Annotated in this window: 48 protein-coding genes (2 of these 48 cut by a window edge); 28 read left to right on the top strand and 20 right to left on the bottom strand. The window is 68.7% G+C overall.

Annotated features, from left to right (window positions below; translation table 11 throughout):
• The 9 genes from YWY_RS21065 to YWY_RS0109055 all read left to right on the top strand — a co-directional run.
• Positions 1-394 carry the 3' end of an MCE family protein gene (locus tag YWY_RS21065; RefSeq protein WP_051310088.1) on the top strand. The gene continues 806 nt to the left of window position 1, outside the view, so the window shows 394 of its 1200 coding nt (coding positions 807-1200); its start codon lies off the left edge, out of view; the stop codon is at positions 392-394.
• Positions 394-1659 carry an MCE family protein gene (locus tag YWY_RS0109090; protein ID WP_028847367.1) on the top strand — a complete coding sequence of 422 codons (1266 nt, stop codon included), beginning with the start codon at positions 394-396 and terminating at the stop codon, positions 1657-1659. Before YWY_RS21065 ends, YWY_RS0109090 begins: the two co-directional genes overlap by 1 nt.
• A 114-nt stretch (positions 1660-1773) precedes the next feature.
• Positions 1774-2430 (top strand): hypothetical protein, encoded by a 657-nt coding sequence (locus tag YWY_RS23210; RefSeq protein ID WP_028847366.1) that lies wholly within the window; start codon positions 1774-1776, stop codon positions 2428-2430.
• Between the two features lie 6 nt (positions 2431-2436).
• A complete protein-coding gene (locus tag YWY_RS0109080; RefSeq protein ID WP_028847365.1) occupies positions 2437-3444 on the top strand; it encodes a hypothetical protein in 1008 nt (335 codons plus the stop codon).
• A 698-nt stretch (positions 3445-4142) separates the two neighbouring features.
• A complete protein-coding gene (gene rpoB / locus YWY_RS0109075; RefSeq protein WP_028847364.1) occupies positions 4143-7622 on the top strand; it encodes a DNA-directed RNA polymerase subunit beta in 3480 nt (1159 codons plus the stop codon).
• A 45-nt stretch (positions 7623-7667) separates the two neighbouring features.
• Positions 7668-11582 (top strand): DNA-directed RNA polymerase subunit beta', encoded by a 3915-nt coding sequence (locus YWY_RS0109070; protein ID WP_028847363.1) that lies wholly within the window; start codon positions 7668-7670, stop codon positions 11580-11582.
• Positions 11583-11876: 294 nt separating this feature from the next.
• Positions 11877-13700, top strand: coding sequence for a helix-turn-helix domain-containing protein (locus YWY_RS0109065; protein ID WP_028847362.1), 1824 nt, complete (start codon positions 11877-11879; stop codon positions 13698-13700).
• 65 nt (positions 13701-13765) lie between these two features.
• A complete protein-coding gene (locus YWY_RS0109060) occupies positions 13766-14554 on the top strand; it encodes a 3-hydroxybutyrate dehydrogenase (RefSeq protein ID WP_028847361.1) in 789 nt (262 codons plus the stop codon).
• 28 nt (positions 14555-14582) lie between these two features.
• Positions 14583-15944 carry an MFS transporter gene (locus tag YWY_RS0109055; RefSeq protein ID WP_028847360.1) on the top strand — a complete coding sequence of 454 codons (1362 nt, stop codon included), beginning with the start codon at positions 14583-14585 and terminating at the stop codon, positions 15942-15944.
• Between the two features lie 174 nt (positions 15945-16118).
• Here the strand turns inward: YWY_RS0109055 and YWY_RS0109050 are convergent, their stop codons facing one another.
• Both YWY_RS0109050 and YWY_RS0109045 read right to left on the bottom strand, forming a co-directional pair.
• Complete coding sequence (locus YWY_RS0109050) at positions 16119-16523, bottom strand: SsgA family sporulation/cell division regulator (RefSeq protein WP_028847359.1); 405 nt, start codon at positions 16521-16523, stop codon at positions 16119-16121.
• A 42-nt stretch (positions 16524-16565) separates the two neighbouring features.
• A complete protein-coding gene (locus YWY_RS0109045; protein ID WP_211227511.1) occupies positions 16566-17120 on the bottom strand; it encodes a hypothetical protein in 555 nt (184 codons plus the stop codon).
• Between the two features lie 844 nt (positions 17121-17964).
• On the opposite strand from YWY_RS0109045, the gene YWY_RS21055 reads away from it, so the two are divergent.
• Positions 17965-19296, top strand: coding sequence for an MFS transporter (locus tag YWY_RS21055; RefSeq protein WP_051310087.1), 1332 nt, complete (start codon positions 17965-17967; stop codon positions 19294-19296).
• 253 nt (positions 19297-19549) lie between these two features.
• Here YWY_RS21055 and YWY_RS0109030 read toward each other — a convergent pair whose 3' ends face one another.
• From YWY_RS0109030 to YWY_RS23200, 5 genes are all read right to left on the bottom strand, one after another.
• Positions 19550-19795 carry a hypothetical protein gene (locus tag YWY_RS0109030; protein ID WP_028847356.1) on the bottom strand — a complete coding sequence of 82 codons (246 nt, stop codon included), beginning with the start codon at positions 19793-19795 and terminating at the stop codon, positions 19550-19552.
• Between the two features lie 245 nt (positions 19796-20040).
• Positions 20041-20832 (bottom strand): hypothetical protein, encoded by a 792-nt coding sequence (locus YWY_RS0109025; RefSeq protein WP_156899162.1) that lies wholly within the window; start codon positions 20830-20832, stop codon positions 20041-20043.
• 129 nt (positions 20833-20961) lie between these two features.
• A complete protein-coding gene (locus YWY_RS0109020) occupies positions 20962-21567 on the bottom strand; it encodes a hypothetical protein (protein ID WP_028847354.1) in 606 nt (201 codons plus the stop codon).
• A gap of 27 nt (positions 21568-21594) precedes the next feature.
• Complete coding sequence (locus YWY_RS23205) at positions 21595-23139, bottom strand: putative T7SS-secreted protein (protein ID WP_051310086.1); 1545 nt, start codon at positions 23137-23139, stop codon at positions 21595-21597.
• The gene (locus YWY_RS23200; RefSeq protein WP_051310085.1) at positions 23139-23501 is read right to left on the bottom strand and encodes a WXG100 family type VII secretion target; all 363 of its coding nucleotides are present in this window, start codon (positions 23499-23501) and stop codon (positions 23139-23141) included. The genes YWY_RS23205 and YWY_RS23200 overlap by 1 nt, the downstream gene beginning before the upstream one ends.
• Before the next feature lie 187 nt (positions 23502-23688).
• Between YWY_RS23200 and YWY_RS0109005 the strand changes: the two genes are divergently transcribed.
• Both YWY_RS0109005 and YWY_RS0109000 read left to right on the top strand, forming a co-directional pair.
• Complete coding sequence (locus YWY_RS0109005) at positions 23689-24537, top strand: hypothetical protein (protein ID WP_028847353.1); 849 nt, start codon at positions 23689-23691, stop codon at positions 24535-24537.
• 206 nt (positions 24538-24743) lie between these two features.
• Complete coding sequence (locus YWY_RS0109000; RefSeq protein ID WP_028847352.1) at positions 24744-25331, top strand: DUF3558 domain-containing protein; 588 nt, start codon at positions 24744-24746, stop codon at positions 25329-25331.
• 200 nt (positions 25332-25531) lie between these two features.
• Here YWY_RS0109000 and YWY_RS0108995 read toward each other — a convergent pair whose 3' ends face one another.
• Positions 25532-26680: an acyl-CoA dehydrogenase family protein gene (locus YWY_RS0108995; protein ID WP_028847351.1), complete on the bottom strand. Its 1149-nt coding sequence runs from the start codon at positions 26678-26680 to the stop codon at positions 25532-25534.
• Between the two features lie 205 nt (positions 26681-26885).
• Here YWY_RS0108995 and YWY_RS0108990 point away from each other — a divergent pair, with 205 nt between their 5' ends.
• The gene (locus YWY_RS0108990) at positions 26886-28196 is read left to right on the top strand and encodes a citrate synthase (protein ID WP_038044875.1); all 1311 of its coding nucleotides are present in this window, start codon (positions 26886-26888) and stop codon (positions 28194-28196) included.
• An 89-nt stretch (positions 28197-28285) separates the two neighbouring features.
• Here YWY_RS0108990 and YWY_RS0108985 read toward each other — a convergent pair whose 3' ends face one another.
• From YWY_RS0108985 to YWY_RS0108975, 3 genes are all read right to left on the bottom strand, one after another.
• Positions 28286-29506 carry an ABC transporter permease gene (locus YWY_RS0108985; protein WP_028847349.1) on the bottom strand — a complete coding sequence of 407 codons (1221 nt, stop codon included), beginning with the start codon at positions 29504-29506 and terminating at the stop codon, positions 28286-28288.
• Complete coding sequence (locus tag YWY_RS0108980) at positions 29499-30422, bottom strand: ABC transporter ATP-binding protein (protein ID WP_028847348.1); 924 nt, start codon at positions 30420-30422, stop codon at positions 29499-29501. The genes YWY_RS0108985 and YWY_RS0108980 overlap by 8 nt, the downstream gene beginning before the upstream one ends.
• A gap of 332 nt (positions 30423-30754) precedes the next feature.
• Complete coding sequence (locus tag YWY_RS0108975; protein WP_028847347.1) at positions 30755-32380, bottom strand: long-chain fatty acid--CoA ligase; 1626 nt, start codon at positions 32378-32380, stop codon at positions 30755-30757.
• 248 nt (positions 32381-32628) lie between these two features.
• Here YWY_RS0108975 and mihF point away from each other — a divergent pair, with 248 nt between their 5' ends.
• Positions 32629-32925: an integration host factor, actinobacterial type gene (gene mihF, locus YWY_RS0108970; RefSeq protein ID WP_028847346.1), complete on the top strand. Its 297-nt coding sequence runs from the start codon at positions 32629-32631 to the stop codon at positions 32923-32925.
• Between the two features lie 122 nt (positions 32926-33047).
• Positions 33048-34217 (top strand): isochorismate synthase, encoded by a 1170-nt coding sequence (locus YWY_RS0108965; RefSeq protein ID WP_245566610.1) that lies wholly within the window; start codon positions 33048-33050, stop codon positions 34215-34217.
• On the opposite strand, the gene YWY_RS21040 is transcribed toward YWY_RS0108965, so the two are convergent.
• Positions 34201-34860 (bottom strand): 4'-phosphopantetheinyl transferase family protein, encoded by a 660-nt coding sequence (locus YWY_RS21040; RefSeq protein ID WP_084609133.1) that lies wholly within the window; start codon positions 34858-34860, stop codon positions 34201-34203. The genes YWY_RS0108965 and YWY_RS21040 overlap by 17 nt on opposite strands.
• Before the next feature lie 120 nt (positions 34861-34980).
• Between YWY_RS21040 and YWY_RS0108955 the strand changes: the two genes are divergently transcribed.
• Positions 34981-35742, top strand: a complete 762-nt coding sequence (locus YWY_RS0108955; protein ID WP_028847344.1) for a beta-ketoacyl-ACP reductase — start codon at positions 34981-34983, stop codon at positions 35740-35742.
• Positions 35743-35746: 4 nt separating this feature from the next.
• Here YWY_RS0108955 and YWY_RS0108950 read toward each other — a convergent pair whose 3' ends face one another.
• The 3 genes from YWY_RS0108950 to YWY_RS0108940 are packed head-to-tail and all read right to left on the bottom strand — an operon-like array spanning position 35747 to position 38681.
• Positions 35747-36391 carry a TetR/AcrR family transcriptional regulator gene (locus YWY_RS0108950; protein ID WP_028847343.1) on the bottom strand — a complete coding sequence of 215 codons (645 nt, stop codon included), beginning with the start codon at positions 36389-36391 and terminating at the stop codon, positions 35747-35749.
• Complete coding sequence (locus YWY_RS0108945; RefSeq protein ID WP_028847342.1) at positions 36382-37926, bottom strand: ATP-dependent acyl-CoA ligase; 1545 nt, start codon at positions 37924-37926, stop codon at positions 36382-36384. The genes YWY_RS0108950 and YWY_RS0108945 overlap by 10 nt, the downstream gene beginning before the upstream one ends.
• Positions 37923-38681 (bottom strand): enoyl-CoA hydratase/isomerase family protein, encoded by a 759-nt coding sequence (locus YWY_RS0108940; protein WP_038044873.1) that lies wholly within the window; start codon positions 38679-38681, stop codon positions 37923-37925. Before YWY_RS0108940 ends, YWY_RS0108945 begins: the two co-directional genes overlap by 4 nt.
• A gap of 47 nt (positions 38682-38728) precedes the next feature.
• Here YWY_RS0108940 and YWY_RS0108935 point away from each other — a divergent pair, with 47 nt between their 5' ends.
• The 3 genes from YWY_RS0108935 (at position 38729) to YWY_RS0108925 (ending at position 41582) form a co-directional block, all read left to right on the top strand.
• Positions 38729-40357: an amidohydrolase gene (locus YWY_RS0108935; RefSeq protein ID WP_028847340.1), complete on the top strand. Its 1629-nt coding sequence runs from the start codon at positions 38729-38731 to the stop codon at positions 40355-40357.
• Positions 40344-40781, top strand: a complete 438-nt coding sequence (locus YWY_RS0108930; protein WP_028847339.1) for a GNAT family N-acetyltransferase — start codon at positions 40344-40346, stop codon at positions 40779-40781. The genes YWY_RS0108935 and YWY_RS0108930 overlap by 14 nt, the downstream gene beginning before the upstream one ends.
• Positions 40782-40895: 114 nt before the next feature.
• The gene (locus YWY_RS0108925; protein ID WP_028847338.1) at positions 40896-41582 is read left to right on the top strand and encodes a metal-dependent transcriptional regulator; all 687 of its coding nucleotides are present in this window, start codon (positions 40896-40898) and stop codon (positions 41580-41582) included.
• Between the two features lie 3 nt (positions 41583-41585).
• Here YWY_RS0108925 and YWY_RS0108920 read toward each other — a convergent pair whose 3' ends face one another.
• A complete protein-coding gene (locus YWY_RS0108920) occupies positions 41586-41918 on the bottom strand; it encodes a YnfA family protein (RefSeq protein WP_028847337.1) in 333 nt (110 codons plus the stop codon).
• Positions 41919-42509: 591 nt separating this feature from the next.
• Between YWY_RS0108920 and YWY_RS21035 the strand changes: the two genes are divergently transcribed.
• From YWY_RS21035 to lysS, 7 genes are all read left to right on the top strand, one after another.
• On the top strand, positions 42510-42917 hold the full coding sequence (locus YWY_RS21035; protein WP_038044872.1) for a hypothetical protein: 408 nt from the start codon (positions 42510-42512) through the stop codon (positions 42915-42917).
• Positions 42918-43131: 214 nt separating this feature from the next.
• Positions 43132-45636 carry a bifunctional FO biosynthesis protein CofGH gene (locus YWY_RS0108910; RefSeq protein WP_038044871.1) on the top strand — a complete coding sequence of 835 codons (2505 nt, stop codon included), beginning with the start codon at positions 43132-43134 and terminating at the stop codon, positions 45634-45636.
• A gap of 224 nt (positions 45637-45860) precedes the next feature.
• Positions 45861-46922 (top strand): helix-turn-helix transcriptional regulator, encoded by a 1062-nt coding sequence (locus YWY_RS0108905; protein ID WP_156899161.1) that lies wholly within the window; start codon positions 45861-45863, stop codon positions 46920-46922.
• Complete coding sequence (locus tag YWY_RS0108900) at positions 46891-47313, top strand: hypothetical protein (protein WP_156899160.1); 423 nt, start codon at positions 46891-46893, stop codon at positions 47311-47313. The genes YWY_RS0108905 and YWY_RS0108900 overlap by 32 nt, the downstream gene beginning before the upstream one ends.
• Before the next feature lie 342 nt (positions 47314-47655).
• Positions 47656-48675 (top strand): tryptophan--tRNA ligase, encoded by a 1020-nt coding sequence (locus tag YWY_RS0108895; protein WP_028847333.1) that lies wholly within the window; start codon positions 47656-47658, stop codon positions 48673-48675.
• Positions 48676-48788: 113 nt separating this feature from the next.
• Positions 48789-49757, top strand: coding sequence for an inner membrane protein YhjD (yhjD, locus tag YWY_RS0108890; protein WP_211227513.1), 969 nt, complete (start codon positions 48789-48791; stop codon positions 49755-49757).
• A gap of 130 nt (positions 49758-49887) precedes the next feature.
• On the top strand, positions 49888-51549 hold the full coding sequence (gene lysS / locus YWY_RS0108885) for a lysine--tRNA ligase (protein ID WP_028847331.1): 1662 nt from the start codon (positions 49888-49890) through the stop codon (positions 51547-51549).
• Between the two features lie 33 nt (positions 51550-51582).
• Here lysS and fxlM read toward each other — a convergent pair whose 3' ends face one another.
• The 4 genes from fxlM to YWY_RS0108860 all read right to left on the bottom strand — a co-directional run bounded on the left by fxlM (position 51583) and on the right by YWY_RS0108860 (position 56445).
• A complete protein-coding gene (gene fxlM / locus YWY_RS0108880) occupies positions 51583-53004 on the bottom strand; it encodes a methyltransferase, FxLD system (protein WP_156899159.1) in 1422 nt (473 codons plus the stop codon).
• Between the two features lie 292 nt (positions 53005-53296).
• Positions 53297-53860: a DUF6461 domain-containing protein gene (locus YWY_RS0108870; RefSeq protein WP_028847329.1), complete on the bottom strand. Its 564-nt coding sequence runs from the start codon at positions 53858-53860 to the stop codon at positions 53297-53299.
• A 136-nt stretch (positions 53861-53996) separates the two neighbouring features.
• Complete coding sequence (locus YWY_RS0108865; protein ID WP_028847328.1) at positions 53997-54929, bottom strand: esterase/lipase family protein; 933 nt, start codon at positions 54927-54929, stop codon at positions 53997-53999.
• 271 nt (positions 54930-55200) lie between these two features.
• Entirely contained in the window at positions 55201-56445 is a 1245-nt protein-coding gene (locus tag YWY_RS0108860) for a D-alanyl-D-alanine carboxypeptidase family protein (protein ID WP_028847327.1), read from the bottom strand.
• A gap of 83 nt (positions 56446-56528) precedes the next feature.
• On the opposite strand from YWY_RS0108860, the gene YWY_RS0108855 reads away from it, so the two are divergent.
• A complete protein-coding gene (locus YWY_RS0108855) occupies positions 56529-56879 on the top strand; it encodes a hypothetical protein (protein WP_028847326.1) in 351 nt (116 codons plus the stop codon).
• A gap of 209 nt (positions 56880-57088) precedes the next feature.
• A protein-coding gene (locus YWY_RS21030) for a glycoside hydrolase family 16 protein (protein ID WP_051310083.1) crosses the window boundary here: on the top strand, positions 57089-57671 show its 5' portion. The gene runs 428 nt beyond the window's last position; only the first 583 of its 1011 coding nucleotides appear in the window; its start codon is at positions 57089-57091; its stop codon lies off the right edge, out of view.

The raw sequence follows: 57671 nt of genomic DNA, 5'->3' as shown, positions 1-57671 counted from the left end.
CTTGATCGACAACCTCGAGTCGCTGCGGCCGATCCTGCAGAACCTGGCCGACGCGGAGGACCTGCCGCAGTCGCTGGAGCTGCTGGTGTCGTTCCCGTTCTCCGACGGCGCGGTGGAAGGCGCCAAGGGTGACTACTTCAACCTGTTCGCCCGGGTCAGCCTGGATCTGGAGGAGATCGTCAAGAACTTCCGGCGCAACCGCGGCCACCCGATGCCTGGGTTGCCGATCGTCAAGGACCTGCCCATGGCCGAAGGCGAGCTGCTGGATCCGAACCAGCTGCCGTTGCCGGACCTGGAAGTGCCGCAGATTCTGCCGGAGATCCCGATGGACGGGTCGGGTCCGCGCAGGCTGATCGAGTCGCTGACCGGCGCGCTGCCGATGGGGGGTCACTGATGCTCACCCGCAAGACCAAGCTGCAGCTGGTGGCGTTCGTGCTGATCAGCTGCACGGCGCTGGTGTACGCGCTGATCCGGTTCACCGACGTGGGCAAGGCGTTCGGCGATGCCGGCTACACGGTGGCGGTGCGCATGCCGGACACCGGTGGGGTGTTCCCCAACGGCGAGGTCACCTATCGCGGCGTCAAGGTCGGCCGGATCGGTGACATGCGGCTGACCGACACCGGGGTGGAGATCGACCTGAACATCGAACCGGACGCCCCGCCGATTCCCGCGGACGTGCAGGCGGTAGCGATGAACCGGTCCGCGGTCGGTGAGCAGCTGATCGACCTGCGGCCGCGCAAGGCAGGCGGGCCGTACCTGAAGAACGGGTCGGTCATCACCGACACCAAGCGGCCGCCGGGCACCGACGACGTGATCGAGGAGCTGACCGACCTCGCCGACTCGGTGCCGACGGACGCGCTGCGCACCGTGGTGAACGAGTCGTACGACGCGTTCGCCGGTGACTACGGCAAGGACCTGCAGGTGCTCATGGACACCTCCAGCGAGTTCGTCCGCGGTGCCCGGAAGAACCTGCCGGATCTGCGGCAGTTGCTGGAGTCCGGCAATCAGGTGCTCAGCACGCAGAACGAGGAGTTCGACCACGTGCGGTCGTTCGCCACCGACCTGCAGAAGGTGTCCGAGGCGCTGAAGGGATCCGACGAGGACCTGCGCAAGCTGATCGACCAGGTGCCGTCGTCGGCCACCCAGGTCAGCGAAGTGGTGGACGAGATCGGTCCTGGCCTCAGCCATGTGATCGCCAACCTGATCACCGTCGGGCGGATCGCCGGCACCCGGCTGGAGGGCCTGGAGCAGGCGTTCCTCACCTACCCGGCGCTGTCCGCGGGTGCGGTGACCATGCTGCGCGACAACAAGGGCGAGGCGCCGTTGGGGTTGACGCTGAACTTGTTCGACCCGCCCCCGTGCGTGAAGGGCTACGAGGGCACGGTCCGGCGCAAGGGCAGCGACATCACCAACGACCCGCCGTACAACAAGGACGCGTACTGTGCCGAGCCGAAGGGCAGCCCGATCAACGTGCGCGGTTCGCTGAACGCGCCGTACAACGGCATACCCGTGGGCGAGGCCACAGACGAGGAAGTCGCCGCCAACGCCAACCGCGACCAGGAATCGCTGGACTACCAGCGCCGTATGGACGGCCGCCCGGACCACCTCACCGTCAGCAAGACGGTGACGTCGTTCGGCGGCATGCTCGGGCTGGGGTGACCTCCCCCGAACGGGCGGAACGGTCGGCCGGGCAGGCGCACGGTGACCGCCATTGACGTCGAGAAAACAGGCACGGCCGTACCCTGATGCGGCAGCCGGAGCAGGGATTGAGGAATGACACACGACAGGACCGACGCCGACGGCGGGCGGCACGAGCCCGCCGGCGAGCCCGTCGACCCGGTCGCTGCGGACGGCGAGCGGACCGACCGGAAAGCCGGCCGGCGGATCCTGGTGGACAAGGCCGAGCGGCGGCCGGAGCCGTCCAGGACCGCGGTGTTCGTTGCGGGCGGGGTGGCGGTGGTCGCGCTGATCGCCGCCGTGGTCTTCGGAATCCTGTGGTGGACCACGATGTCGTCGACCGAGTACGAGGCGGCGCAGACCAGGCAGGCGGTGCTGGACACCGCACGCCGGGCGGTCGTGGCCTATTCCGCGTTCGACCACGCCAACCCGGACAAGGCCCGCCAAGCGCAGCGGGCGATGTCGACCGACGAGTTCAACGCGGCGACCGAGGCGGGGTGGCCGAACGCGCGCAAACTGATCGTCAAGGAGAAGCTCGACACCAGCGTCCAGATTCTCGACATCGGCATCGCCCGGCTCGAGCCGTCCACGGCCGAGGTCGTCGCCGCCGTGCACGCCAGCAAGATCAAGGACGGCAAGACGCTGGGGACGATCCCGCTTCGACTGGTCACCCAGCTTCGGCTGGTCGGTGACGAGTGGAAGGTGGACAACTTCGCCCCCGCCCCCAGCATCGCCAGCAGCGGATCGGAGTGACGACTCGTGCCCACACCACGTCGCCGTCCCAGCCCTTACCCGACGCGTCGCCCGCACGTCGCCGGGCGCCGCAAGCCCGGCGGGGGCAAGCCGAGCCCGCGGCCGCGGCCCGCGCCGTACTCGGCGCAGCTGGAGGACCTCACCGGCACCGAGGAGACCGCTGCGCGCACCACCGAGGCGGTGGGCGCGGAGGAAACGCCCACCGCTGACGCCAAGGCCGCCGGGGCGAGCGCGGAGCCCGTCGAGGAGCAGGCGGCAGCCGAGGGAGCCGAACCGGAAGCCCGAGCCGCCGAGGTGGACGACCGAGCCGCCGAGCTGGCGGAACCGGAGCCACGCCGGGTGCCCCGGTCCAAGTCCAGGGACACCGGGAGGTTGCGGCCCACCAAGGAAGAGGACGTCGACACCACCGCTGAGCCTGCGAGCGTGCGGCGGGTCACTGCCCGCAAACAGCGGGAGTCCGGCAGCTCGCGGCGCGTGCCGTTCTGGACGGCCGTGGTGGCCGCGGTGGTGTTCGCCGCGTTCGCCGGCATCGCGGCGTGGCAGTACTACTCCGCGGCGGACCTGATCGGGAACAAAGCGCAGATCGATCCGATCACCACCAGCCAGGCCAAGAAGGAGATCGACGCGGCGGTCGAGACGCTGTTCACCTACGACTACCGCGACCTGGACGGCCGCGACGACGAGGTGAACGAGCTGCTGGCGTCGGACAAGCTGCGCAAGCAGTTCGCCACGCTCAACTGCGCGATCCAGAAGCAGGCGCCGAAGCAGAAGACGGTGTCGGCGACCAAGGTGTCCTACAGCGCGGTCACCGCGCTGACCGACGACACCGCGCGCGCCATCGTGTTCGTGGAGAACATGTGGGAGCGCAAGTCCGCGGGGCAGACCGAGAAGAGCTCCGGCTCGCTCGCCGTGACGGCCCGGCTGGTGGACGACCAGTGGAAGATCGCCGACCTGGAGATCCACGGCGGTGACACCGGCGAGGATCCGGAAGTTCCGCAGGGGTGCCGCGAGTAGGTCGGTGGCTGCTTGTGGGGTGGCGGCCGGTGGTGGTTGCCCTGGCGGGGGTCCGGAGGTTCTGTAGGGGTGCCGCGAGTGGGTCGGTGGCTGCTTGTGGGGTGGCGGCCCGTGGCGTTTGCTCCGGCGGGCAGGCCGGAGGCGGCCCGCGCAGGGCGGCTGGCAGCTACTGACATCCGCAGGGAATTGGTGCGGGGAGAGGCGGCCCGCGCAGGGCGGCTGGCAGAAGCCCCGGCCACGCGGTCGGTGGAGTCCGTCGCGGCTGCCGGGAGCCGCACCAGGCGGCCGCCCCAGGCCGGCTGAGGCGGCCACACGTTGCGACAATCGCAGGCGGCCGGACGGGTGGCCGGTGGGGACGCGTGTCGTCACTGTGTGTGATCAACACCAAACCGAGCTCGACTGATGAGACGTACGGCGTCCCCGGCCTGACGTGCTACGCTTTGGGCACGGAAGCGGTTACGGCAGGCCGTGCGGACGGGCCGTCGAGTTTCGAAGCCACGCGGGTGTGGAGCTTCCTCGACAGAGCCGCTGTGACCAGCTAGACTGAGTTGTTGCGCTGCCCGCTGTCATGCTGCCTCAAGCAGGGCGTTAAGATAGTTGGTACACCCGCACCGTGACCAGTTGCGTTCCTCTTCGGCTTGCTCCTGTAGAGGTCAACGCTGCTGCTCAACCGCTTTCTGTCCCCGGAAGGACGCATCTTGGCAGTCTCTCCCGCGAATCAGGCCACTGCTGCGACCACATCGGAGATTCCTGGAGCCCCGCGACGAGTTTCGTTCGCCAAAATCCACGAGCCACTCACCCTGCCCGACCTGCTTGACGTCCAAAAGCGGTCGTTCGAGTGGTTCGTCGGCAGCGACGAGTGGTACCAGCGTCGCGTCGAGGAAGGCGAGGAGAACCCCGTCGGCGGCCTCGAGGAGGTCCTCAACGAGATCTCGCCGATCGAGGACTTCTCCGGCTCGATGTCGCTGTCCTTTTCCGACCCGCGCTTCGACGAGGTGAAGGCCTCCGTCGAGGAGTGCAAGGACAAGGACATGACGTACGCGGCTCCGCTGTTCGTCACCGCGGAGTTCGTCAACAACAACACCGGTGAGATCAAGTCGCAGACGGTCTTCATGGGCGACTTCCCGGTGATGACCGAGCGCGGCACCTTCATCATCAACGGCACCGAGCGTGTCGTGGTGTCGCAGCTGGTCCGGTCCCCCGGCGTCTACTTCGATCAGGCGATCGACAAGACGACGGACAAGGATGTCTTCAGCGTCAAGATCATCCCGAGCCGCGGCGCGTGGCTGGAGTTCGACGTCGACAAGCGCGACACCGTCGGCGTCCGCATCGACCGCAAGCGCCGCCAGCCGGTGACCGTGCTGCTGAAGGCGCTCGGCTGGACCAACGAGCAGATCCGGGAGCGCTTCGGCTTCTCCGAGACGCTCATGGCGACCCTGGAGAAGGACCACACCACCACGCAGGACGAGGCGCTGCTGGACATCTACCGCAAGCTGCGTCCGGGTGAGCCGCCCACCAAGGAGTCGGCGCAGACGCTGCTGGAGAACCTGTTCTTCAAGACCAAGCGGTACGACCTCGCCCGGGTGGGCCGGTACAAGATCAACAAGAAGCTCGGCCTCGAGCTGCCGTACGGCGACGGCACGCTGACCGAGGACGACATCGTCACCACGATCGAGTACCTGGTGCGGCTGCACGCCGGCGAGCAGAAGTTCACCGCGCCCAACGGGCAGGAGCTGCCGGTCGAGACCGACGACATCGACCACTTCGGCAACCGCCGGGTGCGCACGGTCGGCGAGCTGATCCAGAACCAGGTCCGGGTCGGCCTGTCCCGCATGGAGCGGGTCGTGCGCGAGCGGATGACCACGCAGGACGTCGAGGCCATCACGCCGCAGACGCTGATCAACATCCGCCCGGTGGTGGCGGCGATCCGCGAGTTCTTCGGCACCTCGCAGCTGTCCCAGTTCATGGACCAGAACAACCCGCTGGCCGGCCTGACCCACAAGCGCAGGCTGAACTCGCTCGGCCCGGGTGGTCTGTCCCGTGAGCGGGCGGGCATGGAGGTCCGCGACGTGCACCCGAGCCACTACGGCCGGATGTGCCCGATCGAGACCCCGGAAGGCCCGAACATCGGCCTGATCGGCTCGCTGTGCTCGTACGCGCGGGTCAACCCGTTCGGCTTCATCGAGACCCCGTACCGCAAGGTGGTCAACGGCCGGGTCACCGACCAGGTCGACTACCTGACCGCGGACGAGGAGGACCGTTACGTCAAGGCCCAGGCGAACGCCAAGGTCGACGAGAACGGCTACTTCGTCGAGGAGAAGGTGCTGGGCCGCCGCAAGGGCGGTGAGGTCGAGCTGATCGACCCGATGGAGATCGACTACATAGACGTCTCGCCGCGCCAGATGGTGTCGGTGGCGACGGCCATGATCCCGTTCCTGGAGCACGACGACGCCAACCGCGCGCTGATGGGCGCCAACATGCAGCGGCAGGCCGTGCCGCTGCTGCGCAGCGAGGCGCCGCTGGTCGGCACCGGCATGGAGCTGCGTGCCGCGGTGGACGCCGGTGACGTCATCCAGGCCGAGCAGGCGGGTGTGGTCGAGGAGGTCTCCGCGGACCTGATCACGATCATGCACGACGACGGCTCGCGGAAGAGCTACGGACTGTACAAGTTCCGGCGCTCCAACCAGGGCACCTGCATCAACCACAAGCCGATCGTCAGCGAAGGCCAGCGGGTGGAGAAGGGCCAGGTCATCGCGGACGGGCCGTCGACGCAGAACGGCGAGATGGCGCTCGGCAAGAACCTGCTCGTGGCGATCATGCCGTGGGAGGGCCACAACTACGAGGACGCCATCGTCATCTCCGAGCGGCTGGTGCGCGACGACATCCTGACCTCGATCCACATCGAGGAGCACGAGATCGACGCGCGCGACACCAAGCTGGGCGCCGAGGAGATCACCAGGGACATCCCGAACGTCTCCGAGGACGTTCTCGCCGACCTGGACGAGCGCGGCATCGTGCGCATCGGTGCGGAGGTCACGGCGGGCGACATCCTGGTCGGTAAGGTCACGCCGAAGGGTGAGACCGAGCTGACCCCGGAGGAGCGCCTGCTGCGCGCGATCTTCGGCGAGAAGGCCCGCGAGGTTCGGGACACCTCGCTGAAGGTGCCGCACGGCGAGACCGGCAAGGTGATCGGCGTCCGGGTGTTCTCCCGCGAGGAGGACGACGAGCTGCCGCCGGGCGTCAACCAGCTGGTCCGCGTCTACGTGGCGAAGAAGTCGAAGATTCAGCCGGGTGACAAGCTGGCGGGCCGGCACGGCAACAAGGGCGTCATCGGCAAGATCCTGCCGGTCGAGGACATGCCGTTCATGGAGGACGGCACCCCGGTCGACGTGGTGCTGAACACCCACGGTGTGCCGCGCCGGATGAACATCGGCCAGATCATGGAGCTGCACCTCGGGTGGCTGGCTTCGCAGGGCTGGAAGGTCGAGGGCAACCCGGAGTGGGCCAAGGACCTCAAGCCCGAGCTGCGCGAGGTCGAGCCGGGCACCAACACCGCGACCCCGGTGTTCGACGGTGCCAGCGAGGAAGTCATCACCGGGCTGCTGGGATGCACCAAGCCCAACCGCGACGGCGAGCGCCTGGTCGGCACCGACGGCAAGGCGCGGCTGTTCGACGGGCGCTCCGGCGAGCCGTTCCCGGAGCCGGTCGCGGTCGGCTACATGTACATCCTGAAGCTGCACCACATGATCGACGACAAGATCCACGCTCGGTCGACCGGGCCGTACTCGATGATCACCCAGCAGCCGCTGGGTGGTAAGGCCCAGTTCGGCGGTCAGCGGTTCGGCGAGATGGAGTGCTGGGCCATGCAGGCCTACGGCGCCGCCTACTCGCTGCAGGAACTGCTGACGATCAAGTCGGACGACGTGGTAGGCCGCGTCAAGGTGTACGAGGCGATCGTCAAGGGGGAGAACATCCCCGAGCCAGGCATCCCGGAGTCGTTCAAGGTGCTGCTCAAGGAGCTGCAATCGCTGTGCCTCAACGTCGAGGTGCTGTCTTCGGACGGGGCCGCCATCGAGATGCGCGACTCCGAGGACGAGGACCTGGAGCGGGCCGCGGCGAACCTGGGCATCAACCTCAACCGCCCGGAATCGCCGTCGGTCGACGACGTCATGCACTGACAAGCCCCTAGCCGCTACAACCCACCAGGGAAGAAGGAACGACGCGTGCTGGACGTCAACTACTTCGATGAGCTCCGCATCCGCCTGGCCACCGCCGACGACATCCGCCAGTGGTCCTACGGCGAGGTGAAGAAGCCGGAGACGATCAACTACCGCACCCTCAAGCCGGAGAAGGACGGGCTGTTCTGCGAGAAGATCTTCGGCCCGACCCGGGACTGGGAGTGCTACTGCGGTAAGTACAAGCGGGTCCGGTTCAAGGGCATCATCTGCGAGCGGTGCGGCGTCGAGGTGACTCGCGCCAAGGTGCGCCGCGAGCGGATGGGCCACATCGAGCTGGCCGCACCGGTCACGCACATCTGGTACTTCAAGGGTGTGCCGAGCCGCCTCGGCTACCTGCTGGATCTGGCGCCGAAGGATCTGGAGAAGATCATCTACTTCGCCGCCTACGTGATCACCAGCGTGAACACCGAGCTGCGGCACAACGACCTGCCCACGCTGGAGAACGAGATCAACGCCGAGCGCAAGGCGATCGAGCAGAAGCGCGACGCGGAGATCGAGGAGCGGGCGCAGAAGCTGGAGGCCGACCTCAAGCAGCTGGAGGAAGAGGGCGCCAAGGCCGACGTCCGGCGCAAGGTGAAGGAGGCCGGCGAGCGCGAGATGCGGCAGATCCGCGACCGCGCCAACCGGGAGCTGGACCGCCTCGAGGAGGTCTGGAACACCTTCACCAAGCTGGAGGTCCGGCAGCTCATCGTGGACGAGAACCTCTACCGTGAGCTGCACGAGCGGTACGGCGAGTACTTCACCGGCGGCATGGGCGCCGAGGCGATCCAGAAGCTGTGCGAGGACTTCGACGTCGACGCCGAGGCGGAGAAGCTGCGGGAGATCATCCGCACCGGCAAGGGACAGAAGAAGCTGCGCGCGCTCAAGCGGCTGAAGGTGGTCAACGCCTTCCAGCAGACCGGCAACGACCCGCGCGGCATGGTGCTGGACGCCATCCCGGTCATCCCGCCGGACCTGCGCCCGATGGTGCAGCTGGACGGTGGCCGGTTCGCCACCAGCGACCTGAACGACCTGTACCGCCGGGTGATCAACCGGAACAACCGGCTCAAGCGGCTGATCGATCTCGGCGCGCCCGAGATCATCGTGAACAACGAGAAGCGGATGCTGCAGGAGGCGGTCGACGCGTTGTTCGACAACGGCCGCCGCGGCCGTCCGGTCACCGGGCCGGGCAACCGTCCGCTGAAGTCGCTGTCCGACCTGCTCAAGGGCAAGCAGGGCCGGTTCCGTCAGAACCTGCTCGGCAAGCGGGTCGACTACTCCGGCCGTTCGGTCATCATCGTCGGTCCGCAGCTAAAGCTGCACCAGTGCGGTATCCCGAAGGGGATGGCGCTGGAGCTGTTCAAGCCATTCGTGATGAAGCGGCTGGTGGACCTCAACCACGCGCAGAACATCAAGTCCGCCAAGCGGATGGTGGAGCGGCAGCGTCCGCAGGTGTGGGACGTGCTGGAAGAGGTCATCGCCGAGCATCCGGTGCTGCTGAACCGTGCGCCGACGCTGCACCGGCTGGGTATTCAGGCGTTCGAGCCGCAGCTGGTGGAGGGCAAGGCCATCCAGCTGCACCCGCTGGTGTGCGAGGCGTTCAACGCCGACTTCGACGGTGACCAGATGGCGGTGCACCTGCCGCTGTCCGCCGAGGCGCAGGCCGAGGCGCGCATCCTGATGCTGTCGGCGAACAACATCCTGTCGCCGGCGTCGGGTCGCCCGCTGGCCATGCCGCGGCTGGACATGGTGACCGGCCTGTTCTTCCTGACCAAGATGGTCGAGGACGAGCCGGGCGCGGGCAAGGCGTTCTCCTCTCCTGCCGAGGCCATCATGGCCTACGACCTGAAGGAGATCGGCCTGCACGCCCCGGTGAAGATCCGCATCTCCGACCGGCAGCCGCCGAAGGAGCTGGAGGCCAAGCTGGCCGAGGAGGGCTGGGAGCCGGGCAAGCCGTGGCTGGCCGAGACCACGCTGGGCCGGGTGCTGTTCAACGACCTGCTGCCGCCGGACTACCCGTTCGTCAACGAGGTGCTGCCGAAGAAGGCCCAGGCCAAGATCGTCAACGACCTGGCCGAGCGGTACTCGATGACGCAGGTGGCGCAGACGCTGGACAAGATCAAGGACGCCGGCTTCTACTGGGCCACCCGCTCCGGGGTCACGCTGTCCATCTCGGACGTGCCGGTGCCGGACGAGAAGCAGCAGATCCTGGAGACCTACGAGGCCAAGGCCGCCCAGGTGGAGCGGCGGTACCAGCGCGGTCAGCTGTCCCACGCGGAGCGGAACAACGAGCTGGTCAAGGTGTGGACCCAGGCCACCGACGAGGTCGCCCAGGTCATGGAGGACAACCTGCCGGAGGACAACCCGATCGCGGTGATCGTGAAGTCGGGTGCGGCGGGCAACATGACCCAGGTGCGGTCGCTGGCCGGTATGCGTGGTCTGGTGTCCAACCCGAAGGGTGAGTACATCCCGCGCCCGATCAAGTCGAACTTCCGTGAGGGCTTGTCGGTGGCGGAGTACTTCATCGCCACCCACGGTGCTCGGAAGGGTCTGGCCGACACGGCGCTGCGTACCGCCGACTCGGGTTACCTGACCAGGCGTCTGGTGGACGTCTCGCAGGACGTCATCGTGCGCGAGGCGGACTGTGGCACCAACCGCGGCATCGAGATGGCCATCGGGCACAAGACCCCCGACGGCCAGATCGTCCCGGCCGAGCACGTGGCCACGTCGGTGTACGCCCGCAACCTGGCCGAGGACGCCACGGACGCGGACGGCAACGTGGTGGTCAACCGCGGTGACGACCTGGGTGACCCGGAGATCGAGAAGCTGCTCAGCCTGGGCATCACCAAGGTCAAGGTGCGCAGCGTGCTGACCTGCGAGTCGGCCATGGGCGTGTGCGCGATGTGCTACGGCCGCTCGATGGCCACCGGCAAGCTGGTGGACGTCGGCGAGGCCGTCGGTATCGTCGCCGCCCAGTCGATCGGTGAGCCGGGTACGCAGCTGACCATGCGTACGTTCCACCAGGGTGGCATCGCCGGTGACGACATCACCACCGGTCTGCCGCGTGTCCAGGAGCTGTTCGAGGCGCGGACCCCGAAGGGCAAGGCGCCGATCGCCGAGTGCGACGGCCGGATCCGCATCGAGGAGTCCGACCGGTACTGGAAGATCACCATCATTCCGGACGACGGCTCCGAGGAAGTGGTGCTGGACAAGCTGTCCAAGCGGCAGCGCCTGGCCATGGGCCCGAACGGTCCGCTGCAGGACGGCGACCACGTCACGGTGGGTCAGCTGCTGCTCGAGGGCACGCCGGACCCGCACGAGGTGCTGCGCGTGATGGGCCCGCGCCAGGCCCAGATGCACCTGGTGGAAGAGGTGCAGAAGGTGTACCGGGCGCAGGGTGTGTCCATCCACGACAAGCACATCGAGATCATCGTGCGGCAGATGCTGCGCCGCGTGACGGTCATCGACTCCGGCGACACCGACTTCCTGCCCGGCGAGCTGCCGGAGCGGACGAAGTTCGAGGCGGTCAACCGGCAGACGGTGGCCGAGGGCGGCCAGCCGGCCTCGGGTCGTCCGGTGCTGATGGGTATCACGAAGGCGTCGCTGACCACGGACTCGTGGCTGTCGGCCGCCTCGTTCCAGGAGACCACCAGGGTGCTGACCGACGCCGCGATCAACGGCAAGTCGGACAAGCTGGTCGGTCTGAAGGAGAACGTGATCATCGGCAAGCTGATCCCGGCCGGTACGGGCATCAACCGGTACCGCAACATCGAGGTGCAGCCGACGGAGGAGGCGCGGGTCGCGGCGTACTCGATCCCGTCCTACGACGACGGCTACTACGGCACCGACATGTTCGGTTCCACCGGCAGTGGTGTCGCGGTGCCGCTGGACGACTACGACTTCGGTCGCGACTTCCGCTGACCGAGCGTCACGTCACGAAGGGCCCGGGGCGAACCCGGGCCCTTCGTCGTGTTGGGGGCCGTTGTCGTCTCGGGTTCTGTGTCGTGTTGGGGGCCGTTGTCGTCTCGGGCCCTGCGTTGTGTTCGGGCCGCTTTCGCCGCCTGTTTCCGTGCGGCCGGCCCAGACCCGTCCGATCCGGGAACGGATGGCTGGGGGTGAGCACGCGCGTTGCGGCAGACGCCCGCGCTAGGCCGGAGCGGTGGCCTTTTTTCCGAACCCTCGCTCGATCGGGGGATCTCGCCCTAGCCTGCTCGGATGACCGCACGGACGTTTCTCGACTTGCTGTACGAGCAGGCTCCCCGGGAGGAGTTCGAGCGGCTGGTCGTCGACGCCGAGCAGCGTGGTGACCCGGCGGCGGCGCGGCTGCGGGAAATGCTGCCGCGTGCCCTGCACGTCCGCGACACCCTGGAGCGGCAGCGCAAACGGGAGGCCCAGCTGTCCGCGTTGTACGAGACGGCCAACGACCTCACGGCCATCCGCGACCTGAACCAGATCCTGCGGGCAATCGTGCGCCGGGCACGGCAGCTGCTCGGTACCGACATCGCCTACCTGGGCCTCAACGTGGAGTCGGAGGGTGCGGCCTACATCCGCGTCACCGAGGGGTCGGTCTCCGACGCGTTCGCCAACCTGCGGCTGCCGCTGGGCACCGGGCTGCTCGGCCTTGTCGCCCAGACCGGCCAGCCGTACGCCACACCGGACTACCACGCCGACGATCGCTTCGAGCACCGCCCGTACATCGACGAAGCCGTCGCTGACGAGAGCATCCGCGCGATCCTCGGCGTGCCCATGACGGTCAGCGGGCGCGTCATCGGCGCCCTGCTGGCGGCGAACCGCACCCCTCGGCCGTTTCCGGCGGAGGAGGTGCAGCTGCTGTCGTCGTTCGCCGCGCATGCCGCGATCGCGCTGGAGAACGCCCGGCTGTTCGAGCAGGTCATGCAGACCAACAAGCGGCTTCGCGAGCATTCGGCGGCAGTGGAGATGGCCGCCGATGTGCACGACAAGCTCACCGGGGTGCTGCTGCGCGGCGGCGACTCCAACGACGTGGCAGGCGTGCTGAGCGAAGCGCTGGACGCGAAGGTCGAGGTGTGCGAGCCCGACGACCCGCAGATTCCTGCCGAGTCGGTGCACGAGGCACAGGCCACCGGTCATGCGGTGCAGCTGACCGGCGGGCAGTGGATCGCCGCGGCCACCGCGGGCGGTGACCACCTCGCCACCTTGCTGGTCAACGGCCGGCCCGGCCTCGATCTGGCCGAACAGCGAACGCTCGAGCGCGGTGCCATGGTGACCGCGCTGCTGCGCATGGTGTTGCGGGCGGTGGCCGAGGCCGAGGACCGAGTGCGCGCCGACCTGCTCGACGACCTTCTGGCCGAGCCTCCCGCCGATCCGGCGCTGCTCCGCGTCCGGGCGCGCAGGCACGGTGTCCGGGTCGACGAGCCGATGGTGCTGGCGGTGGTGGACGTCGGCGACGCCGACCGTACCCGCGCGCAGCGGGAGGCCGCCCGGCTCGCCGCCCAGTCCGGCGGTTTGTCCGGCACCCGTCAGGGAAGCATGGTCCTTGCCCTGCCCGGTGACGACGCCTTGCGCGTGGGCGGCACGATTCAGCAGCGGCTGGGTCCGGTCACGGTGGGGGTGGCAGGTCCGGTCACCACGGTGACGGCGTGGACAGGTGCCTATCGCGAAGCCCGGCAGTGCGAGCGTGCCCTGCTCGCCCTCGGCCGCGCGGGGCAGGTCGCCGACCAGGCGCATCTGGGGTTCGCCAGGCTGCTGCTCGGCCATTCCGGCCCCGCGGAGCTGGACGACTTCATGCGCCAGACGATCGGTCCGCTGCTGGACTACGACCAGGCGCGCGGCACCGAGCTGGCCGCCACCCTGGACTGCTGGTTCGAGGAGTCCGGCAGCGCGACCGCGGTGAGCAGGAGGCTGCACATCCACCCGAACACGGTGGCGCAACGCCTGGACCGGATCACCACGTTGCTCGGCCACGGGTGGCGGGAACCGGCGCGCGTGCTGGATCTTCGGCTGGCGCTACGGCTGTGGCGGCTGCGGGAATCGTTCGACGATGGGGTCGGACCCCACTGATCAGCGAATTCTGTGTGTCGGCGGCACATGGCCGCCGTTGGGTGATCTCCGTAGCCTTCCCAGCCATGACGGCCGAGGTACCCGCCAACGATGTCGAAGCCCCCGTAGCCGACCTGTCCGGTCACCGTGCCCTGGTGACCGGCGCCGCCAGCGGTATCGGCCGCGCGTGCGCGGAAGCCTTCGCCGCAGCCGGTGCCGAGGTGGTCGTGGTCGATCGCGACGCGGACGGTGCCCGCGCGGTCGCCGACGCCGTCGGCGGCGAACCGGTCGTGGCCGACCTGGCCGAGAGGGACGTGGTGGCGGAGCTCCCGCTGGACGGTGTCGACGTGGTGATCAACAACGCCGGATTCCAGCACGTCGCCCCGGTGCCGGAGTTCGAGCCCGCGGTGTTCGGCTCGATGTTGCGGGTGATGGTGGAGACCCCGTTCGCGCTGGCCCGGGCGGTGCTGCCGGTCATGCAACGGCGCCGCTGGGGCAGGTTCGTGCACATCTCCAGCGTGCACGGGCTGCGGGCCTCCGCCTTCAAGGCCGGCTACGTCACCGCCAAGCACGCGCTGGAAGGGCTGTCCAAGGTGCTGGCCGTGGAGGGTGCCCCGCGCGGCATCACCTCCAACACGATCTGCCCCGGGTATGTGCGGACCCCGCTGGTGCAGCGGCAGCTGGCGGACCAGGCCCGCACCCACGGGATCCCGGAAGAACAGGTGCTGGACGACGTGCTGCTGGCCCGCACGCCGGTGAAGCGGCTGGTCGAACCCGCCGAGGTGGCCAGGCTGGCGGTGTTCCTGTGCGGGCCCGGCAGCGCGTCGATGAGCGGTTCCTCCTACGAGATTTCCGGCGGCTGGACCGCCACCTGACACCACGGCAGACGAGAAGGGATCGGCTATGAGTACGGCGAGTACGTCCAGGCCCGGCCAGCCCGACCGCACCGGAATCGGCAAAGTCGTCGGCGCCAGCATGATCGGCACCACCATCGAGTGGTACGACTTCTTCCTGTTCGGGTCGGCGGCCGCGCTGGTCTTCGGTGACGTGTTCTTCGCCGAGGAGATCGGCGGTACCCAGGGCACGCTGTACGCGTTCATGGTCTACGCCCTCGGCTTCATCGCCCGGCCGCTGGGCGGCATCGTGTTCGGGCACTTCGGCGACCGCCTCGGCCGCAAGAAGATGCTGGTGCTCAGCCTGCTGCTGATGGGCGGCGCGACGTTCGCCATCGGCGTGCTGCCCACCTACGCCCAGGTCGGTGTCCTCGCGCCGGTGCTGCTGGTGGCCTGCCGGCTGATCCAGGGCTTCGCGGTCGGTGGCGAGTGGGGCGGCGCGGTGCTGATGGCCGCCGAGCACGGGCACAACCAGCGCCGGGGTTTCTGGACCTCGTTCGTGCAAGGCGGGGTGCCCGCGGGCAACCTGCTCGCCGCGGGCGTGCTGTGGATTCTGCAGGGCACGCTCAGCGAAGACCAGTTCCAGTCATGGGGATGGCGGGTGTCGTTCCTGCTCAGCGCCGTGCTGGTGGTCGTCGGCCTGTGGGTGCGGCTGACCATCGAGGAGTCGCCGGTCTTCGCCGCCACCCAGGCCAAGCTGGCCGAAGGCGCCGAGCGCAGCCACCAGCCGCTGCTGGAGGTCGTCAAGCACTACCCGAAGGAGATCCTGCTGGCCATGGGCATGCGGCTGGCGGAGAACATCTCGTACTACATCTTCACCGTCATCTCGATCAGCTACCTGAAGGACTACCTGGACACCGACGGCAGCATCGGCACCCAGGCGGTGCTGATCGGGTCCGCGGTGCAGGTGGTGCTGATCCCGCTCATCGGGCTGGCCTCCGACCGGTTCGGCCGCAAGCCGTTCTACCTGGCCGGGGCGGCAGGTGTGGGCGTGTGGACGTTCGTGTTCTTCGGCATGTTGGACACGCTGTCCGGGGGCACGGTGGCGCTGGCGGTGACCATCGGCCTGCTGTTCCACGGGCTGATGTACTCGCCGCAGGCGGCGTTCTTCTCCGAGCTGTTCGGCACCAGTGTGCGCTACTCCGGCGCCTCCATCGGCTACCAGCTGGCTTCGGTGCTCGCGGGCGCGCTCGCCCCGATCATCGCCATTGCGCTGCTGGGTGACGTGAACGACCCGAACCAGGCCGCGGTGGGCATCTACGTGGCGATCGCTTCGGCGCTGACGATCATCGCGGTGCTGCTGTCCCGGGAGACCCGCGGCCAGTCGCTGGAGCACGAGCGTGCCCTGCAGGCCGCCACTGTGTCGAGCTGAGCGCAGTGTCCTGTCACCGGACCCCGGGAGTCGGGAGGTGTCCCGGGGTCGTGGTGTGCCGGGTGGTCGTCACCGGACGGTGTAGCGGAGCCGTGCAGGCCCGGTCGGTTCGGATGACGGGTCGTCGGCTGCCCGGACCGAGGTCCGGCCGTCACGAGTGCGGCTCGCCCGGTGTCAGACGTCGGTGATCTGGGCCAGCAGCGCGTCGATGTCGAAGAACTCTTCCTCGCGGCCTTCCGGCACCAGCTGCAGCGTCATCTCGACGAACTCCTCGGCCTCGGTGCGGTCGAGGAACCACGAGGCGCGGCCCTGGTCGGACTCGACCTGCATCAGCAGCAGCTTGTCCCCTTCGTCCTCGAACGGAACGAACCGCACGTCGCCGATGCCCGCGGGGCCGTGCAGCCCCGCGATGAGCAGGTCGCGGGCGAAGACCCATTCGACCCAGCGGTCCTGGCCCGCTTGGAAGGCGACGGTGACCGAATACGGCTCGTCGGCACGGTAGGACCACCGGGAGAGCACCGGGGTGTGCTCGCTGAGCAGGTTGATGTACCGGTCCTGTCGCACGGAGTTGGCGGGCATCGTCGCGCCTCCTGTTTCTTCTTCGTGCAGGCTTCTTGCTGGCTACACGGATGAGACGCGCGACCATGACGCTTCGGTGGCAAACATCAGCCGATTCGGTGTTTCCCGTCGCACAGGTGTAACGGCGCAGGTCAGCGCGACGATGGCGGCTCCGGGCGGCCGTCGGGGCCGACCCCGTGGAGCGGGACCCCGTGGTGCGGGAGGGGAGCGCACCCGCGCCAGGAAGCGTTCCGCCTCCAGCGGTGGCGTGAACGTCCGCCACGCTTCGGCCGGGATGGTCGCGGCCAAGCGGATCGGGCTCCCGATGCTCATCCGCATGTCGGCCACGGTCAGCCTCGCCGCTCGCCTGACCCACAGCACCCCTCGGTAGATGAGGAAGTGCCGGACGCGCAGCCACGGGTCGGTCATGAACACTCGGTGGACCTCCGGAGTGATGGCGGCGCGGGTGAATTCGGGGTCTTCCGCGGCGACCAGGTGCCGGAATCCGGGAACCCGCTCCAGCTCGTCGGGGTCGAGCGCGGATACCTCGCGTGGCTTCATGTACGCCATGTGGCGGCGGCTCGCGGCGAGCGAGCTGAAGTCCGGTCGGATCATCACCGCGGACACGGCATTTGGATCCAATGCCGGACCTGTTCCCAATACCGAAACCGGGACAACCGGTAGGTCGGCGTGGTCTTGGTCATACCGTCCACGAACTGAATCCCGGGGACGGGGTGGCCGAAACGCTCGGTTTCGACCGCGAGTTCGAAGGCGGCCCGGGGATCGTCATGACGGACGATCCCTGCGGGGATGGCAGCAGGCCGAAGCTCGAGGCTGTCCTTCGCCGTTCTGCGCCACGACACCGGTCTTGCCTGCCCAGCGGCTCATCTAGAGCTTCTGCTGCTGGTGCCGGACGAACCAACCACGATGCCGGCCGTCGGGATGGGGAGTGAGCCACGCCCACGGTCCGCGAACGTTCCGTAGGTGAGCATGTACACGGTGGCCGTCGTCGCGGCGAACCCGCTGATGCTGAGGAAGATCTCTTGCGTCGACGGGGCCGGATCCGGGACGCCAGCAGCAACCCGAGCGCAAGCGCGTAGCCGCCCCAGATGATGACGGCGTCGATGGGCGAGAACTTCACAGTTGCAGGATTACCCGGCTGCTTCCTGTGTACGTCGACTTCGGCGAGAAGCCCGAACTGACGTGACCCGCGTGCAGCTGCTGATGGTGTCGTGGGAAGGCAGCGTCACCTCGGTGACGTCACCGGTTCGGTGCAAGGACACCGTCCGTGGGATCAGCCGGTCCTGCCCGGGTGGCTGGAGCAAGGAGGAGCGCAGTGCTGACGATCGACCGCTGAAGTCTCGGACTTGGTGCAGAAGGCCAACCAGGCAACCGCGGATGTGGTGCAGGCCTCGGTCACGTGAGTGGGGCATCGAGCAGACCGTGAGCTAGCCTAACGATTATGGCGACGGGCACCCGGCGTGTGTCCCGGGTGCGCTCTGCGCTGGCCCGGGCGGTGATCGACACCCGGCCGCTGCGCGTACCGCAGTTTCGCTGGCTGTGGTTCTCCACCGTGGCGACCGCCGTCGGCAGCCAGCTGACCGCGGTCGCGGTGCCGAAGCAGATCTACGACATCACCCAGTCGTCCGGCTGGGTCGGGGTCGCGGGCGGCGTCGGGCTGGTTCCGCTCCTGGTGTTCGGGTTGTGGGGCGGGGCGATCGCCGACGCGGTCGACCGGCGCACGGTGATGCTGGTCAGCAACCTCGGCATCGCGGTGACTTCTGCCTTGCTGTGGGCGCAGGCGGCATGGCGTCTCGACTCGGTCGCGGTCGTGCTCGTGCTGCTCGGCCTGCAACAGTCGTTCGTGGCGGTGAACATGCCGACACGCTCGGCGGCGATCGCGCGCCTGGTGCCCATCGAGCTGGTGCCGACCGCCAACGCACTGAACTTCACCACCTCGACGTTCGGCATGGTCTTCGGCCCGCTGTTGGCCGGTGCGCTCATCCCGGTGCTCGGGCTGCCGACGCTCTACCTGATCGACACCATCGCGTTGGCGATCGCCGCGGTGATGGTCTGGCAGCTCCCCCGCATGCCGCGTGCCGCGGAGGCCACCGGGCGTGCCGGGCTTCGCGACATCGCCGACGGCCTGCGCTACCTCGCTGCGCGCAAGCTGCTGCTGGTGTCGTTCCTGGTGGACATCGTGGCCATGGTCGCAGGCATGCCGCGGGCGCTGTTCCCGGAGATGGCCGAGCGCACCTTCGGCGATCCGCCGGGTGGTGGGGCGGCGCTTGGCTGGTTGTTCGCCGCGATCCCGCTGGGTTCGGTGGTGTTCGGGCTGTTCTCCGGCTGGTTCTCCCGGATGGCCCGCGCCGGGGCGGTCATCACCGTGGCGGTCGTCGCCTGGGGCCTGATGATGGTGGGCTTCGGGCTCGCGCCCACGTTGTGGCTGGCGGTGGTGTTCCTTGCCCTCGGGGGTGGTGCGGACCTGGTGAGCGCGGTCCATCGCAGCGCGATGCTGCAACTCGAGGCCACCGACGAGATGCGCGGCCGCATGCAGGGCGTTTTCACCGTGGTGGTCGCGGGTGGCCCGCGGGTGGCCGACCTCGTGCACGGCTGGGGCGGCGCCGCCGTCGGACCCGCGATGGCCAGCGCCGTCGGCGGTGTGCTGGTTGTGCTCTTGACGGTGGCGATCGTCGTCTGGGTGCCCGGCTTCTGGCGTTACCGGACTCCCGCCGCCGCTGCTTCCGCTCCGCCGTCCGATGCTGTGGAGCAGCGCGATCCGGCGAAGACGTGAGTCATCCCAGCGATCAGCTGAAGATGTCGATGAAGTACTCGCGCGAATCCCAGCGGTCCAGGTGACCGACGAAGGTCAGATGCTCTCTCCGGCAGGAGAGGTGGATCGTCTTCGTCTCGGTGATCTGCCCGTTGTGGCGGGGTGATCAGGCCGAGCGCTGCCGGGTCGTCGGAAAGCTGAGCCGGTGTGTGTTCCTTGAGGTGGTCGGCGAGCTCTTGGGTGAGCCGGCGGACGTCCGCTTCGCTGCGGGTGGTCACCACGGTAAGCGTGTCGACGTGCTTGTTTTCCGGCATGGCCGGATCACGTCGACCCGGCCCTGCTTCCCGGGCGATCGGCGGCGGATGGCCCCGACGATCCACTGGACGAGGAGTTCGCAGCCGAGCAGGACGGCCAGGACGACCATCACCACGAGCCGGATGGCCAGCTCCACCAGGGTGAGGAGGAGCAGCACGATCCCCAGAGTCGGGTACAGCGCGAACAAGACGGTGCCGAACGGCAACAGTGCCCAGCTGCGCCCGTCGGGCAGCCGGTCTCAGGAGATGCGCCGCCAGCCGGAGGGGTACTCCCGCATGCTGTCGTCCGGCGATGCCGGTCGCGGTGCAGGCCGTTTCGGGGTGACTTCGGTGTAGCGGCGGTTCCTCAGCCAGAGGATGCCAAAGGCTGCGTGCGCCGCTGCCATGGCGAGATGCGGTGTTCGATCTGCCATTTCGCCCCGCAGAGTCGGCCGTAACAGCGTCGGTCGGCTCATATGGATCTTGATCTCAAGAACCAGGCTCGCGTGCCGTCGCGGTCCAGCTTCCCGGCAAGAGTGACGTATCCCTTTCCCCCGCCAAGGTGCACGGTTTTCCTGTCGGTGATCCACCCATGATGGTGGGCGATCAGGCTGCGCGCACCCGGATCGTCGACCAGATCCACAGGTGCATGGTGGATGAGGTAGGCGGCCAGTGCTTGGGTGAGGTTGCGTGCTTCGGGTTTGCTCTGCGTAGTGACGACCCAAAGGGTGGCGATGCACTCGTTCTCCGGCACGGTCCGGAGCACGTCGACCCGTCCTGGCCGGTGCGGTGTGAGCATGCGTATGGCACCGACGACCCACTGAATCACGATCTCGACGGCGGCGAAGATCGAGACGACCAGCGCGAGGGAGAACCGGATGGTTCCTTCGACCACGGTGAGGACGATCAAGAAAGCAGCGTAGACGCAGGCCAGAACGGCCACCAGCGCGGCAACGGTGATGGCCACCAAGATCGACTTGAGGTCGTCCGACGACTCCTCCTTCGGCTCCTTGGTTGCCTCGTCGTCCTTGCGGCTGGCTGGGGTGTCGCCCTTGTCCGGGGGCGGTGGTGCTGGGCGCTTCGGTGTGACCTCGCTGTAGCGGCGTGGCGCCCACCAGACGATCGCGATCGGCTGAATGAGGCGTCGCCAGGGCGCGATGCGGTACTCGACCTGCCACTCGACGTTTGCCGGGTCCTTGATCTTCAAGGCGGGTCGGAACAGCGTCGGTCGACGGGCTCGCTGTGGTTGCTGCGTGGTGGTCATGGCTGTGTCTGCTGATCGATGTGGTCGGCCGTCAATGACGAGACGGGTCCACCGGTCACGGGAAAACCCCGTTCCGCGCCATGCCGCAAGAGCGTCGGCCGGCGGATTCTCGTGGTTGCCGTGTGGTGGTCATTCCTCGTCCCAGGAGAACGTCTGGAATATCTCTTTCGCCAGGCCGGAAACGTGGGCCCAGTCCTCCGCGTTGTTGCTGCTGACTTCGATCACAGCGGTCTGCGGCAGGTTCGGGGAGGGGATCCAGGCGCTGAGGCTGCGGGAAGTCACCGTCACCGGGCCAGCCGGGGTGTCGTGCCGTGACGAGTGGGCTGTCTCCACCAGAACGGCTTGTCCGGCAGGCAGGGTCACCCGTCGGACGTCGTCGAACTTCTTCGCCGCGGAAAGCTTCTCGACCGACTCCAGGGCCTCGGTGACAGCGGAATGGCCGGTCTCTTCCAGATACGTGCTGACCAGGACCATGACCGGCCGAGAAGCTTCCGGCGAGCGATAGATGGCCGCCGAGACGTGAGCCGACCCGGTCACTCCCGCGGCCGCGCCGGTCGCGGCGAGCATGGCTGCTGTCTGCACGCTCCCCTCGGTGAGTTCAGCGGGGTTCTCGACACCGAGGGCCGCTTGCCACTCGTGGGCGAGCTGGATCAGCCGGTCTACCGACGGGGTACGTTCTCTCGGCAGTTCGACGAAACCTGCCGGCAACGTCACCGAACAGCTGGCGGATTCCATGCAATCGTTCCGTTCTCGATCGTGCCGTCAGCTTCTTTCCACCTTGTTGTCAGGCGAGTCAAGCGCCTCCCTCAGGCTGTCTCGGATCGGGTCGCCCACCTGTTCCCGGAGCTCTTTCTTGAGTGGATCGACGATGTGCTCCTGGAATTTCTCTTTGAGGGGATCCACCACATGTTCCTCGATCTTTTCTTTGGCGAAGTCTTTGACTTCGTCCATCGCCATGTCTTTCAGCGTTCCATAAGTGGCGCCGACAAGACTTCCCGCTGTGGTGTCAGGGTTGACGTTCGCCTTGATGCCTATCCGGTTCAGGTGCTTGTTCAGGCTTGCGACGTTGTCCAGGTGCGACTGTCGCGCGGTGTCGTGAATGATTTCAGATACTTTCCCTTTGCTGAGGTTTCGTGCCAGGTCATTGATGTTCGAGTAGTCGGCGGGCTGGATCTTCTTCAAGCCGACTTTTCGGAGGGTGTTCTTGACGGCCGTGTAGGCAGCGTCCTCGACCGCGTCTTCCACGGCGGTTTGCAGGCCTGAGATGGTTCGGCGGATGGTGCCACGGTTGGCCCACTTCACCGTCTTCGCGCCGGCCGTGCCGGTGTTGCCGAGCTTGGCGAACTTGCCGAGTTTTCCGCCCGGGAACGCGCCGAGCGCGTCCATCCCGATGTCGGCCCAGGAGACGTTCGCGCCTCCCGCCTTGGCGAGCAGTCTCGTTCCGGCAGCGGCGGCACTGAGGCCGGCAGCTGCCGCGGCCGTGACCGCGTTCACGCCCGGGATGAAGGCCGTGGCCAGGGCGAGTGCGCCCGCGACATCGGAGAGAAACGACAGGCAGTCGCCGATCTTGGCCAGTACGTCCGAGACGTCCGAGAGGAAGTCTCCGATGGCGTCGCCGATGTCGGAGAAGAAGTTTCCGATGGACTCGAGGATGCCGCTGACGTCGATCCATGGCAGGTCCGGGGCGATCTCCCGTGCCCGGTCGAGGGCGGCCGCCACGCGGATCGCCTCGTGGTCGTGCTGTTCGCGCAGTTGCTCGGCTCGGCGGCGGATGTCCTCCAGGTTCGCCCGGGCTCTTTCCAGCTCCGCCTGGGCGGCGTAGAGCCGTCGCTGCGCATTCTCCAGCTCCGGGCCGAGTTCGAAGATCTGGTCGACCAGGCCGAGGTCGGGATTCGCCTCCGCGCGGATGAGGTTGGCCATCGCCTTCGCCGCCTCGGCCTCCAACGACGCCGCTTTCCGCTGCATCTCGCCGAGGTCCTGTGCCCAGCCGGACAATGCCGAGGACGCGTCGTTGAAGGAGCTGTTCGCTTTGTCCAGATACTCCGGGAGTTCTTCGACGGTGTTCGCGAAGGCTTGCGCAGCCGTCCCGGTCCAGATTCCTTCCGATTTCCCCAGATTCTTCAGGTCCGTGTACGCCTCGCCCAGATCGCGAGCGATGTCCGAAAGGCAGTCGGCCAGAGTGTTGATCCGTTCGATGCTGCCGGGTGCCGGGTCGAATCCGAGCGCGAGAAACCCGGGCCGATCGATGTTGCCGGGTGCCGGGTCGGAGCCGAACGTGGAATCGAACATGGGATTCAGCTCCGCCATCACTCCCCCTCCAACCGGCGGGCGATGATCGAGTCGCCCGGGTCCGGGCCGGCACCTGCGACGTAGCCCTGCTGGCCCCCGCCAAAGGTGTCGCGGATGCTCTCGTCCAGCTCGCGGTAGACCCGGATCGCCTTCCGCAGGCCTTCGACGATGTCCCCGGTGAGGTCGCCGATCTCGTCGATGCCGTCTTCCCAGTCGTCCTGGAACGCCTCGGCCGCCCGGTCCAGCCGGGGATGCCCCAGGTCGGAGCAGCTGGCGTCGCGCAGCCGATCGGTGGCCCTGGTCATGCGCTCCTCGGCGTGCTCCAGGGTGTGTGCCAAATGGCGTACTTCGGACAAATCGATGCTGAATCCGCCAGCCATCGGTAGTACCCCCTCGTTCTCCCTGCGCGCGAGAACAACACACGGCGAAAGCGCGTGCAACCGAATCCGGCGAAGTCAGCCCATCAGGTTCATCACATCCCGGCCGGGTCGACTCAGCGTGGTTCAGCCACGGTCACGCGGGGAAAAATCGGTCGGACGACGGTTCGATTCTTCGGATACTGAACGAGTGAAGCGCGAACAAGCGGAGTACGAGTGGACGGCCTACCCGTTCGGGTTGAAGGCCTCATGGCGCCTGGTGCTCGGCGTTCCGCGGCGCGTGGTCGACGCGGTGCGGTGGAACCGCAGTGTCATCCCGACCTGGCGTAGCTACGTCGTGGCCGGCCTTGTCGGCTTGGTGCTGGGGCTCGCCCTGTACTTCGCGTTCGCGTGGCCATGGTGGCCGTTCCCGGTCGCTGCGCTCGTCGTCACCGCGATCGCGTTCGCCGCGACCGCATTGACTTCGCCCGCAGCGCGCAGCAACACGGCAAGGGACCTCCGCGAGGCCGTGACGATCTCACCCGAACGTGCCTACCTGCGTCGTCGGCTGGACCAGGTGAAGCCGTACCTCAAGGCCGATGTGCCGATCTACGGCCTGCAGCCGGAATGGCAGGGCCTGCGGTATTTCGGTCTGTTGGAGGACGACGGTCGCCAGTTCGCCGGCTGGGGATTGACCCATCGGCTCGAGGACCCCGCGGAGCCGGAGCTCGAGGTGATCACGTACCGGACGCCGGTGTCGCGTGGCGAAGCGGTCGTCGAGGTCGCGGCGTCGGGTGATGACGACTTCGACGACCTGCTCGAGCGGTCGGAGGGGCAGTGGCGGACCCTCGTGGTGACGGTCGACGGCGAGGCGAGTGAGTTCTCCCTGCTGGCCCACCAGGACGAGTGGTGGGCGTATCGCACCATTGGCGGGCGGGGCGTCCTGCTGCACGGCATGCAGGGCTATCCGCGAGAAGGCATCGAACTCGCCCGCGTCCAGGACTTCACCCCCTACCTCGACGGCCACGTCGAGATGCTTCGCCGGCTCGGCACGGCGTAGTTCGGGTGGTTCGGCCATTGGACGATCGCGTCGTCCCGCGTGTTGGCGATCCGAAACGTTTCCCGGTCACCAGTGGCGTGTGGGAACCCGGGGCGGAAAGGCGTCGTCGGACCGAGTGCACAGTTCACGAACGGGGCATGATGAAACTGCGGTGGTCATGGCATCCAGCTGACCGTTGTTCGTGGTCGCGGTGGGTTGCACCTTTCGTGTTGGGGCTGGCTGTTCTGGCGGGGTGTTCCGACGGCGGTGCGCATGGCGAGGTCGATCCGCTCGACGCGCCGGAGGTCACGACGCCGCTCGATCCGGCGGATTTCACGGACAACCCGTGTCGTCTGGTCCCGGAAGAAGTGTTGCGGGAAAACGAATTGTCGCCGGAGGGGAAGCCGAACCCGGACTACAGTGAAGATCTCGGGAAGTTCGAGAAGTTCAAGGCGCCGGGGTGCACGTGGAACGCCGAAGGGCTTCGCGTGTACTTCGTGACCCTCCGAATCAGGGACTACTCCGACTCCACCTACAAAGGAATCGCAAACGCCTACCACGGTAAGCAGACCGGCTGGTATCACGACGTGCGGCCATGGCAAGTGCCTGGGCGGCCAGGCAATCCCGCGGTCGTGGCGCAGGATCTCGAGGACGAATCGTCGTGCAAGGCGATTGTCGGGCTGACCAAGGACCTCGCCCTGGAGTTCTTGCTCTTGGATGCGCACAACGACGTCGGCGGGTGTGACCGCACCAAGAGCCTTGCCGAGGCAGCCGTCAAGACGCTGGTCGAACACCACGAAAAGAGCGGCACGTAGCGCTGAGTCGTCGGCTCCTACCGGGCCGCAGCCGGTGGCAGCGCAGGTAGGCGGGCGATCCGAGCATCATCGCGCAGGCCGGGCCGCCGTGCCCGCGCGCGATGCCGGAGTCGGCGGGCGTCCTGGCTTGTCGACGGGACGCGCCGTCCTTGGGGTGGCGCGTCCCACCGGCGGCTGTCCCATCCGCAAGACGGGCAGGCTCACGACGACTTCCGCAGCTCTCGCGCGATCACCAGCCGCTGGATCTGGTTGGTGCCCTCGAAGATCTGCGGCACCTTCGCCTCCCGCATGTACCGCTCCACCGGGAAGTCCCTGGTGTAGCCGGCGCCGCCGAGGATCTGCACCGCGTCGGTGGTGACCTTCATGGCGTTGTCCGTGGCGATCAGCTTCGCGATCGCCGCCTGCCGCGCGAACGGCATGCCTCGGTCCCTGCGGCGGGCCGCATCGAGGTAGGTCGCCCGCGCCGACTCCACCGCGGCGGCCATGTCCGCCAGCATGAACTCCACGCCCTGGAAGTCGATGATCGGCCGGCCGAACTGCGTGCGCTCCTTGGCGTACGCCACCGCTTCGTCCAGCGCCGCCTGGGCGAGGCCGACCGCGCACGCGGCGATCCCCAGCCGTCCGGACGCCAGCGACTCCAGCGCGATGCGCAGCCCCTGCCCCTCGTCGCCGATGCGCCGCTCCACCGGGACGCGCGCGTCGTCGAAGATCATTTGGGCAGTCGTGGAGGCCGTCATGCCCATCTTCTTCTCGGGCTCGGCCGCGCTCAGCCCTTCCGTCTCGGCGTCCACCAGCAGGCACGTGATGCCTTTGCCGCCGTCCGGGGAGGTGCGGACCATCGTGGTGTAGAAGTCCGCTTCGCCGCCGTGCGTGATCCACGCCTTCGTGCCGTTGATCACATATTCGTCCCCGGAGTGAACTGCTCTGGTGGACAGCGCTGCGGCGTCGGAACCGGCGTGCGGCTCCGACAGCGCATACGCGCCGAGCAGGTCACCGCCCAGCATGGCCGGCAACCACTTGTCACGCTGTTCATCAGTCCCGTAGTGCGCGAGGGCGTAGCACGACATGGTGTGCACGGACAGCCCGACGCCCACCGACATCCACGCCGTGGCGATCTCCTCCAGCACCTGGAGGTACACTTCGTACGGCACGTCTCCGCCGCCCCAGCGCTCCGGGTAAGGCAGTCCGAGCAGGCCAGATTTGCCCAGCAGCCGGAACTGCTCGCGCGGGAACCTGGACTGTTCCTCGTACTCGGCGGCCAGCGGGGCCAACTCCTCGCGGGCGATCTCCCGCGCCAGCGAGACCAAGTCCTCGGCCTCGGTGGAAGGCAGCAGACGCTCGGCAGGCATGGCGCTCCCTTGCGACTTCATGCGAACAGCTGGTCGCTAAAGACTACCGAGCGCCCCTGTCCCAAGACCTAGTGGACGACAGAGTGAGTTGTCTCACCCGATCGGATCGTGATCGTGGTGACGGATAGTCGTCGGCGTGCTGCGGGGATCGGCGATGTTCAGCTAGGTTAGGGCCGAATCCCCAATCCACGTGAGAGGACCACCCATGTCCGACGCCGCAGCCAAGCCGAGCAGCGAAGAGACAGCGACGCTGCGTGTACCGGGTGGCGAGCATGTCATGAACATCGTGCCGGCTACCGAAGGCGCGTCCGGCATCGAACTTGGCAAGCTGCTGGCCTCCACCGGGTACATCACCCTGGACCCCGGCTTCGTTAACACCGGGGCGGCATCGTCGGCGATCTGCTACATCGACGGCGAGGCGGGGATCCTGCGCTACCGCGGTTACCCGATCGAGCAACTCGCCGAGCAGTCGACGTTCATGGAAGTGTCGTACCTGCTGATCTACGGCGAACTTCCGACCAGGGAGCAGCTCGACGCCTTCACTGACCGGGTTCGGCGGCACACGTTGCTGCACGAGGATCTGAAGCGGTTCTTCGACGGCTTCCCGCGCGACGCGCACCCGATGCCGGTGCTGTCCAGCGCGGTGTCCGCGCTGTCGACCTTCTACCAGGACTCGCTCGACCCGTTCGACGCCGAGGCCGTGGAGCTGTCCACGGTGCGCCTGCTGGCGAAGGTGCCGACGCTGGCGGCTTACTCGTACAAGAAGTCGATCGGGCAGCCGTTCCTCTACCCGGACAACTCGCTGAGCCTGGTGGAGAACTTCCTCCGAATGACGTTCGGGCTGCCTGCCGAGCCCTACGAGGACCCCGAGGTGGTCAAGGCGCTGGATCTGCTGTTCGTCCTGCACGCCGACCACGAGCAGAACTGCTCGACGTCCACCGTGCGCCTGGTGGGTTCGTCCGAGGCGAACTTGTTCGCCAGCATCTCGGCGGGCATCAACGCGCTGTTCGGTCCGCTGCACGGCGGGGCGAACCAGGCGGTGCTGACCATGCTGGAGGGCATCCGCGACGAAGGCGGCGATGTCGACCAGTTCGTCACCCGGGTGAAGAAGAAGGAAAAGGGCGTGCGCCTGATGGGCTTCGGCCACCGGGTGTACAAGAACTACGACCCGCGCGCCAAGATCATCAAGCGGACCGCGGACGAGATCCTCAACAAGCTCGGCAAGAGCGACGAGCTGCTGGACATCGCCGTCCGGCTGGAGGAGCGCGCGCTGTCCGACGAGTACTTCATCGAGCGCAAGCTGTACCCGAACGTCGACTTCTACACCGGCCTGATCTACCGGGCGCTCGGCTTCCCGACCGAGTACTTCACCGTGCTGTTCGCCCTCGGGCGGCTGCCCGGCTGGATCGCGCACTGGCGGGAGATGATGAGCGACCCGGCACGCAAGATCGGCAGGCCCCGGCAGGTCTACACCGGCTACGGCCTGCGCGACTACGTGCCCATCGACCAGCGCTGATCGGCGCGAACAGCGCACACCCAGCCGATGCGTCACGGCCCGCGGCGCCCGAGTGGCCCGCGGGCCTTCGTCGTTCGGCCGTGTCCCGTTCAGCGGGTTCCGCGCAGCGCGTCCCGCACCCGCATGCGGCTTCCGGTGTGCAGCACCGCATTGTGATACACCCGGCCGCCGAGCCAGGTCAGCGCCACCACGGCGGCAAGCGTGACGATCAGCGACAGGGCGATCTCCCACCCGGCGACCTGGCCTGCGGTGATCCGCCCCGGCATGATCACCGGCGACAGCAACGGCACGTGCGACAAAGCCGCCACACCCGTGCCGTCCGGGTTCTGCAGCATCAGGTTCAAGCCGACCACGAAGCCCAGCGTCAGCACGATCGTCACGGGCGTGACGACGGACTGTACGTCCTCCTGCCGAGAGACCAGCGAGCCGGCCGCAGCGAACAACGTGGCGTACAAGAAGAAGCCGACCACGTACCAGACCACACCCCAGATCAGGGCGCCGATGGCGACACCGGACAACGTCACCACACCGCTGGCGACGGCCATGACCAGGCCGACGCCGGCGACGATCACCAGCTGCGCCAGCCCGACCAGCCCGATCCCCACGACCTTCCCCAGCAGCAGCTGCCACGGCTGCACGGTGGCCAGCAGGATCTCCACCACCCGGCTGGCCTTCTCCTCGACCACCCCCTGGGCGACCATGGTCCCGTACGTGCTGATCGCCATGAACAGCAGGAACACCATGATCAGGCCGATGCCGAGCCGCTGGCCGTGTTCCGCGCCGGCCGGCGCGACCGTGGTCACCTCGACGTCCGCCTGGCTTGCCTGGGCGAGCACCGCCCGCGGATCGGTCACCCCGGCCTTGGCCAGTTCCCCGGTGAGGATCTGCTGCCGGGCGATGTCGATCAACACGGCACGCAGGCGGTCGTCGAGCTCGGAGCGCACCAGCACCTCGGGTTCGGCCGGGTTGCCGAACACCACCGCGTCCAGCTCGTCGGCCTCCAGCTTGGCGCGCGCCGCCGTGCGGTCGCCGACCTGGGTGGTGTGCACTTCGAGCCCGACCGCCTTCCCGGCGACCTGCAACGGTCCGGCGATGCTGGTGGCCTGGCCGGTCAGGCCGACGTCGACCCGGTGCGCGTCGCTGAACAGGGACGCTTGCAGCAGCAGGTAGCCGGCCAGCACGGCGATGATCACCGCGGTCGACATCACGAACGACCGCGTGCGCAGCCGGGTGTCGATCTCGCGTTGCGCGACGAGCCGGACCGCGGTCGCCGGTGCGACCTCGGTGTGCGAGCGGGCCAGTTCACGCATGACGACTCCCACCGCCGTCCTCGGTCACCACGGCGCGGAACAGCTCCACCAGCGACGGCCGGTGCCTGGTGAATCCGGTGACCGGCCCGGTGGCCAGGGCGGCATGCAGCACGGCCTGATCGTCGGCACCCGGGGCCAGCCGCAGCACGGTCCGCGGCCCTTCCTCCGCGACGACCGTCACGCCGGGCAGGTTGGCTGCCCAGTCGGGCTCCGCCTGCGGTGCGACCACCTCGAGCTCGGCACCCGCCGAGGCGGTCAGTTCCTCGACCGATCCGACCGCCACCATGCGGCCGCCCGCGATGATGCCGATCCGGTCGCACAACCGCTCGACCAGATCGAGCTGATGGCTGGAGAAGACGACCGGCACACCGCGCGCGGCCTCTTCCCGCAGCACGTCGCTCATCACGTCCACCGCGACCGGATCCAGCCCGGAGAACGGCTCGTCGAGCACCAGCAGGTCCGGCTCGTGCACCAGGGCGGCGGCCAGCTGCACTCGTTGCTGGTTGCCGAGGCTCAGCTTCTGCACCTCGTCGCCGCGGCGGTGGTCCAGTCCGAGCCTGCCGAGCCAGCGCTGGGTGGCGGCCCGCGCGTCGACGCTGCTCAGCCCGTGCAGTTCGGCCAGGTAGACCAGGTGGTCGGCAACCTTCATCTTCGGGTACAGCCCGCGTTCCTCGGGCATGTAGCCGATGCGGGTGCGCACCTGCCGCGTGATCGGTGCGCCGCCGAAGGTGACCTCGCCGGCGTCCGGGTTGAGCACCCCGAGCACGATCCGCATCGTGGTGGTCTTGCCCGCGCCGTTGCTGCCGACGAACCCGAACAGCTCGCCCGGGCGCACCGTGAAGCCCACGTCCCGCAGGGCGACCACCTGTCCGAAGCGCTTGTGCAGCCCGCTGATGGCCAGCGTGTGCTCGGGCACGGCAACCTCCAGCTCCGCGGTGGGCCCAGGCGTGGACGGGGTTACGCGCGCAATGATCGCGTACCGTCGGTGGGTCGTCGTCGCCGGGTCGGTGCCATGCCTTCGCAATCAGCGGCTGGTTCGGCCGCAACCGGCCGAACCGGCGGTCGCGTCCGGGGCATGCGGGCCAGGTGCGACCGGTGGCTTCCCGGTGCGCGACCGGCGCAATTCACCATCGCGTTCGGCGCAGCGGCCTGCTGAGCCGTCCGGCGAACGGCGAGGGCCGAGCCGCCGTGCCGATCGCGCGACGACTCGGCCCTCGGCCGGAGTCGATGCACCCGCCGCCCGCGGGGCTACTTCACCGTCTCGACGGTCAGCTCCCCTTGTGCGTGCCGGGCGCGCAGCCGCTTCTTGTCGAACTTGCCGACCGAGGTCTTGGGCACCTCGTCGATGAACGTCCAGTACTCCGGCAGCTGCCACTTGGCCACCTTGTCGACCAGGAACTCGCGCAGCTCCGCGGCGGTCACCGACTGGCCTTCCTTGATCACCACGGCCACCAGCGGCCGCTCGTCCCACTTCTCGTCCGGGATGCCGACCACCGCGGCCTCGGCCACCGCCGGGTGCGCCATGACGTGGTTCTCCAGCTCCACCGACGAGATCCACTCGCCGCCGGACTTGATCACGTCCTTGGCCCGGTCGGTCAGCGTCAGGAAGCCGTCCGGGGTGATGTGCCCGACGTCGCCGGTGCGCAGCCAGCCGTCGTGGAACTTCTCCGGGTCCGGGTCGCGGTAGTAGGCGGCGGCGATCCACGGTCCGGCCACCTCGAGCTCGCCGACGCTCTTGCCGTCCCACGGCAGCTCCTTGCCGTCCGCGCCGATCAGCCTGGCCTGCACGCTGGCCGGGAAGCGGCCCTGGGTGTAGCGGTAGGCCCACTCCTGCTCGCCCGTGACGCCCCGCGGCGGCCGAGCCACGCTGCCCAGCGGCGACGTCTCGGTCATGCCCCAGGCGTGCACGACACGCACGTTGTGCTTCTCCTCGAACGCGTGCATCAGCGACGGCGGCACGGCCGAACCGCCCACCACGACCTCCCGCAGGTGGGAGATGTCCTGGGGATTCTGCTCCAGGTACTGCAGCAGGCCCTGCCACACGGTGGGCACCGCCGCGGCGAACGTCGGCTTCTCCGTCGCCAGGATCTTGGCGATCGGCTCGGGCTGCAGGAACCGGTCCGGCATGACCAGCGAGGCGCCCGACATGAACGCCGCGTACGGCAGGCCCCAGCTCATCGCGTGGAACTGCGGCACGATGGCCAGCGTCTTGTCCCGCTGGGACAGCGCCATGCCGTCGGTCATGCAGACCTGCATCGAGTGCAGCCAGATCGACCGGTGCGAGTACACCACGCCCTTCGGGTCGCCGGTGGTCCCGGACGTGTAGCACATCGCGGCCGCGGTGTTCTCGTCCAGCGACGGCCAGTCGAACTCCTCCGGCTGGGCGGCCAGCAGGTCCTCGTAACCGTGCACCTCGACGCCGTCCGGTGCCTGCACCGTGCTCGGGTCGCCGTTGGCCACCACCACGTGACGCACCGTGGTGAACTTCGGCAGCTGCTGGTTCAGCAGCGGCACCAGCGTCCCGTCGACGATGATCACGTAGTCCTCGGCGTGGTTGACCACGTAGATCAGCTGTTCGGGGAACAGGCGGATGTTCAGCGTGTGCAGCACCGCGCCCATCGACGGCACCGCGAGGTAGGCCTCGAGATGCTCGTTGTTGTTCCACATGAACGTGCCGACGCGCTGGTCGGAGTCCACCCCGAGGCTGCGTAGCGCGTGCGCCAGCTGAGCTGAACGGCGACCGATCTGCGCGTACGTCGCTACCCGAGACTCGCTGCCGGTCCAGGTGGCCACCGTGCTGCTGCCGTGCACGGTCGAGCCGTAACGCAGCAACTGTGCGATCGACAGCGGCACGTTCTGCATAGTTCCGAGCATCGGACTTGCCTCCCGAACGATCGTTTGTGTGCCGCGAGCCTAATCCCCGTCCCCCTGCCTCAAAAGGGGGGAAATCGCCCGGTCAGGCGGCCAAAACCGGTCGTGAGCATGGCGTGTCGGTTGCGCGGGTACCTGACAGGTGGCGTTTACTGGGGGAACGCACCCTCCCGGGCACGACAGCGGCACAGGCATCCGCACCCGGATGGGTGACCGGATAGGAAGGATCAGTACGTTGGCTCTGCCCACGTTTGACTCCCGAGCAGCGCGCTGCGGCGCTGGCGAAGGCCGCCGAGGCCCGCAAGGCGCGGTCGGAACTGCTCGCGGCGATCAAGTCCGGCGAGAAGAGCATCGAGAACGTGCTCAAGGCCGCCAAGGACGACAAGACCATCGGCAAGACCAAGGTCGCGCAGCTGCTCAAGGCGGTGCCAGGGCTCGGCGCGGTGAAGGTCGCCGCCTTGATGGAGCAGGCCGGCATCGACAAGGACCGGCGGGCCGCCGGCCTGGGTGCGCGGCAGCGTGAGGCGCTGCTGGCGGCGCTGAAGTAGGCCGGCCGGATCCTCGTCGCGGTGGGGCGCGCCAGGCCATGGTCCGGCGCGGCCTGCCGAGTGGTCGTTGCCCGGGTCACGTGCGGCCCGGGCGCCGGGGAGCCGCGTGCCAGAATCGTCGGGTGACCGATACCGCGCGCGCTGAGGTGACCGATCCGGCCAAGCTGCTGGACGGTTACCGGGCGGGCGAGTTCGCGTTCGCCACGCCGGAGCGCACGCTGCTGGCCGTCGGTGCCGACCGTGAGCTGACCGGCACCGACGTGGTCGCGCTGGACGATGCGCTCCCCGCGGAATTCGCCACGGCGGCGACACCGATCGCGGTCGGCGTCCTGCCGTTCGGCGACAGCGCGCCCGCGCGGCTGACCATCCCGAGCCATTTCCATTGCACCGGGCCGGCGCATGCGGCGATGGCCGGCAGGCCGGACCGGGTGCTGAGCGCGCCCGCGCGGATGATCGCGGTGCCGTCGGAGCAGCAGCACCAGGAGGCGGTGGCCGAGGCGGTGCGGCTGTTGCGGCAAGGACAGCTGAACAAGGTCGTTCTGGCTCGCGCGCTCGACGTCACGTTCCACGCGCCGGTCGACCCGGCGGCGCTGCTGCACAACCTGGTCTCCGGGAATCCGACCGGTTTCACGTTCGCGGCGCCCTTGCCCGGCCCGCGGTCGGCCACGTTGATCGGGTCCACCCCGGAGCTGCTGGTCCGCCGGGTGGGCAATCGGGTGTTCGCGCACCCGCACGCCGGTACCGCTCCCCGCTCCAGCGACCCGGTCGAGGATGCGGACAACGCCGCGCGGCTGGTCGCATCGAGCAAGGAGCGCACCGAGCACGCCCTGGTCGTCGAAGCCGTCGTGGAGGCGCTGCGTCCGTTCTGCCGGAGCATGTCGGTTCCCGCCGAGCCGTCCTTGACGTCGACGCCTGCTGTCTGGCACCTCGGCACGGCGATCACCGGTGAGTTGTCCGAGTCGGGCTCCGACGCCAGCGCGCTGCGGCTGGCCGCGGCGCTGCACCCGACGCCTGCGGTGTGCGGGACACCGACTGCCGCGGCTCGCGAGCTGGCCGAGAAGCTTGAACCGTTCGACCGCGACTACTACGCGGGCGCGGTCGGCTGGGTGGATGCCGCGGGAGACGGCGAGTGGGCGGTCAGCATCCGATGTGCTGAGGTCGACGGGGAAAGGATGCGGCTGTACGCCGGTGGAGGCATCGTCGCCGCGTCCGATCCGGCGGCGGAGCTCGCCGAGACGTCAGCGAAATTCGCGACGCTGCTGCGCGCCCTGGGTATCACCGCGACGGCTTGAGTTCGCCGAAGTCCGCCGCGCGCCACCATCGCTGGTTCACGGTGAGGCCGTTCGCGGTGAGCGCGGCGACCGCGGCCGCATAACCCTGGCCGGCGTCGAGATCGACGATTGCCGTCGTGGCTGGGTCCAACGCGTCGTGGGCGCTGGCCAGCAACGCAGGCGGGGCCTCCGGCGGCGCGAGCGTGATGCTCCTCAGCGGCACCTTCAGGCCGAGACCGGTGGCTTTCATGAGCGCTTCCTTGCGTGCCCAGTAGGTGAAGAACAGCCGTGCGCGTTCCGCGGCCGGCCGGCCGGCGACGGCGTCCAGCTCGGCGTCGGACAGCGCATAGTTCAGCAGGTCGTCGCCGCTGGAGCGGGAGGTGGACTCGACGTCCAGCCCGATCGACGTGCCGACGGCGACCGCCAGCCCGACCCGTTGGCCGGCGTGCGAGATGGACAGCTCGAGGTCGTTGCCGGGTATGCGTGGCTTCCCGTGCTGCTTGCCGCAGTCCGGGCAGGTCGCATCCAGCTCGACCGACGTCGGCGGGACACCGAGATACCTTCCGGCGACGGTGCGGGCAAGCACGCGGCCGGTCAGGAAGCGCAGGCGGTCGGCAGGCCGGCGATACGCCTCGTACCGGGTGCGCTCGGCCGGAGCGAGCATCGCGAGCCAGGTGCTGGCGGCGCCGGCGGGGAGTGGCGTAGCCCACCACACATCACACGCCACGGCTTTCGACACGCTGTTAAGTTACGCCAGAAACGCACCGGTAACCGGGAGGGCTTGATGGCTGATCTGAATGGTCGAGTCGCAGTGGTGACGGGAGCGGCGCGCGGCATCGGCGCGGCGACGGCACGGCGCCTGGCCGCCGACGGCGCGGCGGTCGCGGTGCTGGACCTCGACCCGGCGGCTGCCGAGCCAACCGTCTCGGCCATCACGCAAGCCGGCGGCAAGGCGATCGCCGTCGGGGCCGACGTCAGCGACGAGGACGCGGTCAAGGCCGCGTTCCAGCGCGTGGCCGACGAGCTCGGCCCGATCGGCATCCTGATCAACAACGCCGGCGTCACCAGGGACAACCTGCTGTTCAAGATGTCCGCCGACGACTGGGACACCGTCATGGGGGTGCACCTGCGCGGCGCGTTCCTGTGCAGCAGGGCGGCCCAGTCGTACATGGTCGAGCAGAAGTGGGGCAAGATCGTCAACACCTCGAGCGTGTCCGCGCTCGGCAACCGGGGGCAGGCCAACTACTCCGCGGCCAAGGCCGGGTTGCAGGGATTCACCAGGACGCTGGCGATCGAGCTCGGGCCGTTCGGCATCAACGTCAACGCGGTCGCACCGGGCTTCATCGCCACCGAGATGACCGACGCGACGGCGCGGCGCCTCGGGCTGAGCCCGGAGCAGCTGCGCGAGGAGACCGCGAAGGTGACGCCGCTGCGTCGCGTCGGGGCCCCGGAGGACATCGCCAACGTGGTGGCGTTCCTGTGCAGCGAGGACGCCTCGTTCGTGACCGGGCAGACGATCTACGTCGACGGCGGCCGCAAGCTGTAGCCGCTCAGATCTTGATGCCCCACGTGCTGCGGGCGATGGCGCGGCACCGGTCCATGTCCGGCTGTGCCGGGGCCGGGCTCGCGCCGACCGTCCGCAGCACCAACGCGGCGTAATGCACGCCGATGTCGTGCAGGGTGAGCGGACCGCGCGGCGAGTACCAATGCGCGACGCCACTGCACATCTGCAGCAGCGCGCGCCTGGTGACGCCGTTCTCGTCGGGCAGGAAGACACCCTGCTTCTGCCCTTCGGCCAGCACGTCGGACCAGATCTGCTCGTAGGCGTCCCGCTGTTCCACGACGCGGCGGCGGATCCTCGGTGACAGCGCGCGCAGCTCGTTGTCGACTACCGCCGTTTCCTTGGCGTGGGCGGCGTGCGCGATGGTGTGCAGCGCGGCCAGCCTGCCCAGCTTCTCCTGGGGGTCGTCGGTGTCGTTGGTGGCCTCCTTGGCCGCCGACAGCAGCCGATCCAGGCAGTCCGCCATGATGTCGGCCAGCAGGTCTTCCTTAGTCCCCATGTAGTGGTACAGGCTGGCCGAGGAGAGCTTGGCCGCGTCGGCCAGCTCGCGGATGCCGACCCCGTGGTAGCCCTTGGCGGCGAACAGCCGCACGGCGGCTTTGCGGACCCGGGTGTGCGTGGTGTTCACAGCCATGCCCGCGCCACCCTGTCGTAGGCGCCGGCCAGCGGGTCGGCGGACTTCAGTCGTCCCTTGGCCACTCGCTCGGATGCTGTCATCGGCAATTCGTCGACCACCTTCCAGTAGCGCGGCACTTTGAAGTAGGCGAGTTTGGCGGCGCAGTGCTCGGCGAGCTCGTCCGGCGTCGGGTCGGCACCGTCGGCCGGGACGACAAACGCCTCCACTTCTTCTCCACGGATCTCGTCCGGTACTCCGATCACTGCCGCCAGCCGCACACCCGGATGCAGCAACAAGGCGCGTTCGACTTCGTCGGCGGAGATGTTCTCCCCGCTGCGGCGGATCATGTCCTTGGTGCGGCCGACGTAGTAGATCCGGCCGCGGTCGTCCATGCGCACCAGATCGCCGGTGTGGAACCAGCCGTTGCGGAACGCTCGCACGGTGTCGTCCGGGCGCTGGTGGTAGCCGAGCATCAGGCCGACCCCGCGGATGGCCAGCTCGCCGGTCTCGCCGCGAGGTACCGGCCGGTCGTCCGGGCCGAGCACGGCCACTTCCCGTCCCGGCACCGGGGTTCCGATGCACCCGGTCCCGACCACCTCGTCGTGGTCCTGTGGGCGCACCCGGATGTCCGCGCCGGTCTCGGTCATCCCGAACGCCTCGAACCACGGCACGCCCCAGCGTTCCTCGAGCCTGCTGTGCAGCTCGCCCGGGATCGCCGACGCGTGGACCGCACGGACGCGGTGTCGCTTGTCCTCCTCGGACGGCGGCTGGCGCAGCAGCAGCGTCGGCATCATGCCAAGGCAGTAGAACCAGGTGACACCGTGTTCCCGCACCTTGGACCAGAACGTGGACGGGTGGAAGCGGTCCAGCACGACCAACCGTGCCCCGGACGCCAGGCCGACGGCGACATGCCACTGCGGGTCGATGTAGTGGAACGGCTGGGCGGTGAGCATGACGTCGTCGGAGCGGAGCCACGGGTGCTCGGTGATCATCCCGCGGGCCAGCGTGGTCCAGTACCGGTGCGGCAGCACGCAGCCCTTGGGGGCGCCGGTGGTGCCCGACGTGTACTGAATGTTGACCGGTTGCTCGCCCGCAGGCAGTGGCAGCTCGGGTTTCGGCTTGCCTGCCGGCAGTTCGCCCGGGGTGAGTACGCGCTCGACACCGGCCTTCGGGGCGATCACCCGCAGCATCTCGACGAACTCCGGGGCGCCGACCACCACCCGGGCCCCGGCGTCGGCGAGCACGTGCGAGCCGTCCAGCTCCCGGTAGTTGACGTTCACCGGGACCATGGCCGCACCCAGCTTGGCCGTGGCCAGCCAGAGCAGGGGGAACTCCGGGCAGTTGCGCAGCATGAGCGCGACCCGGTCACCCGGGGACACGCCCAGGCTCGCCAGCGCCCCGGCGAATTCGTCGCTGCGCGCGTGCACCTCGGCGAACGTGAGCGAGCGGGGTTCTCCGCCGGTGTCGAACACCCATGCCGTGCGGTCCGGCCACGACTCGGCGGCCCGGGCCGTCAGGCGTGCCAGATCGTCGATGCCGGTCAGATCGGTCATTCCGCCCTCCGGGTGCGGAAACGCTCGGCGGGCTCGGCTACTTCCGCGGCGGTGTCGGTGATCAGCGCGTGCGCGACTTCCAGCTCCAGCGCGGCGTCCAAGGCGGAGTCGATGCCGGCGTCCAGCGCCCGCTTGGCCAGCGTCACCGCGTAGGCCGGTTTCTGCGCGATCGCCCGCGCCCAGCGCAGCGCTGTCTCCCTGGCGTCCGGCACGACCGCGTTCACCAGACCGAGCCGGGCCGCCTCCGCGGCGTCGACGCGTTCGCCGAGCAGGAGCAGTTCCTTGGCCTTGAGCGGTCCGACGAGCAGCGGGAGGAGTCGGGAGATCCCGCCGGTCACGCTCAGGCCGAGCCCCGCCTCCGGGAAAGCGAACTGCGCGTCCTCGGCGGCCAGCACCAGGTCGCAGCCGAGCGCGAATTCCGCCCCGGCGCCGATGGCGTAGCCGTGCACGGCGGCGATCACCGGCTGGGGCAGCTCACGGATCCGGCGGGTCACCTGCTGCAGCCGTTCGATGCGGCGCCGGGAATCACCGCCCGCCGGGGGTTCCTTCAGGTCGTATCCGGCGCAGAAGGCCCGGCCCGCGCCGGTCAGCACGACCGCGCCCGCGTCGCTGCCCGCGACCTCCGCCAGCCGCGCCAGCAGGTCGTCCACCAGTGCGGGAACGACCGCGTTCAGTCGCTCGGGCCGATTGAGGGTCACCACCGCGACGCCGTCGGTGAACCGGAGCGCCACGGTGTCCGATGTCCGAACCGCCATGCAGCCGAGTCTAGCCGGACGATCGATCGATCGATAGGCTGAACGGCATGCGGGTCGACGTGGTCTACACGGGAGCGCGGGTACTCACCGGACCGGACTTCCGCCCGGCCGACGCGGTGGCGGTGCACGCCGGGCGCGTGGTGGCGCTGGGCGCCGATGCGGCTGAGCTGGACGCGCGGAGCCGGATCGATCTCGGCGGTGCCGTCGTGGTGCCGGGCTTTCACGACGCGCACAACCACATGGCCTGGTACGGCATGCAGTTGACGGCACTGGACTTGAGCGAGCGGACGTGCCGCAGTGTCGACGACGTCTACGCCGCGGTGGCGAAGGCCGCCGCCGAGCAGCCGCCGGGCAGCTGGATCATCGGCAGCGGCTACGACCAGAACAAGCTCGCCGGGGGACATCCCACGGCCGAGGGGCTGGATCGGGTGGCCGGGGAGCATTTCGTCCAGCTCAAGCACACGTCCGGGCACATGTGCGTGGTGAACTCCGCGGTGCTCCGGCAGCTGGATCTGGCCAACGTGCCGACCGGTGGCGACGTGGTGCGGGACGCCGAGGGGCGGCCGACCGGGCTGCTGCGGGAGCAGGCGCAGCGGCTGCTCGATCCGCTCAGGTACCCGGTGCCGCTGGAGGACGTGACGCGCGGCATCGCCCTGGCAAGCGAGCGGTATCTGGCGGAGGGGATCACCAGCGTTCAGGAAGCCGGCATCGGCAGGGGGCTGGTCGGCAACACGCCGATCGAGCTCGCGGCCTATCAGCAGGCGCGCGAGGCCGGGCAGCTCGGCGTGCGCACGACGCTCATGGTGGCGGCGCAGTCCCTGCGCGAGCTGGACCACGCGCCGTCCGACGACGTGGTTTTCGGGCTGGACCTGGGTATCCGGACGGGCTTCGGTGACGACTGGCTGCGCATCGGCCCGATGAAGCTGTTCTCCGACGGCTCGTTGATCGGCCGGACGTGCGCGATGCACGAGCCGTTCGAGGGCGAGCCGGACAACCGCGGCTATTTCCAGATGCCCGAGGAGGACATCGCCGAGACGATCCGCAAGGCGCATCGCTCGGGCTGGCAGATCGCCACGCACGCCATCGGCGATCGCGCGGTCAGCGTGGTCCTGGACGCCTACGCCGCCGCGCTGGCCGAGTTCCCGCGGCGGGATCATCGGCATCGCATCGAGCACTGCGGGGTGATCGGCGACGCGGACGTGGCCCGGCTGGCCGAGCTGGGCGTGATCCCGGTGCCGCAGGGCAGGTTCGTGAGCGAACTCGGCGACGGCATGCGGGCCGCGCTCGGGCCGTCACGGGAGGACCACTGCTATCGCGTGCGCAGTTTCCTCGCCGCCGGATGTGTGGTCCCCGGCAGTTCGGACCGGCCGGTGGTGGACGGGGCGCCGCTGCCGGGGATCGTGGACATGGTCCGCCGCCGCACGTCGAGCGGGGTGCTGTTGGGCGCGGACGAGCGGGTCAGCGCAGCCGAGGCGCTGCGCGCCTACACGTTCGGGTCGGCTTTCGCGTCGTTCACCGAGGCGGATCGGGGCACGATCGAGGTGGGCAAGCTCGCGGACTTCGCGGTGCTGTCCCACGACCCGACCGATCCGGAGACGTTGGACGAGGTGCGCGTGCTGGCCACCGTGGTCGGCGGCGACATGGTGTTCGAAAGGAGCGGGGATGCCGGTACGTGACGCCGGGCCGAACGACATCGAGGAGATCTGCGCGCTGATCGAGGAGCACGCGGAGTACGAGGGCAAGCCCGATCTCAAGCTGGACCGGGCCGAGATGGCCACGTACTTGTTCGGTGACGACCCCAAGGCGTGGGTGGTGCTGGCCTACCCCGATGGGCAGCCGGAGACGGTTGCCGGCTTCGCGTTCTGCTGCTGGAACTTCTCGACGTGGCAGGGCAAGCCCGGCATCTGGATGGACGACTTGTACGTCCGGCCGCAGTTCCGCCGCCTGGGCCTGGCCACCGAGCTGCTGCACGACCTGAAGTCGCGCACCGACGGCCGGGTCGAGTGGGAGATGCAGGTCGACAACGACAAGGGCAAGGCCTTCTACGCGCGGCTGGGCGCCCAGCCGGTGCCGGGGTGGATCCGCTACCGGTGGATCTAGCCGCTTCGCCGGCGCGGCGTGGCGATCCGCCGCCAGGCTTCCCATGACGGAGCCCGGTATGGGGTCGACGGTGCAGGAAACCCGGATCTGACCAGGCCTGATTAAGGTGAAGGTATGCCGGAGGCGAAGCGGCGCTCGGCGTCGATCGAGGACTACGTGCGGGTGATCTACGGCCTGGTGGAACGGGGCGAGCAGGTCACCAACACGTCGTTGGCTGCGCGCATGTCGGTCAGCCCGTCCTCGGCGTCGGGCATGGTGACCAAGCTGGCGCAGCAGGGCCTGGTCGCGCATGCCCCGTATCGCGGCATCGAGTTGACCGCGGAGGGCGAGAAGCTGGCCCGCTCGGTGCTGCGCCGCCACCGGCTCATCGAGACCTACCTGGTGTCCGAGCTCGGCTACACCTGGGACGAGGTGCACGCCGAGGCGGACGCGTTGGAGCACGCGGTGTCGGACCGGCTGATCGAGCGCATGGCCGCCAAGCTGGGCAATCCGGTGCGCGACCCGCACGGCGATCCGATCCCGACGTCGGACGGGGTGGTCGACGAGGCGCCGCTGCGCATCCTCGACGAGCTGGAACCCGGTGCCGTCGGCGAGATCGCCCGGGTCTGGGACACCGACCCGGAGCTGCTGCGATACCTGTCCGAGCGCTCCATCGGCCTCGGCGAACGCATCGAGGTGATCGAGCGGCAGCCGTTCGGCGGCCCCTTGGTGGTCAAGGTCGGCTCACCGCCACGGGAGACCACCCACGCCCTCGGCTCGAAGATCGCCCGGGCGTTGTCGGTCGCGGTCAAGTCCGGCTGACCGTCAGCCGCGCGGCGCATACATGATCACCGCGACGCCGACCAGGCACAGGCCGGCGCCGACCAGGTCCCAGCGATCCGGTCGGAAGCCGTCGACGACCACTCCCCACAGCAGGGATCCGGCGACGAACACGCCGCCGTAGGCGGCGAGGATCCGGCCGAAGTGCGGGTCCGGCTGCAGCGTCGCCACGAAGCCGTATGCGCCGAGCACGATGACGCCGGCGGCCACCCACAGGTACCCGGCGTGCTCGCGAATACCCTGCCAGACCAGCCACGCGCCGCCGATTTCGCACAGTGCCGCCAGCGCGAACAGGAACACCGAACGTGCCACCGTCATCCGGCGAGAGTACTGCGCCGCCCGGATCGGCCACGCGACTCGAGCGACGGTCGTCAGGGCGCACCGACCCAGGGCGCCCGCGACCACCGAACGGTGACACCGTGCGTGCCGCGCCGGGTCATGATGATCAGCCCCGCCCGGCGAGTGCAGTTCCGTAGCCAGGCCCGGGACACCAGACACCCAGAAGACGCCACGCCAGACGCTCAGAAGACGCCACGCCGAATCGTTCGGCGTCGGTCACACCGCCGGATCACACCGCCGGATCACACTGCTGGATGACGAGGACAGGGGTGCCGGTCCGGGTCGGACAGGTCGGTCGGTCGAGCGGGGAGGCGCGCCGAGGGCTGGCGAAGGCGTCCGCCGAGCCGCTCGTCGCGCCGAACCATCCATTCGTCGACAGGCCGGCCGACACGCTTCGAACATGCCTCGTCACACTGCGACCCGTCTGCAGGCTTGGATTACGACATTCGGTATGGTCTGCCGCCGAGTCGGCGCGAGTGCAGCGGACTCGACACACTGGGTAGTTTTTCGCCCACTGGACGCGACGGATTACGCCCGTGTGGGTGAAGGCGATGGTGGGAGGTTCGGCGCGTGCGTAGCCAGGAGCGAGACGAGGTCGCCGCGGTGACTGCGTGGACGGTCCGCGTCGGTACGACGGTGCTGATCACCATCGGCGGGCTGGCGGGGCTGAGCTCGCCGGCCTGGGCCGTCGATGCGACGGCTCCCACCAACTTCGGCGTCCTGGGCCCGGTCGGCATCGTTGCCGTCGGCGTCGGCGTGCTCGGCATGATCGCGGGCGTGGCGCGCCGCCGCAGGCAGGCCCTCGCCCGGTCGGTCGCCGAGCGCAATGCGGCGGCGGAACAGGTCGTCGCGGAACGCGCGGCGCGGGCCGCGGCGAACGAGACGTCCGGTCGGCAGACCGTCCCAGGGCCTTCGCGGCCGCCCGCCATCGAGAACACCGCCCAGCAGGTGACCGTTCACGACACCCAGCTCGCCTGAGCGCCTGCCCGGAGCCCGCGTTCCGCCCTTTCGACATTCGTCGTCATCCGCGGTGTGACCGAGTACACGCTCCGCCGTTGTCCTCTCTTCCTGCACGTCGGCTCGGCCGCATGCGCGTTGACATGCGGCTTCGGTTTCGCCCATCCGCCGGGGGCAGTATGCGTCCGCTGGAACCCGTGGCGAGGGTGCCCAGAACTTCCGTACTGTCGGCTGCATGATCCCGTCTCCTTCGGCTTTGTCACGGGCATTGCGTCGCGCGGAGACCGGAGCGACGCTCGACGTCACCGAAGCGACCACCCTGCTGCACGCCACGGGCGAGGAGTTCGACCGGTTGCTGGCCGCGGCCGCCCGCGTCCGCGACGCTCACCTGGCCGATCAGGGACACCCCGGTGTCCTCACCTACAGCCGGAACGTCTTCGTCCCGCTGACCCGGCTGTGCCGGGATCGGTGCCACTACTGCACGTTCGTCACCGTTCCCGGCAAGGTGCCGCACGCGCTCTACCTCGAGCGGGACGAGGTGGTGGAGATCGCCCGCAAGGGCGCTGAGCAAGGCTGCAAGGAAGCGTTGTTCACGCTCGGCGACCGGCCGGAGGCGCGCTGGCCGCAAGCCCGCGAATGGCTGGAGGAACGGGGCTATTCCTCCACCGTCGACTACGTCCGGGCCTGCGCCATCGCCGTGCTGGAGGAAACAGGGCTGCTGCCGCACCTCAATCCCGGCGTGCTGACCTGGGAGGAACTGCAGCGGCTCAAGCCGGTCGCGGCCAGCATGGGCATGATGCTGGAGACCACCGCGGAGCGGCTGTGGTCGGAGAAGGGCGGCCCGCACTACGGGTCGCCGGACAAGGAGCCCAGGGTCCGGCTCCGCGTGCTCGACGACGCCGGCCGGGTCGGCGTGCCGTTCACCACCGGCATCCTGGTCGGGATCGGGGAGAACCGCGCCGAGCGGGCCGAGTCGTTGCTGGCCATCCGGCAGCGCGCCCGGCAGTACCGGAACATCCAGGAAGTCATCGTGCAGAACTTCCGGGCGAAGCCGGACACCGCGATGCGGTCGGCGCCCGACGCGTCGCTGCACGACCTGGCGGCGACCGTGGCGGTGGCGCGCCTGCTCATGCCGCCCGGGGTGTCCATCCAGGCGCCGCCGAACCTCATCGACGAGGAGTACGAGCTGCTGCTGCGCGCGGGCATCGACGACTGGGGTGGCGTGTCGCCGCTGACCCCGGACCACGTCAACCCGGAGCGCCCGTGGCCCGCGGTGGACAAGCTGGCCGAACGGACCCGGGCGGCGGGTTTCGAGCTCCGCGAGCGGCTGACGGCCTATCCGCGCTACGTGCGGGCTGCCGAACGCTGGATCGACATCCGGCTGCACGAGCACGTGCGGGCCCTGGCCACGCCGGACGGCCTGGCGAACCCGGATGCCGAGGTGGTCGGCCGCCCATGGCAGGAGCCCGACGGCGGCCTGCAGACCGAGGGACGATCCGACCTGCACACCGCGGTCGACACCGACGGCCGCACCGACGACCGTCGCGGCGACTTCGACTCGGTCTACGGCGACTGGGACGTCCTGCGCGATCAGGTTTCCTCGCGGGGTGCGCCGGAGCGCCTGGACGGTGACGTTCTCGCCGGGTTGCAGCTGGCCGCCGAGCGTCCCGCGGCGTTGCTGGAGCGGGAGAACGAGGCCGCGGCGCTGGCGCTGCTCACCGCGGACGGCGCCGCGTTGGAGCAGCTGGCCCGGCTGGCCGACGACCTCCGCGCCGACGTGGTCGGCGACGACATCACCTACGTCGTCAACCGCAACATCAACTTCTCCAACGTCTGCTACGTCGGCTGCCGGTTCTGTGCCTTCGCGCAGCGCGAGCGGGACGCCGACGCCTACCGGCTCTCCGTGGACGAGGTCGCGCAGCGGGCCGTGGAAGCGGCTGAGGCCGGTGCGACCGAGGTGTGCATGCAGGGCGGCATCGACCCGAAGCTGCCGGTGTCCTACTACGCCGACATCGTCCGTGCCATCAAGGACCGTGTTCCGCAGATGCACGTCCACGCCTTCTCGCCGATGGAGATCGTCTCGGTGGCGGCCAAGGCCGGGGTGTCCGTCGAGGAATGGCTGACCGAGCTGCGCGACGCGGGCCTCGGGTCCATCCCGGGAACCGCGGCGGAGATCCTGGACGACGACGTGCGCTGGATCCTGACCAAGGGCAAGCTGCCGACCCAGACGTGGATCGACGTGATCACGACCGCGCACCGGCTGGGTATCCCGTCGAGCAGCACGATGATGTACGGCCACGTCGACCGCCCGCAGCACTGGCTCGGGCACCTGCGGGTGCTGGCGCGCATCCAGGACGAGACCGGTGGCTTCACCGAGTTCGTCGGCCTGCCGTTCGTGCACCACAACGCCCCGATCTACCTGGCGGGCGTGGCCCGGCCAGGCCCGACGATGCGGGACAACCGGGCGGTGCACGCGTTCGCCCGGCTCGCCTTGCACGGGCGGATCGACAACATCCAGTGCTCGTGGGTCAAGCTCGGCGATCAGGGCACCGCGCAGCTGTTGCGCGGCGGGGCCAACGACATCGGCGGCACGCTGATGGAGGAGACCATCTCGCGCATGGCGGGCTCCGAGCACGGATCGTCGCGCACGCCGAAGCAGCTGGAACAGCTCGCCGCGCTGGTCGGACGGCCGGCGCGGCAGCGCACCACCACCTACGAGCGCGTGCAGATGGCCGCCTGAGCGGTGGCGGCCTGCAACAAAGCCCACACCGCCCGATACGCGGTCTCTGGTGACAAGGCCGTCGGCGCTCGCGGGCCTGCTCGACTCACGGGTGTTTGGGACGGGAGTGCGGGCTTGCCGGGTTTTGCTGGGTATCTGTCGGCCCTTGATGTCACGCTGGGAAAGCAGGTAGACACCAGCAGTGACGAGGGGGGATAGTGCTGATGTCCCGGACCGTGAAGCCTGTGGAGACGCTCGATGTGGAGCAGGTCTGCCGGATGTTCGGGCTCAACAAAGTGTGGGTGGCCGCGCAGGTGGCGCTCGGGCGGCTACCACGGCCGGAACGGATTGGTGTCCGCCGTTGCTGGCGAGCCGACCAGCTGTGGCGGGCCATTGCCGCGGTGAATCCTCGCGCGGCGGGTCGGGCGCCGCTGCGGTACTGGCCAAGCCTCGTCGAGACGCCCGGGCACAGCATGCGGCAAATCCCTGGGGCGATGGTGCAGGACTGGTACGTCGGTCAGGTGACGCTGCGGGTGGTCTGGCCGCTACCGGGACTGGCCGAGCCGAGCCTGAAGACCGCAGCGGGCTTGCGGCCGGTGGTGGACCGGCTGCTGAAGGTCTCGGTCGAGATCGGCCTGTACGGTCCCGTGCTGATTGCGTACGACCGTCACGGCAAGCCCGACGAGAGAGCCGGGGGTGAGGAGGACTGGGCCGTTTACGCTGACACGATCGGTGGCACCGCCCCCCACTGGCCCTACACTCTGAGCCCGCCTGCGGTCATGGAGCGCTGGGAACCGGGCATCCCGGTCGCTGAGGTCGCCGCGACACCGGAGGTGGACATCACCCCACTGCTGCAGTTGGCGGCCGCGCTCCCCGATGCATCGCCCGCCCAGCGCACCCTGATCAACTTGGCGCGGACCATCCAGTCCCGCGCTACCGACAGTGCCCGTAATGACCTCGAGATCTTCGCGGGCGAGGAACGTTTCCGCGCTGTGGCACCGGCCGTGTCGCCGATGCCGGTTCCCGACGCCGAGACCGACGATTTGCCCGAAGACATCCGACGCGCGGGCTGGCTGGAAGTTCTCAGCCGCCGGGACGACCTCGCCGCAGCGGCGATCCATCGGCTGCGGGTCTGGGACGGCGGCGAAGCCCTGCCGTTCAGCAAGTACGAGACGATCGATCTGCGCGATCCGCACAGCAAAGAATGGGCGGCCCGACTCCGCCCCGTAGACCAGCCCACCGTCGCTTTCGACGTGGTGCGTGTCAACGAGAGAGGTGGCCGAATACCTCATCGACCCAGAGACTGACGCTCCAGTGATCCGCCCGGTCGGCAAGGACCACGTGCTGCATGCGGCGGTCCCGCAGCGTCTTCCTGCCCGCAGCCCGCTGGCCGAGCTGATCCTGAAAGGGCCGATCTGGATCCGCACCGAAGACGGCACCCTCTACATGGCACCTCGTGGCAACTATTTCGGTCTGTCGTGGGGGTATGCAGGCTCGGGTCCCGGCACCCTGGCATTGCTCATCCACCGCCTGCTGGACGACATCAACGCGCCCGCGGCGAACAGCAGCAACGGCGCACCAGCCACCCTGAAAGTGTTCACCCAGATCAACTGGCCCCAGGGAACTGTCTTCACCCGCCAGCAACTGGAAGCAGCTCGCAACGGCCGCCCCTACCACAAGCCGGGCGGTGAGTCGTGACGGTGCGCCCGGTGAGCATGGGGAAGCGTCGAATCGCGGTTAGCCGACGAGCTGCGGGTGAGTACCTGCCGAACAGTCCAGTTGATCGACCGTCATGCAATGCTCGGCCGGGCCGATGGCCGGAGCTACTTTCCGTTGTGGTGCGTAAGCACTAACCCAGTGAGGTAGGCGTTCGGCGTCGGTTGCGACGTGACCGGCGTTCGAAGACTTTGCTTTTCCCGTCCGGCTGCGGCATCGCGGCGCCAAAGGTGCCGCAGTCCGACCGGCTGCACGCCCTGGGCCTGGGTGAACGTGGGTGTGTGCGGGCGTCGGCTGCCGAGCCGTCGTCAGTACGATGACCGTATGTCGCAGCCATCCCGGAAGATCTCGCTCACGGGCATCCAGGCCACGGGTGACCCGCACCTCGGCAACCTGGTGGGTGCCATCCGTCCGGCGCTGAAGCTGGCCGAGACCTACGAGACGATGTACTTCATCGCAGACTTCCACGCGGTGAACGCGGTGCACGACCCGCAGCAGCTGCAGCACAACATCCGGTCGGTGGCGGCGACGTGGCTGGCGGCGGGGCTCGACCCCAGCCGCACGGTGTTCTACCGGCAGTCCGACGTGCCGGAGATCTTCGAGCTGAACTGGGTGCTGTCGTGCGTGACCGGCAAGGGCCTGATGAACCGGGCGCACGCCTACAAGGCCGCGCGGGACCGCAACATCGCCGCGGGCAAGGACCCGGACGACGGCGTCAACATGGGTCTGTTCAACTACCCGGTGCTGATGGCCGCGGACATCCTGATCATGGAGGCCAACGTCGTCCCGGTCGGCAAGGACCAGATCCAGCACGTCGAGTACGCCGCGGACATCGCGGGCAGCTTCAACGCCTTGTACGGCGAGAAGTACTCGCTGACCATCCCGGAGGCGCTCATCCCGGATGCCGAGTCGGCGCACACCGTGCCGGGCTTGGACGGCCGCAAGATGAGCAAGTCCTACGACAACACCATTCCGCTGTTCCTGCCCGAGAACAAGCTGAAGAAGCTGGTGCGGCGGATCCCGACCGACTCCACGCCGGTGGAGGAGCCGAAGGACCCGGACAGCTCGGTGGTGTTCCAGCTGTTCGAGCTGTTCGCCTCGGCGGATGCGGTGGCCGAGACGCGCAAGCGCCTCGAGGAAGGCGGCATGGGCTGGGGCGAGCTGAAGAACCAGCTGTTCGAGGTGCTCAACGCCGAGCTGACGCCGATGCGCGAGCGGTACAACGAGCTGATGGCCTCCGGCAGCGAGCTGGACAAGGTGCTCGCCGAGGGCGCCGAGCGCGCCAGGGAGAAGGCCTCCCGGGTGCTGAAGTCGGTGCGCTCGGCCGTCGGTATCGACGCCTGATCCTCGTCGACGCCCGGGCGTGCGATGCCGCGCGACCACGACGGGCGAGGCCGGGCGATCGCGGTTAGCGTGACGGAGTGAGCGAGCAGAAAAGTGAAGGCTTCGTCACCCGGATGCGGCGGCGCTATGTCTGGCTGGACCACGTCCTGCGCTCTCACGAGGCCTACACCAAGCGGTACGGCGACCACTACGCCGCGGCGATCACGTACTTCAGCGTGCTGTCGATCGTGCCAATCCTGATGGTCGCCTTCGCCGTGGCCGCTTTCGTGCTGGCAGGCAACCAGGAGTTGCTGGGGAAGCTGGAGGACGCCATCACCTCGGAGGCTCCGGCCGAAATGGCGTCGACGTTGAACATGGTCGTCGAGCAGGCCATCGAGTCCCGCGCCACCGTCGGTGTGCTGGGTCTGCTGACCGCGCTGTACGCGGGCATCAACTGGATGTCCAACCTGCGTGACGCCCTCACCGCCCAGTGGGGGCTGGGCAAGGTCGACCGCCCGCTGATCAGCGGCACGCTCAAGGACCTGCTGGCGCTCGTCGGGCTCGGGCTGGCCCTGCTGGTGTCGTTCGGGCTCAGCGCCTTGGGCGTCGGTGCCGGTGATTTCCTGCTCGAGCTGGTCGGCCTCAGCGGATACGGCTGGGCGCAGGCGCTGTTGGCCGCGCTGGCCATCGTGCTGTCGATCGCCGCGAACTGGCTGGTGTTCCTGTGGGTGATCGCCCGGCTGCCGCGGGAGAAGGTCGCGCTACGGGCGGCGGTCAAGGGGGCGCTGATCGCCGCCGTCGGTTTCGAGATCCTGAAGACCGCGGCGACGTTCTTCCTGTCGTCGGTCACCTCGACGCCGACCGGTGCACTGTTCGGGCCGATCATCGGCCTGCTGATCTTCGCCAACCTGGTGGCCCGGTTCCTGCTGATGGTCACCGCGTGGACGGCCACCTCGTGGGAGAACGAGAAGCCGCCCACCGAGCCTGCGCCCGTGGTGCTGCGCATCGAGGTGCGGGACCAGCCGACGGCCGGGCGCGTGGTCGGGCTGCTCGGTGTCGGCGGGTTGATCGGGGCGGGGCTGAGCAGGCTGCGCCGCCGCTGACGGCCCGTGGGCCGCACATCGGCGTGAACTTCCATCCTGGCAGGATGTTCTCAGAGGCCGTGTACGGCGTCGCTGTCATCGGCGTATCGCGTGATTTGTGCTGACGAAGTGTGACCCCAACGGAGGATCGGTGTCCGAGTCGGAGTTGAGCTGGGTTCAGCGTGCCGCGGACCAGGCGATCGAGCACGCCCAGCGGGCGGGTGCCAAGAAGATCATCTGCGCGTCCGGGGTGTCTCCGTCCGGGCCGATCCACCTGGGCAACCTGCGCGAGGTGATGACCGCGCACTTCGTCGCCGAGGAGATCAAGGCACGCGGGTTGGACGCGGTGCACCTGCACTCGTGGGACGACTACGACCGGTTCCGCAAGGTGCCGGTGGGCTTGGACGAGTCGCTGAACGAGCACGTCGGCAAGCCGCTGTCCGCCGTGCCCGACCCGTACGGCGAGCGTGACTCCTACGCGTCGCACTTCATCGCCGAATTCTCCGCGTCGCTGCGCCGCCTCGGTGTGCAGATGCACGAGATCCGGCAGTCGCAGCAGTACCCGCGCGGCACCTACAACGCGGCGATCCGCAAGGCGATGGCCGAGCGCGGCCGGATCTTCGACATCCTGGCCCGGTTCCAGACCGAGGGCAGGCACGACACCCCGGTCGAGGAGCGCAGGGCGCGCTACTACCCGTTCAAGCCGTACTGCGAGTCGTGCGGCACGGACTTCACCACCGTCACCGAGTACGTCGATCCGGTCGTCTCCTACGAGTGCCGCTGCGGGCACTCGGGTCGGATGTCGCTGGCCGACGGCGAGCCGATCTCCGGCAAGCTGCAGTGGAAGGTGGACTGGCCGATGCGGTGGGTCCACGAGGGCGTGGACTTCGAGCCCGCCGGCGAGGACCACCACGCGCCGTCCAGCAGCTTCGCCTCCGGAAAGGTGCTGGTGGCCGACATCTTCGGCGGCATAGCACCGTTCTCGTTCGCCTACTCGTTCGTCGGCCTGGCCGGCGGGTCGAGCAAGATGTCCGGCTCGGCCGGTGGTGCGGCGATCCCGGCCACCGCGCTGGACGTGATCGAGCCCGCGATCCTGCGCTGGCTGTACCTGCGGCGGCTGCCGTCGCAGAAGTTCACCATCGACCTGTCGCCGCGCGCGGTGCAGAGGCTCTACGACGAGTGGGACCGCTTCACCGATCAGGCCAGGTCGGCGGACGCCTCGCCGATCGAGAAGCACCTGCACGGCATGTGCTTGGCGACGTCGGCGGGCCCGGTGGAGTACTCGAAGCGACCGGTGTCGTTCCGGCTGCTGTCCTCGGCGGCGGACATCACGCAGGCCAACACCGAGCAGATGGCTCGGCTGGTCCGGCAGCACATCTCGGACGACGCCCCGGCCGACACGGAGACGCTGTTCGCCGAACTCGAGCCGCGGGTGACGTGCGCGATCAACTACGCGACCCGGTTGGTGCCGCCGGAGGAGCGGACGATCCTGCGCACGGAGTTCAACACCGAGGCGTGGAACCAGCTGGACGACCAGACCCAGAAGGGCGTGCAGATCCTCGCCGAGCGGCTGACCGAGGACTGGACCCTGGACGGCCTGACCAGACTGGTCTACGGCGTGCCGAAGATCCTCAACGGCCTGCCCGAGGACGCCCCGCCCACCCCGGAGCTGAAGAAGGTGCAGCGGGCCTTCTTCAAGGCGCTCTACCAGTTGCTGTGCTCGTCGGACACCGGGCCGCGGCTGCCCACCTTGTTCCTGTCCATCGGACCGGAACGGGCACACAAGCTGCTGGTCGGCGACGCTGCGCAGTGACCGGCTCCGGCCGTGCCGTGAGCGTGCGATGGCTCAGCCGCCTTCGAGGACCAGCGTGGTGTGGCGTTTGGGGATGACCCGGCCGGTCGCACTCGGTCGTGTCCCGGCCGGCCAGGCAGTGACGACCGGCTGTGCGGCGCGGTCGAGGTTCCAGCGGCGGATCACGGTGACCAGGCGCTCAGCGAGCTGAGGACCGCGCGGGCCGTGGCCGGTGGCGCCCAGCTCGTAGCGGCGCTGCCCGTTGTGCGATGGCCGCCGGGTCTTGGTGAGATAGCCGAACGAGTCGCCGTCGGCGATCGCCGGGGTGACCGCGGGAAAGATCGGGTCGATCGGGCCGCGGGCGATGGCTTCGTCGGTGGCGGCGAGGCGGCAGGTGTTCGGCTCGGTCACGGTGAGCCAGAGCCAGATGCCGTCCACGGTCTGGTACGAGGTGACCGCGACGCCGGACCACAGCGTGGTGCCCGGTGACGTCGCCGCGGGCCGTAGCGCGCCGGGGTCGATCTGCTGGTCGTCGTCCCAGAACACCGTGACGCCGTCTGCGATGTCCGCGCTGCGTTCGCCGTTGGGCACGAGGCCGATCATGGGGATGAACGCGCACGGTTGGCTATCGGCCGCGCGGAGGTGGTCGGCGTGCCGGGTGAAGGCGATGCTGCGGGTCTGACCGCGCCACTGCAGCGGCACGACGAGCCGCCCGCCGACCGCGAGCTGGTCGAACCATGCCGGCGGGAGGTCCCACGGTCCGACGGTGACGATGATCTTGTCGAACGGAGCGTGCTCCGGCGCGCCGAGCGCCCCGTCGGCGGTGATCACCCGTACGTGGTCGTACCCGGTGGCCGCGAGCGCGGAACGGGCATGGGCGGTCACGTCCGGGTCGATGTCGACGGTGGTCACGGCCCCAGTGGGGCCGACCAGTTCGGCCAGCAGCGCGGCGTTGTAGCCGGCGCCGGCGCCGATCTCCAGGACGTTGTCGCCCGGCTGGGGATCGAGCTGGCCGAGCATGATCGCCACCACGGTGGGCATCGACACCGAGCTGAGCGGGTGCGTCGGCCCGGATTTCACGATGACGGGCCGGTCGGCGTAGGCGTCGGCGGCGCTCACCGCGGGGACGAACAGGTGCCGCGGCACGGTGCGCATCGCCTGTTCGACGCGCTCGGAGGGCATGAAGCCGGCGCGGCGGATGCGGTCGACCATCCGATCGCGCAGGTCTTCAGGCTTGCTGCTGCTGCTGTTGGTCATGGTCCAGCTCGGCGACGCTACTCGTGGCGGGATGACTCGTGGTGTCGGCATGGACATGGTGACGTGCTCCCGGTCGATTTTCGAACCGGAGGCTCGGCGGATCGCCTCGAACAGCTCGATCTGGCTGGGATGTGCCAGGCGTAGCGAGGTGTCGAGCGCGGCCTGGTCGACGGGACGCGGGTGGACGGCGCTGCCTGCGGACTCCCACTTGGCGACCATGCGGGCGCAGCGGTTGAATGACGACGATCATCCGCTGGAACATCTGACCGACTGTGTAGTCACCGACGGAGGCACGGGGTCTCCTTCGTAGGTCTCGACGACCTCAGGCACCGATCGGCCCCGTATCACGGCCACGGTCCACGCTTCGATCTCGTTGATCCACGAATACTTCTCGGTCAGCGCTTGCTCCAGCACCAACCCGGCTCCTTGGTGGCGTCCCCGCCGTGCACGGCTCGGCAGCGATCGATTCCGGATGGACGATCACCACCACGAATTGCCCGCCGTCCTCCCGCTACCTCTCCAGGGGACTCGGGATGCGGAAGGTGGGCAGTGGCGCGTCGAGCCATGCCGGGTCGATTTGCACGCCGGTTCGCTGTTCCAGCAGGGCCACGCATGCTGCCCCGGTGGACTCTGGCTCGTCGAAGATGGCCCAGCCGGGTCGCAACTCGTCGTCCGGCGATGGCGAGTCCAGTGGGTTGAAGCTGGCAATGATCTTCCCGTCGACGGCTTCGATGACGTATTCGTCAGCATTGACGTTCCAGAACACGCTGAAGAAGTGGCCACCATCGGCCGAGCAACGGCGAGCGACGTCCGGCTCGCTGCCGTTGTAGTCGTTCTCCTCGAGTGCCACCGCGTACTCACCGACGCGGAATACCTGGACGAAGGAGCCTGCGAACGGGTTCAGGCGCACCTCGTGCAGCCGATTGAAGGCGTAGTCGCCGACCGGGGCCCGCGGATCGCCTCCGTAGATCTCGACGATTTCCTGCACCGGGCGGCCGCGTATCACAGCCAAGATCCAGGCATCGATCTCGTCGACCCACGAATACTTCTCGACCAGCGCGCCGTCCAGTGCCAACCCTGCTCCCTGTCCACACCGGTCTCCAGTCGGAGCCGGTCAGGCGTGACACGGTGTGCGGGTCGGCCGTCGTTCACGTCAGCCGGTGAACGACGTCGGCCGTCGCCGACAGCCGCTGTCGGATGCGCCGTGTTCCCTAAGCCGGAAGACCGTACCCGCGGCAGACCGGCTGGAAGTCCTTCGGACCGTCGGCCAGCGCATTCATCGTCAGCTGCATGGTGGGGTCGTCGTTGAACAATCCGATGTGGCTCGCGTGGTCGTGTGGGCAGCGGTCCTGCAGCAGGATGTTGTTGACGTCCCGGCCCTCCAGCCGCTGGGTGTAGTAGGGCGTCACCACCCAGTCGTACTTGGTGATGATCACCGTGTACTTCGGGCCGGGCGGCACCTCCGGGCCGTCGGACCACAGCTCCTTGATGTAGTCGCTGGTGTAGAACTGGTCCGCCACACCACGGATCTGCGCCACGTCGGTCAGCGGCATGGCCAAGCCGAGCAGCCTGAGCTCGTGCGCCAGCGTGACGATGCCGTTCACCGACGTGCCGTGCGAGCTGGGCGCCCAGCCCACGTAGTGCGCCACCTTGTGCGCGTTGCCCATCTTCTTCATCCACCACATCGGCACGTTGCCGCCTTGCGAGTGGCCGACGATGTCGACCTTCTTCGCCCCGGTGGCAGCCAGCACCTTGTTCACGAAGGCGTCCAGCTCTCGCGCCGACTCGGGGATGTGTTTCAGGCCGCCGACACGTCCTGCCGAGAGCGCCGTCATGCCGTAGTTGGTGGCGAAGACGCAATAGCCCGCGTTCTTCAGCCGCGGCGCGATCTTGACGAAGTTCACGCCGATGTTGAAGAACGTGCCGGGAAGCAGGATCACCGGATACGGCTTGTCCTTCGACGGTTTGCACGACCAGTCGTTGGCACCCGCCACGGCGTTCGGCGAGAGCACGTAGTTGATCAACGCTTGCGGCAGATCACCTTCCGGGATCTGCTTGGCCTGGGCGGGCGCCGCACCGAACAAGGCGACCGTGACGGCGGTGATGACGGCAATGCACCAACCACGCACACGTTGACGGGCCATGAGCGCTCCCTTGCGCAGGAAGGGTCCGTGAGTGTTCACGATCATGGCCAGGCACCCCGGTCGGCACAATCCATCGACCGGGGAATACCGAACATTTGTCACCTACGGTCCGTAGACCGTGGATCGCGCCGACCGATCGGCCGCCGTGACCACAGCGCCGCGGATCGCTCGGTCGTGGTGCGGTTGCTGATCTACCGTGATCGAGGCGGATGTCGGTGGAGCGGGGTCTCGCTGGCGTCGTGGATTGCTCGGTCGTGGTGCGGTCGCTGCTCTACCGTGACCGAGAAGGCCGTCGGCGGAGCAAGATCCCGCCCACCAGCGCCGCGACGATGATCGCCAACCCGACGAGCCACACCGTGTTGTTCGACTGCGCCCCAGCCGTGGCCGAATGCGGCTCCGTCCGCCGGTCTTGGGCTGCATCGGCGGCCGCTTGCCCGCCGTCGGCCTCACCCGGCTCGGCGGACTGCGGCTCGACCAGCTTCCCCACCGGCTCGGTGCCCGCGGCGGCCAGCTTGAAGCCGTAGTCGAGCAGCCGCCGGGCCTGCTGGTACGTCCGCAGCGGCTTGACCTCGGCCCGCATGAGCACGACGAACAACCGTCGGCCGTTGCGCTCCGCGCCGCCGACGTAGGTGTGCCGGGCGTCGTCGGTGAACCCGGTCTTCCCGCCCAGGAAGCCCGGATACGCCTCCGGTCCGTGCAGCAGACGGTTGTCGTTGTAGAGCGTGATCGGATGCTTGCGGCGGTGCCAGCGGAACCGCATCGACGTCGTCTGCACCGCCTTGACGAACCGCGGATGCTTCATCGCCTCGCGGTAGATCAACGCCAGGTCGTAGGCCGAGCTCATCATCCCCGGGCCGTCCAACCCGGAGACGGTCGCGGCGCGGGTGTCCAGGGCGCCCAGCTTGCGCGCCAGGTCGTTCATCTTGCGCAGCGCCACGTCGGTGCCGCCCATGGCGGTGGCCAGCGTGTGCGCGGCGTCGTTGCCCGAGCTGATCAGCAGCCCGGTGAACAGCTTGTGCACCGGATACCGCTGCCACGCCCTGATGCCGATGCAGGTGCACTCCTGGCGGGCGTCCTCCAGCCTGGCTTGCACGATCTTGTCCGGCGGCAGCTCCTGGAGCACCACCAGCGCCAGCAGCATCTTGATCAGCGACGCCGGCCGGTGCCGGGCGTGCGGGGCCTTCGCCGCGAGCACGTCCCCGGTGTCCAGGTCGGCGATGATCCACGAAGCCGCGCTGATCTGCCGCGGCGGGCGCAACGACCGATCGGGCAGGATCGTCAGGCAGCCGCCCATGCGCGGCCCGCCGACCGGCTTGTCCGGCACCGGCAGCGGCTTCGGTGTCGGCTGTCCCGGTGGCGGGACCTCCGACGTGTCGACCGGCGGCGGTGGCAAGGCCTGACCCGGGCACACATTGGCGGCCGTCGTCACGTGTGCGGCGTGCGCGGGCGGGAAGGCCCCGGCCACCAGCAGGCAGCACAAGATGACGCTCAGGACGCGGCCTGTAAGGCGTGACACGTCCGAAGACTAGCGTTCAGGCCGGCGATGATCGGCGGGGCTACTATCGCGGCAACCCCGACAACGACAAGCGAGGTCCCACCATGGAGTTCCTGCGGCTGCTGCTGGTGTTCCTGCATCTGCTCGGCATGGCGCTGCTGATCGGCACGTTCATGCTGCAAGCCAAGGCGGGCCCGCAGGCCCCGGTGAACAAGGGCTGGCTGCACGGCACCGGGTTGCAGCTGCTCACCGGTCTGATCCTGATGGGCCTGGACCCGCTCAACGACGAGGTCTCGTACAACCCGATCAAGATCGGGATCAAGCTGCTGGTGCTCGTCGTGATCGGTGCGCTGGCCATCGCCTTCCTGCGCAAGCCCGCCGCGCCGCGCTGGCTGAACCCGACGCTCGGCGCGCTGGTCGTGGTCAACGTCGGCCTGGCCGTGTTCTGGAGCTGACCGGGAACCGGGCACACGCCCGCGGCACCGAATCGCGCGGGCGCCCCCCCCCGGGGGGCGGGCGGACCTGGCGCGCAAGCCTGGCAATTCGGGCGATTCTCCTGGCCGAGAAGGCCAACGTTGCCCATGTGAACCTACTGGGCGGTATACACGGACAACGTTCATTCGATCGTGTTAATGGGCGTGTCACGATCGTGGCCAGGAGGTCGATGTCAGTGTCCGTCTTGCCTCGAATCACCAGAAGATCCCGATCCCGATCCCGCAAGATCCTGGCGATTCCGGCGGTTGCAGCCGCGGCGTTGGTGTTCGCCACCCCGGCGGCCGAGGCCGGAGCGCCGCACGGCAAACCGGCAGGCCCACCGCACGAATTCTGGCGCGTGGTGTGGGAGGACCACTTCAACGGCCCGGCAGGCGCGCCGCCGTCGCCGGCGAAGTGGATCATCGACACCGGGCACAGCTACCCGGGTGGCCCGAACAACTGGGGCACCGGGGAGATCCAGGAGTACACGGCGAACCCGGAGAACGTGGCGCTGGACGGGGCGGGCTACCTGAGGATCACGCCGCGCCGTGACGACTCCGGCCACTGGACGTCGGCTCGCATCGAGACCAAGCGGAAGAACTTCAGACCGCCGAAGAACGGTGTGCTGGCGATCGAGGCAAGGATTCAGCTTCCCACCGTGACCGGCACGCAAGCGCTGGGGTACTGGGCGGCCTTCTGGGCGCTCGGCGCCCCGTACCGGGGGGACTACTGGAACTGGCCGCGGATCGGCGAGTTCGACATCATGGAGAACG

The sequence above is a fragment of the Thermocrispum agreste DSM 44070 genome (assembly GCF_000427905.1).
GTDB lineage: Bacteria > Actinomycetota > Actinomycetes > Mycobacteriales > Pseudonocardiaceae > Thermocrispum > Thermocrispum agreste.
Note: the sequence above shows the minus strand (reverse complement) of the source record. Positions and strands in the feature narration are given on the sequence as shown.

Excerpts from the sequence above, each read along its gene's own strand:
- YWY_RS0108995 (WP_028847351.1), bottom strand. The coding sequence starts at position 26,680 with ATGCCTGCCGAGCGTCTGCTGCCTTCCACCGAGGCCGAGGACTTGGTC.
- YWY_RS0108975 (WP_028847347.1), bottom strand. The coding sequence starts at position 32,380 with ATGCTCGGAACTATGCAGAACGTGCCGCTGTCGATCGCACAGTTGCTG.
- YWY_RS0108895 (WP_028847333.1), top strand. The coding sequence starts at position 47,656 with ATGTCGCAGCCATCCCGGAAGATCTCGCTCACGGGCATCCAGGCCACG.
- YWY_RS0108930 (WP_028847339.1), top strand. The coding sequence starts at position 40,344 with ATGCCGGTACGTGACGCCGGGCCGAACGACATCGAGGAGATCTGCGCG.
- YWY_RS0109090 (WP_028847367.1), top strand. The coding sequence starts at position 394 with ATGCTCACCCGCAAGACCAAGCTGCAGCTGGTGGCGTTCGTGCTGATC.
- YWY_RS0108990 (WP_038044875.1), top strand. The coding sequence starts at position 26,886 with ATGTCCGACGCCGCAGCCAAGCCGAGCAGCGAAGAGACAGCGACGCTG.
- YWY_RS0108950 (WP_028847343.1), bottom strand. The coding sequence starts at position 36,391 with ATGGCTGTGAACACCACGCACACCCGGGTCCGCAAAGCCGCCGTGCGG.
- YWY_RS0109060 (WP_028847361.1), top strand. The coding sequence starts at position 13,766 with ATGACGGCCGAGGTACCCGCCAACGATGTCGAAGCCCCCGTAGCCGAC.
- YWY_RS0109020 (WP_028847354.1), bottom strand. The coding sequence starts at position 21,567 with ATGGAATCCGCCAGCTGTTCGGTGACGTTGCCGGCAGGTTTCGTCGAA.
- YWY_RS0109055 (WP_028847360.1), top strand. The coding sequence starts at position 14,583 with ATGAGTACGGCGAGTACGTCCAGGCCCGGCCAGCCCGACCGCACCGGA.
- fxlM (WP_156899159.1), bottom strand. The coding sequence starts at position 53,004 with ATGGTCGCCAAGTGGGAGTCCGCAGGCAGCGCCGTCCACCCGCGTCCC.
- YWY_RS0108925 (WP_028847338.1), top strand. The coding sequence starts at position 40,896 with ATGCCGGAGGCGAAGCGGCGCTCGGCGTCGATCGAGGACTACGTGCGG.
- YWY_RS23210 (WP_028847366.1), top strand. The coding sequence starts at position 1,774 with ATGACACACGACAGGACCGACGCCGACGGCGGGCGGCACGAGCCCGCC.
- YWY_RS0109065 (WP_028847362.1), top strand. The coding sequence starts at position 11,877 with ATGACCGCACGGACGTTTCTCGACTTGCTGTACGAGCAGGCTCCCCGG.
- YWY_RS0108865 (WP_028847328.1), bottom strand. The coding sequence starts at position 54,929 with ATGGCCCGTCAACGTGTGCGTGGTTGGTGCATTGCCGTCATCACCGCC.
- YWY_RS0108945 (WP_028847342.1), bottom strand. The coding sequence starts at position 37,926 with ATGACCGATCTGACCGGCATCGACGATCTGGCACGCCTGACGGCCCGG.
- YWY_RS0109025 (WP_156899162.1), bottom strand. The coding sequence starts at position 20,832 with ATGACCACCACGCAGCAACCACAGCGAGCCCGTCGACCGACGCTGTTC.
- yhjD (WP_211227513.1), top strand. The coding sequence starts at position 48,789 with ATGCGGCGGCGCTATGTCTGGCTGGACCACGTCCTGCGCTCTCACGAG.
- YWY_RS0108955 (WP_028847344.1), top strand. The coding sequence starts at position 34,981 with ATGGCTGATCTGAATGGTCGAGTCGCAGTGGTGACGGGAGCGGCGCGC.
- YWY_RS21055 (WP_051310087.1), top strand. The coding sequence starts at position 17,965 with ATGGCGACGGGCACCCGGCGTGTGTCCCGGGTGCGCTCTGCGCTGGCC.
- YWY_RS0108910 (WP_038044871.1), top strand. The coding sequence starts at position 43,132 with ATGATCCCGTCTCCTTCGGCTTTGTCACGGGCATTGCGTCGCGCGGAG.
- YWY_RS0108855 (WP_028847326.1), top strand. The coding sequence starts at position 56,529 with ATGGAGTTCCTGCGGCTGCTGCTGGTGTTCCTGCATCTGCTCGGCATG.
- YWY_RS21040 (WP_084609133.1), bottom strand. The coding sequence starts at position 34,860 with ATGCTCGCTCCGGCCGAGCGCACCCGGTACGAGGCGTATCGCCGGCCT.
- YWY_RS0108920 (WP_028847337.1), bottom strand. The coding sequence starts at position 41,918 with ATGACGGTGGCACGTTCGGTGTTCCTGTTCGCGCTGGCGGCACTGTGC.
- YWY_RS23205 (WP_051310086.1), bottom strand. The coding sequence starts at position 23,139 with ATGGCGGAGCTGAATCCCATGTTCGATTCCACGTTCGGCTCCGACCCG.
- YWY_RS0109050 (WP_028847359.1), bottom strand. The coding sequence starts at position 16,523 with ATGCCCGCCAACTCCGTGCGACAGGACCGGTACATCAACCTGCTCAGC.
- YWY_RS0108940 (WP_038044873.1), bottom strand. The coding sequence starts at position 38,681 with ATGGCGGTTCGGACATCGGACACCGTGGCGCTCCGGTTCACCGACGGC.
- YWY_RS0108985 (WP_028847349.1), bottom strand. The coding sequence starts at position 29,506 with ATGCGTGAACTGGCCCGCTCGCACACCGAGGTCGCACCGGCGACCGCG.
- YWY_RS23200 (WP_051310085.1), bottom strand. The coding sequence starts at position 23,501 with ATGGCTGGCGGATTCAGCATCGATTTGTCCGAAGTACGCCATTTGGCA.
- YWY_RS0108935 (WP_028847340.1), top strand. The coding sequence starts at position 38,729 with ATGCGGGTCGACGTGGTCTACACGGGAGCGCGGGTACTCACCGGACCG.